Annotated in this window: 51 protein-coding genes and 1 pseudogene (2 of these 52 cut by a window edge); 16 read left to right on the forward strand and 36 right to left on the reverse strand. The window is 35.0% G+C overall.

Going from position 1 to position 57,671, the window contains the following annotated elements:
* The 3 genes in view from ACNH59_RS09755 to ACNH59_RS09765 are tightly spaced (each overlapping or abutting the next) and all read right to left on the reverse strand, a layout consistent with a single transcriptional unit that may run on beyond the window.
* Positions 1-282, reverse strand: partial view of an ABC transporter ATP-binding protein gene (locus ACNH59_RS09755; RefSeq protein WP_418262358.1) — the 5' end (the start) only. Its footprint begins 399 nt before the window's first position; the window shows 282 of its 681 coding nt (coding positions 1-282); it begins with the start codon at positions 280-282; its stop codon lies beyond the left edge, outside the window.
* A complete protein-coding gene (locus ACNH59_RS09760; RefSeq protein WP_418262359.1) occupies positions 283-1,542 on the reverse strand; it encodes an ABC transporter permease in 1,260 nt (419 codons plus the stop codon).
* Positions 1,539-2,624 (reverse strand): efflux RND transporter periplasmic adaptor subunit, encoded by a 1,086-nt coding sequence (locus tag ACNH59_RS09765; protein WP_418262360.1) that lies wholly within the window; start codon positions 2,622-2,624, stop codon positions 1,539-1,541. Before ACNH59_RS09765 ends, ACNH59_RS09760 begins: the two co-directional genes overlap by 4 nt.
* A gap of 669 nt (positions 2,625-3,293) precedes the next feature.
* Between ACNH59_RS09765 and ACNH59_RS09770 the strand changes: the two genes are divergently transcribed.
* From ACNH59_RS09770 to ACNH59_RS09800, 7 genes are all read left to right on the forward strand, one after another.
* The gene (locus ACNH59_RS09770; RefSeq protein ID WP_418262361.1) at positions 3,294-4,949 is read left to right on the forward strand and encodes an ATP-binding protein; all 1,656 of its coding nucleotides are present in this window, start codon (positions 3,294-3,296) and stop codon (positions 4,947-4,949) included.
* Positions 4,946-5,578, forward strand: coding sequence for a response regulator (locus tag ACNH59_RS09775; protein ID WP_418262362.1), 633 nt, complete (start codon positions 4,946-4,948; stop codon positions 5,576-5,578). Before ACNH59_RS09770 ends, ACNH59_RS09775 begins: the two co-directional genes overlap by 4 nt.
* A 115-nt stretch (positions 5,579-5,693) precedes the next feature.
* Positions 5,694-6,071 carry a hypothetical protein gene (locus ACNH59_RS09780; RefSeq protein WP_418262363.1) on the forward strand — a complete coding sequence of 126 codons (378 nt, stop codon included), beginning with the start codon at positions 5,694-5,696 and terminating at the stop codon, positions 6,069-6,071.
* A 527-nt stretch (positions 6,072-6,598) separates the two neighbouring features.
* Positions 6,599-7,741 (forward strand): helix-turn-helix domain-containing protein, encoded by a 1,143-nt coding sequence (locus tag ACNH59_RS09785; protein WP_418262364.1) that lies wholly within the window; start codon positions 6,599-6,601, stop codon positions 7,739-7,741.
* A gap of 179 nt (positions 7,742-7,920) precedes the next feature.
* The gene (locus ACNH59_RS09790; protein ID WP_418262365.1) at positions 7,921-10,062 is read left to right on the forward strand and encodes a T9SS type A sorting domain-containing protein; all 2,142 of its coding nucleotides are present in this window, start codon (positions 7,921-7,923) and stop codon (positions 10,060-10,062) included.
* A 111-nt stretch (positions 10,063-10,173) separates the two neighbouring features.
* Entirely contained in the window at positions 10,174-12,078 is a 1,905-nt protein-coding gene (locus tag ACNH59_RS09795) for a PQQ-binding-like beta-propeller repeat protein (RefSeq protein ID WP_320889714.1), read from the forward strand.
* A gap of 277 nt (positions 12,079-12,355) precedes the next feature.
* Entirely contained in the window at positions 12,356-12,922 is a 567-nt protein-coding gene (locus ACNH59_RS09800; protein ID WP_418262366.1) for a DUF4142 domain-containing protein, read from the forward strand.
* Between the two features lie 113 nt (positions 12,923-13,035).
* On the opposite strand, the gene ACNH59_RS09805 is transcribed toward ACNH59_RS09800, so the two are convergent.
* From ACNH59_RS09805 to ACNH59_RS09885, 17 genes are all read right to left on the reverse strand, one after another.
* Positions 13,036-13,581 (reverse strand): dihydrofolate reductase family protein, encoded by a 546-nt coding sequence (locus tag ACNH59_RS09805; RefSeq protein ID WP_418262367.1) that lies wholly within the window; start codon positions 13,579-13,581, stop codon positions 13,036-13,038.
* Between the two features lie 1,549 nt (positions 13,582-15,130).
* Positions 15,131-16,570, reverse strand: coding sequence for a caspase family protein (locus ACNH59_RS09810; RefSeq protein WP_418262368.1), 1,440 nt, complete (start codon positions 16,568-16,570; stop codon positions 15,131-15,133).
* A 454-nt stretch (positions 16,571-17,024) separates the two neighbouring features.
* Positions 17,025-17,846 carry an ABC transporter ATP-binding protein gene (locus ACNH59_RS09815; protein ID WP_418262369.1) on the reverse strand — a complete coding sequence of 274 codons (822 nt, stop codon included), beginning with the start codon at positions 17,844-17,846 and terminating at the stop codon, positions 17,025-17,027.
* Between the two features lie 203 nt (positions 17,847-18,049).
* Positions 18,050-18,889 (reverse strand): ABC transporter ATP-binding protein, encoded by an 840-nt coding sequence (locus ACNH59_RS09820; protein WP_418262370.1) that lies wholly within the window; start codon positions 18,887-18,889, stop codon positions 18,050-18,052.
* 80 nt (positions 18,890-18,969) lie between these two features.
* Entirely contained in the window at positions 18,970-20,058 is a 1,089-nt protein-coding gene (locus tag ACNH59_RS09825; RefSeq protein WP_418262371.1) for an ABC transporter permease, read from the reverse strand.
* 283 nt (positions 20,059-20,341) lie between these two features.
* Positions 20,342-21,721, reverse strand: coding sequence for a CmpA/NrtA family ABC transporter substrate-binding protein (locus tag ACNH59_RS09830; RefSeq protein ID WP_418262372.1), 1,380 nt, complete (start codon positions 21,719-21,721; stop codon positions 20,342-20,344).
* Between the two features lie 29 nt (positions 21,722-21,750).
* Positions 21,751-23,025, reverse strand: coding sequence for an alginate export family protein (locus tag ACNH59_RS09835; protein WP_418262373.1), 1,275 nt, complete (start codon positions 23,023-23,025; stop codon positions 21,751-21,753).
* A gap of 327 nt (positions 23,026-23,352) precedes the next feature.
* The gene (locus tag ACNH59_RS09840; protein ID WP_418262374.1) at positions 23,353-24,057 is read right to left on the reverse strand and encodes a Crp/Fnr family transcriptional regulator; all 705 of its coding nucleotides are present in this window, start codon (positions 24,055-24,057) and stop codon (positions 23,353-23,355) included.
* A 289-nt stretch (positions 24,058-24,346) separates the two neighbouring features.
* Positions 24,347-25,828 (reverse strand): MFS transporter, encoded by a 1,482-nt coding sequence (locus ACNH59_RS09845; protein WP_418262375.1) that lies wholly within the window; start codon positions 25,826-25,828, stop codon positions 24,347-24,349.
* Positions 25,829-26,177: 349 nt separating this feature from the next.
* The gene (locus tag ACNH59_RS09850) at positions 26,178-26,834 is read right to left on the reverse strand and encodes a response regulator (RefSeq protein WP_418262376.1); all 657 of its coding nucleotides are present in this window, start codon (positions 26,832-26,834) and stop codon (positions 26,178-26,180) included.
* Between the two features lie 280 nt (positions 26,835-27,114).
* Positions 27,115-28,923, reverse strand: coding sequence for an ATP-binding protein (locus tag ACNH59_RS09855; RefSeq protein WP_418262377.1), 1,809 nt, complete (start codon positions 28,921-28,923; stop codon positions 27,115-27,117).
* A gap of 4 nt (positions 28,924-28,927) precedes the next feature.
* Entirely contained in the window at positions 28,928-29,512 is a 585-nt protein-coding gene (locus ACNH59_RS09860) for a DUF4202 domain-containing protein (protein WP_418262378.1), read from the reverse strand.
* A gap of 34 nt (positions 29,513-29,546) precedes the next feature.
* The gene (nirD, locus tag ACNH59_RS09865; RefSeq protein ID WP_418262379.1) at positions 29,547-29,924 is read right to left on the reverse strand and encodes a nitrite reductase small subunit NirD; all 378 of its coding nucleotides are present in this window, start codon (positions 29,922-29,924) and stop codon (positions 29,547-29,549) included.
* 89 nt (positions 29,925-30,013) lie between these two features.
* Positions 30,014-32,524 carry a nitrite reductase large subunit NirB gene (gene nirB, locus ACNH59_RS09870; RefSeq protein WP_418262380.1) on the reverse strand — a complete coding sequence of 837 codons (2,511 nt, stop codon included), beginning with the start codon at positions 32,522-32,524 and terminating at the stop codon, positions 30,014-30,016.
* 432 nt (positions 32,525-32,956) lie between these two features.
* Positions 32,957-33,916: an L-threonylcarbamoyladenylate synthase gene (locus ACNH59_RS09875; protein WP_418262381.1), complete on the reverse strand. Its 960-nt coding sequence runs from the start codon at positions 33,914-33,916 to the stop codon at positions 32,957-32,959.
* A gap of 306 nt (positions 33,917-34,222) precedes the next feature.
* Positions 34,223-34,798 carry a DJ-1/PfpI family protein gene (locus ACNH59_RS09880; protein WP_418262382.1) on the reverse strand — a complete coding sequence of 192 codons (576 nt, stop codon included), beginning with the start codon at positions 34,796-34,798 and terminating at the stop codon, positions 34,223-34,225.
* 164 nt (positions 34,799-34,962) lie between these two features.
* Positions 34,963-36,420 (reverse strand): FAD-dependent oxidoreductase, encoded by a 1,458-nt coding sequence (locus ACNH59_RS09885; protein WP_418264887.1) that lies wholly within the window; start codon positions 36,418-36,420, stop codon positions 34,963-34,965.
* A gap of 271 nt (positions 36,421-36,691) precedes the next feature.
* Here ACNH59_RS09885 and ACNH59_RS09890 point away from each other — a divergent pair.
* Positions 36,692-37,061 (forward strand): annotated as a pseudogene (locus ACNH59_RS09890) (cupin domain-containing protein).
* A gap of 475 nt (positions 37,062-37,536) precedes the next feature.
* Here the strand turns inward: ACNH59_RS09890 and ACNH59_RS09895 are convergent.
* The 9 genes from ACNH59_RS09895 to ACNH59_RS09935 form a co-directional block, all read right to left on the reverse strand.
* Complete coding sequence (locus ACNH59_RS09895; RefSeq protein WP_418262383.1) at positions 37,537-39,270, reverse strand: AIPR family protein; 1,734 nt, start codon at positions 39,268-39,270, stop codon at positions 37,537-37,539.
* Positions 39,271-39,628: 358 nt separating this feature from the next.
* Positions 39,629-40,693: an ACR3 family arsenite efflux transporter gene (gene arsB, locus ACNH59_RS09900; protein ID WP_418262384.1), complete on the reverse strand. Its 1,065-nt coding sequence runs from the start codon at positions 40,691-40,693 to the stop codon at positions 39,629-39,631.
* Positions 40,694-40,924: 231 nt separating this feature from the next.
* Positions 40,925-41,536 (reverse strand): protein-tyrosine-phosphatase, encoded by a 612-nt coding sequence (locus tag ACNH59_RS09905; protein WP_418262385.1) that lies wholly within the window; start codon positions 41,534-41,536, stop codon positions 40,925-40,927.
* Positions 41,537-41,665: 129 nt separating this feature from the next.
* Positions 41,666-42,136 carry a DUF6428 family protein gene (locus tag ACNH59_RS09910; RefSeq protein WP_418262386.1) on the reverse strand — a complete coding sequence of 157 codons (471 nt, stop codon included), beginning with the start codon at positions 42,134-42,136 and terminating at the stop codon, positions 41,666-41,668.
* A 199-nt stretch (positions 42,137-42,335) separates the two neighbouring features.
* The gene (locus ACNH59_RS09915; RefSeq protein ID WP_418262387.1) at positions 42,336-42,668 is read right to left on the reverse strand and encodes an ArsR/SmtB family transcription factor; all 333 of its coding nucleotides are present in this window, start codon (positions 42,666-42,668) and stop codon (positions 42,336-42,338) included.
* 148 nt (positions 42,669-42,816) lie between these two features.
* Positions 42,817-43,068: a heavy-metal-associated domain-containing protein gene (locus ACNH59_RS09920; protein ID WP_418262388.1), complete on the reverse strand. Its 252-nt coding sequence runs from the start codon at positions 43,066-43,068 to the stop codon at positions 42,817-42,819.
* Between the two features lie 179 nt (positions 43,069-43,247).
* A complete protein-coding gene (locus ACNH59_RS09925) occupies positions 43,248-43,508 on the reverse strand; it encodes a heavy-metal-associated domain-containing protein (RefSeq protein ID WP_418262389.1) in 261 nt (86 codons plus the stop codon).
* 300 nt (positions 43,509-43,808) lie between these two features.
* Positions 43,809-45,041, reverse strand: a complete 1,233-nt coding sequence (locus ACNH59_RS09930; RefSeq protein ID WP_418262390.1) for an ammonium transporter — start codon at positions 45,039-45,041, stop codon at positions 43,809-43,811.
* A gap of 13 nt (positions 45,042-45,054) precedes the next feature.
* Entirely contained in the window at positions 45,055-45,393 is a 339-nt protein-coding gene (locus ACNH59_RS09935; protein ID WP_418262391.1) for a P-II family nitrogen regulator, read from the reverse strand.
* A gap of 675 nt (positions 45,394-46,068) precedes the next feature.
* On the opposite strand from ACNH59_RS09935, the gene ACNH59_RS09940 reads away from it, so the two are divergent.
* The 6 genes from ACNH59_RS09940 (at position 46,069) to ACNH59_RS09965 (ending at position 51,213) form a co-directional block, all read left to right on the forward strand.
* A complete protein-coding gene (locus tag ACNH59_RS09940; protein ID WP_320889676.1) occupies positions 46,069-46,404 on the forward strand; it encodes an arsenosugar biosynthesis-associated peroxidase-like protein in 336 nt (111 codons plus the stop codon).
* 103 nt (positions 46,405-46,507) lie between these two features.
* On the forward strand, positions 46,508-47,560 hold the full coding sequence (arsS, locus tag ACNH59_RS09945; protein WP_418262392.1) for an arsenosugar biosynthesis radical SAM (seleno)protein ArsS: 1,053 nt from the start codon (positions 46,508-46,510) through the stop codon (positions 47,558-47,560).
* 213 nt (positions 47,561-47,773) lie between these two features.
* Positions 47,774-48,586, forward strand: a complete 813-nt coding sequence (locus ACNH59_RS09950; RefSeq protein ID WP_418262393.1) for a purine-nucleoside phosphorylase — start codon at positions 47,774-47,776, stop codon at positions 48,584-48,586.
* 96 nt (positions 48,587-48,682) lie between these two features.
* Positions 48,683-49,651, forward strand: a complete 969-nt coding sequence (gene arsM / locus ACNH59_RS09955) for an arsenosugar biosynthesis arsenite methyltransferase ArsM (protein ID WP_418262394.1) — start codon at positions 48,683-48,685, stop codon at positions 49,649-49,651.
* A 310-nt stretch (positions 49,652-49,961) separates the two neighbouring features.
* On the forward strand, positions 49,962-50,744 hold the full coding sequence (locus ACNH59_RS09960; RefSeq protein WP_418262395.1) for a hypothetical protein: 783 nt from the start codon (positions 49,962-49,964) through the stop codon (positions 50,742-50,744).
* Positions 50,734-51,213 (forward strand): hypothetical protein, encoded by a 480-nt coding sequence (locus tag ACNH59_RS09965; protein ID WP_418262396.1) that lies wholly within the window; start codon positions 50,734-50,736, stop codon positions 51,211-51,213. Before ACNH59_RS09960 ends, ACNH59_RS09965 begins: the two co-directional genes overlap by 11 nt.
* Before the next feature lie 764 nt (positions 51,214-51,977).
* Here ACNH59_RS09965 and ACNH59_RS09970 read toward each other — a convergent pair.
* A complete protein-coding gene (locus ACNH59_RS09970) occupies positions 51,978-52,364 on the reverse strand; it encodes a cupin domain-containing protein (RefSeq protein ID WP_418262397.1) in 387 nt (128 codons plus the stop codon).
* Between the two features lie 382 nt (positions 52,365-52,746).
* Between ACNH59_RS09970 and msrA the strand changes: the two genes are divergently transcribed.
* Positions 52,747-53,364 (forward strand): peptide-methionine (S)-S-oxide reductase MsrA, encoded by a 618-nt coding sequence (gene msrA, locus ACNH59_RS09975; RefSeq protein WP_418262398.1) that lies wholly within the window; start codon positions 52,747-52,749, stop codon positions 53,362-53,364.
* Positions 53,365-53,608: 244 nt separating this feature from the next.
* Positions 53,609-54,148 carry a peptide-methionine (R)-S-oxide reductase MsrB gene (gene msrB, locus ACNH59_RS09980; protein WP_418262399.1) on the forward strand — a complete coding sequence of 180 codons (540 nt, stop codon included), beginning with the start codon at positions 53,609-53,611 and terminating at the stop codon, positions 54,146-54,148.
* Positions 54,149-54,304: 156 nt separating this feature from the next.
* Here msrB and ACNH59_RS09985 read toward each other — a convergent pair whose 3' ends face one another.
* The 6 genes from ACNH59_RS09985 to ACNH59_RS10010 all read right to left on the reverse strand — a co-directional run.
* Positions 54,305-55,267: a patatin-like phospholipase family protein gene (locus ACNH59_RS09985; protein ID WP_418262400.1), complete on the reverse strand. Its 963-nt coding sequence runs from the start codon at positions 55,265-55,267 to the stop codon at positions 54,305-54,307.
* 19 nt (positions 55,268-55,286) lie between these two features.
* A complete protein-coding gene (locus ACNH59_RS09990; protein ID WP_418262401.1) occupies positions 55,287-55,544 on the reverse strand; it encodes a hypothetical protein in 258 nt (85 codons plus the stop codon).
* Between the two features lie 25 nt (positions 55,545-55,569).
* Positions 55,570-55,914 carry a hypothetical protein gene (locus ACNH59_RS09995; protein WP_418262402.1) on the reverse strand — a complete coding sequence of 115 codons (345 nt, stop codon included), beginning with the start codon at positions 55,912-55,914 and terminating at the stop codon, positions 55,570-55,572.
* Positions 55,877-56,152, reverse strand: a complete 276-nt coding sequence (locus ACNH59_RS10000) for an RNA polymerase sigma factor (protein ID WP_418262403.1) — start codon at positions 56,150-56,152, stop codon at positions 55,877-55,879. The genes ACNH59_RS09995 and ACNH59_RS10000 overlap by 38 nt, the downstream gene beginning before the upstream one ends.
* A gap of 4 nt (positions 56,153-56,156) precedes the next feature.
* Positions 56,157-57,359, reverse strand: coding sequence for a glycosyltransferase 87 family protein (locus ACNH59_RS10005; RefSeq protein WP_418262404.1), 1,203 nt, complete (start codon positions 57,357-57,359; stop codon positions 56,157-56,159).
* 155 nt (positions 57,360-57,514) lie between these two features.
* Positions 57,515-57,671 carry the end of a cellulose synthase family protein gene (locus ACNH59_RS10010; protein WP_418262405.1) on the reverse strand. 1,325 nt of this gene lie beyond the right edge of the window, so only the last 157 of its 1,482 coding nucleotides appear in the window; the start codon falls outside the window, past its right edge; its stop codon occupies positions 57,515-57,517.

Below are 57,671 nucleotides of genomic sequence, written 5' to 3' on the forward strand. Positions count from 1 at the left end.
TTGAAAAACAAAGCCTATTTTTTCATTGCGCACCCAAGCCAGTTCTTTTTCGGTTTTGTGTTCCATATTTTCATTATCGATATACAAATTTCCTTGGTAATCCGTATCCATGGTAGAAAGAATGTACAAAAGGGTAGATTTCCCACAACCTGATTTTCCTATGATGGATGAAAATTCCCCTTTGTTAATACTAAAGGAAACATCTTTCAAAACATCAATTTTCACGGGGTCATGAAAGGATTTGTAAATTGACTTTGCTTCTATGATTTTATTCGTTTCCATTTATTTTCCTCTAATGATTATCACGGGGTCCATTTTACTAGCTTTTTGTGCAGGAAACCAACCAGATAAATAAGTAGTAATAGTGGCAAATGTTACCGCAATCAGATAATACAAAATATTGTAATCCACCGGATAAGTTGTTATCGTAGGTAATGCGGCGGTGTTAAACGGAATGCTATCGATGGCTAAGCAAAGCAAAAATCCAAAAATTGCTCCTGCAATAGCTCCCGCAATTCCGATGCTTAAAGCGATGGTGATGAAAATCTGTTTGACATCAGAACCAGCAAACCCAGTTGCTTTCAAGATGGCAATGGTGTCCATCTTTTCATAAATCATCATGTTGAGTATGTTGTAGATTCCAAATCCCGAAATGATGAGTAGGGTAATGCCCACAGCATAAGAAATGGTAGATCTAACGCTGCTCCCTGTTTCAAAATCGGCATTTGCGGTTTGAATGTCTTCTGCGTCTAATTCGAAAAGTTTTTCATATTCACGTGCTATGGCTGGTGCTTGGTTCATGTCATGCAGTTTGATTTGGATTTCGTTGATATAGCTAGTCGATACGCCCAGCAGTTTACGAGTGGTAGAAAGACTGGCGTAACTTTGTACATTATCCAATTCTGCAATTCCTGATTGGAAAAAACCTACTACTTTCAATGAAAATTGTTCGCCACCTGTAGTTGTAATGGTAATTACATCTCCCAGTTCTGCTTGCATTTTATTGGCAGCGCCCTTACCCAGTATAATGCTATTGCTTATATTGATAAGGTCTAGGTAATTCCCTCCAATAATATAATCATTTAGTGAAAAAAGTTTGGCTTCTTGCTCGATATCAACACCGTTGATGACACCGTTTAGGTTAATAGCTCCCAGACTGTAAAAAACCTGAGCCGTAACTTTAGGAGCGATACCTAACAATCTTTTGTCAGTGGATAGGGCATTTATTATTTCTCCCGCATTGTAAATTTCTTTTCTAGCATTGTCCGGTTTGATGGAATGAACAAAATTGTGGTACTGCAAGTAATCGGTCGACAAATCAATGGGCTGATTTGTAGAATGCTTGATGTCATTGTACAATCGAACATGAGGAGTACGGTTGAGAATCATGCCATCCAGTAAGCGGTTTAAACCTTCCATAAAACCTAATAATGCAACGAAAAGAGCAATGCTAAAAGTGACTCCAATAGCCGCAATTAAGGTTTGTCTCCATCGAGCAAACATTATAGCATATGAAATCTCTGTGATGTGTTTGATTCTCATTTCTCTGCTTTTATAATTTTAGATGATGATGTTAGCCCTTTTTTTATTTCAACCAAATTGTAATCCATTAAACCGGTTTCGATTTTTTGAATAGTACCATTCTCGAGTCTAACAGAGCTGTCGTTCAGTAGGTAATTTCTAGGGATAGTGAGCACATTCTTCTTGGTGCTAATGACTATATTGGCTTCCAAAGTCAAGTTAGGAAATAGTTTTTTTGGTTTTTTTGTAAAAAGGGCTTCCGCTTTAAAAGTTCTGGTTCTTTCATCCATCATGGGGTATACAAATGTTATAGTTGCTTCATATACTTCGGATTTGTAACTGTCCATACGGACAAAAACCTTTTGACCTTCCTTTATTTTTACGATATCTATTTCGTCAATTCTTAGTTCAATTTCAAAATCATTTTCGCCTATGATGGCAAGAGGGGCCAAGTTGCTGGTTTGTTCCCCTTGTTCGATGTTGATTTTGTATACAATTCCGTCAACTTTACTTTTTATGATAAAATCATCTTCGACAAATTGTGCAATTTTCAAATTGTTTTTACTTATTTTAGAAGCCAATACTAATTCTCGTTCTAAATCATCATGCCTTAGTTTGGCAGCTGTTAAACTAGCTTTTGCATTTTCATAATTAATTTCTTTTTGTTCCAATTCAATTTGACTACCGATTTTATTTTGCCACAGTTTTTTAAGTCTAGCAAAAATTAGCGAATCATTAATTAGTTTTTTTTGAGCTAATTGGAGTTGAATTTTAGCTTCTTTTAATTTGTCACGATTGATGGCCAAAGCCTCGTTATTGGCAGTAAGTCGCACATTTTCGGTGGCTATTTTTACATCTTTTTGCTCCATTTGAAATAGTGGTGTTCCCTTATTGATGGTCGCACCCTCTTTAATAAATATATTTTCAACAATGCCCCCTGTTTTACTATATACCTCGTATTGATTTTTACTTTTAATAATTCCAAAGGCATACACACTTTCGGTAATATTAGTCACCATTGGAGAAATGGTTTCATGATCATCTTTGCAAGAAAAGCTGATGAAACATAAGCTAATCATCCATAAAAAGTAGGTTTTGCTCATCTGTACATGTATTATGGTTAAGGAAATTATTCTATCAACCTGTATAACAAGCAATTTACTGAGAATTTATTAGATAAAAGAACCCTGCTCTTTAAAATGTGTAGGTTTTAATTTCGAATAATGGCATTTGCAATCTAAAAACAGGGTCTGCCGTGGATTTTATGAAGCTATGTTCACTGTTTTAGAAAAGCATCCATTTGCTTTTCTTATAAAATGGTTATAGATAGAATTGGTTGTGTTTTGCTATATAGTATGTGATGTACGAAGGAAGTGAACCAAGTCTAAAGATTGTGTAAATTTGGGGGATTAGGTAAGTTTGTAAGCTGTAGCTATATTTTGTATTAGTAATCGTATTTGTTTCAGTCGATAGGATTTTTTAAAATTAAAACAGTTATTTTTATAAAAAAATGAGGCTAATTGGGGCATTACGATTAAGTTTGGTTAGAGAAGTGCCGTTTCTAGAATTGGTTGCTTTTGAATCAACGTTTATCGGGTTATTGGTCGTATGTTTGTCTAATCTACTTTTAAAATAGTTGGTTCAAACTTTAAGTGTTACATAAGAAATCGATTTGCGATCTGGTAGTTTTAAAGATATTTTTCAATTGATTTTAAAACTACGATTGCTTTAATGCTAAATAAATATTATCTAAATCTTTAAAATAGATTTTAATGAACATCAAAACATTAATACTAATTATAATTAATAGTTTAATTGCCTTAGTAATTACGGTCTTGTCTTTTTCATCATACAAACAGTTTTCAAATGTTTTGAATGAACGGGTTTTACTGCAATTAAATTCCATTAAAACACTCAAGAAAAACCAGATTGAACACCTTGTAAAATCAGAATGGGAAAGGTTTGAGAACTCGGACTTGTACAACGATAGTATTGATACTACCATATTAAAGCTTCCGGATAGTATTAAAGATAGGAAAGGAATTCACGATTTTACACCCTACCATGCTGATCATAAAACTACGATAGGATTTGTCTCTAATTCTAAAAAAGGGATATCGATTAAAATTTTAGATTATAACAAAATAAAAAAAATACTTCTTGAACGCACAGGTATGGGGAATAGTGGAGAATCTTATCTTGTGGGTGAAGATTTTCGAATGCGTTCCCAATCTCGTTTTTATCCCAATAAAACCCCGTATTCCTTAACTGTTAAAACAAAAGGTGTGACAAATGCTTTTAAAGGAATAAATGGCAGAGGTGTATTCAAGGATTATAGGGGTATTGATGTGTATAGTGTGTATAGTCTTATAGAGGTTTCAAATTTAAAGTTGGTTATTTTATCAGAAATGGATGTTGATGAAGTAACCATCCCTTTAAAAAAATTAAAGGAAAGACTTATAGGTTTAACACTTGCTATTTTTTTACTAGCGGTTATGCTTTCTCTTTTTCTAACAAGAATCATTACCAACCCAATAAAAAATATGCGCAATAGTCTCCGAGTTATGGCCCAAGGAGATTACAATCAAAGCAATGAATTTATAAAAAATTCTATTGAAATAAAGGAAATGTTTGATGCCTTAGCGAATTTGAAAGCTTCTTTGCAAGGGGCTTTGCAATTTTCGGATGCGATTGGTAAAATGAATTTAAATACAGATTACCAGCCTAAAAGTTCAAGTGATCTTTTAGGGAAAAGCCTTTTAGCGATGCGAGATAAGCTCATAGAGTTTAGAAATAATGAAGAAAATGCCAGAATGATATCCAAAAGGATGTTGGTAAACGGTATGGAAGATGAAAGACGCCGACTTTCTCAAGAGCTTCATGATGGTGTAGGCTTGTATTTAACCTCTTTGAAGCACTACATTGAAAATAAGGTGGAAGATGAAGTACAGAAAACAGAAATGAAAAAAATAGTAGACGATACCATTTCAGAAATCAGATTGATGTCAAATGCCTTGATGCCTGCATCGATTGATGATTTTGGAATTGGAAATACTTTAACTAACTTTATTGAAAGTCTTAAAAAATCAACAACGGTAACGATTGAATACGAAGATTTAACCAAGCAGGAAAATTCAAATATCACAAACCAGCAGGCTATTAATCTTTTTAGAATAAGCCAAGAGCTGATCAATAATTCATTAAAACATTCTAAGGCGAAAAACATCCGAATTACCCTTTCAGAATTTGATGAATTTATTTCTCTTTTTTATTTTGATGACGGTATTGGTTTTGATGTCAGCACTGTCAAATTAGGTTTAGGAATTATTAACATCAAAGAACGTGTCGGAATTTGCAATGGTACAATTACAATCAATCCCGCACCTGGAAGTACAACCTTTGAAATTGAATTACCCATAGAATTATGAACGAAATCAAATTAATAATAGCTGACGATCATGAACTTTTTCGAAAAGGGCTGGCTGAGCTCCTAAGAAAACATGACGACATAAAAATAGTTAGGAGTGTTGCTGATGGTATAGAATTTATGGATTTGGTAAACAGCCCGTTTGAAGCCGATATCGTATTGCTGGACATTACGATGCCCAATATGGATGGTTTTCAGGTTTTAAATGAATTAAAGAATCTAAATTCTAATATAAAACCTATTGTAATTTCGATGCATAATGACGGTAATTACATTGCAAAATGTGCTAAAATGGGTGCTCATGGCTACCTGTTGAAAAATACAGATGAATCTGAATTAATCCTTGCCATACGAATGGTTGCTAAAGGGAAAAAATATTTTAGTGCTGAGATTTCTGAAAAAATGATCAACTTCATGTCAAACCAAAGTATTAGTGAGAATGTTTTGTCCAATAAGGAGACCGAAGTTTTAGGATTAATTGCTAAGGGCTTAACGACCAAAGAAATTGCTGCTAAGCTATTTGTAAGTTCCCGTACTATAGAAACCCATCGTGCTAATATTCTAAAAAAATTAGAAGTGAAAAATACCGCCGAACTCATTAAAAAAGCAACAAAAATGAACTTGGTATAATGCGTTTAAAACACCTAATATCCGTATTTATACGGATGCAAATTGGGTAAATTCTCCTAATCCTAAAAGCCTATTACTGAATGTATCTTTGTAAAGAACATTAAAAGTAATAGCCATGAAAACAATAGTAATGATTTTAGGAGTTTTATTAATTTCTTTTAGTGCATTTGCACAAGCGGAAACTAGTGTAAAACAGAGTGATTTAAAAGGCCCAGCTTACAAAAATTATAAATCTTGGACGCACAAAGCAGTGCCAACTAAAGTATATACTAACAACAATAAAAAAGAGCTAAAAGGTCCAGCTTATAAAAATTATCAAGTTGCTAGAGATAATTCAAACAAGGACTTAGTTTTAGTGAGTACCGTTGGTAATGAAAGACAAAATTTAACTGGTCCAGCATATAAAAACTATGGACCTTGGGTGAAAACAGCAAATAAGGATGATGCGAGCACTCAAGTAGGAAGTACTTCCACTAAAGAGGATAATTTATAGTGCTGTGATTTTGAAGCAATCAAATTAAAATTATCAGTTAAGTTAGTTTCAAAAATTAGACTGTATCCAAAAGTTTAGATAAATTTTTTAATTAGTTTTATTAAGATGAGTTCGATCATGTATCGGGCTCATTTTTTTTTTAAGTTTTGAGATATTAAATTAGTCTTTTGCTTAAAGCTTACTTTAAATGGATTAAACTTGTTATTCACCTTATGTGAAGGACCAATCTTTGCGGGCTCAAAGTCGGGAGACCTTGCCAATAGTACTAATAAACTTAAGTACTCTTAGGGGAGCCTTTAGATTTTCCTAAAGAAAGCAACAGCAATTAACTTTTACTTTATTAAAAATAAATCGCCATAAGTTTGATTCTTTAGTCGGAATTTGTATTTTCGAAACCTTAGGTGATTTAAATAATTGTTTATTGCTCAGGCAGCGAAACAATTTTGCCGTTTTCTCGATTGTTTTTTCGATAGAAATCACTTCTAAAAAAGCTGTTAAGTTTCACCAACTAGCATTAAATAAAAAGAATGAAAGAGAACATCATATATACGATTCTGAATATTCTTGCCGTATTCAATATTGTGGTGTTGTGTACTTTTCTTTTAATTAGGAAAAATAATAGCTATCCTAATTACCTTTTAGCTGTAATATTTGCGATTCCGGGCTTATACTTTTTTGATAATATTTTGATTAATACAGGACTGATTCATTCGGCACCTTATTTTTTCTTTTTTGTCCAAATGATAGCCAATTTATTTCCAATTACGGTATATAAGTACCTGCACATTTTAATTGGAAATACTAAAAAGATTAAGTCCTATCTAGTTATTGCTTCGGCTGTTACAATTTTGTTTAGCGTGGTATTACTACTAGACTTCTGTTTGCTTAGTTCAACCGAGCAAACAAACTACATCAATCACTTGAGCACAGATGAGTATCCAAAAATTATGGATATGTATAATGTTGTGTTTTACATCTGCCAGATGATTTATCTGGTAGAATTATTTATCGATATTAAAAAATATCGAATTGCGGTTAAAAATAATTTATCTGCAACCGAATCAGTAAAGTTGTTGTTTGCCCGACAATTTATTTTGCTCATGGCAATACTTAACTTCTTGTTGGTAGTATTCTATATTTTGTTACCCGCAAATATTGTTGATTATGGTGTATTACCAGTAGTAATGACAGTGATTTATTTGTTTGTCATTACTTTCTCTATCAAAAACAACGCTATTTTTAGCCATGAATCCTTTAATGCTCTGGTCGCTGAGAACAAAAGAATTACAGAATATACTAGTTGTAAATCGACCAATTGGATACAAGATGGCCGATGGGACAGTACCATTACTGTCTTGGAAGAATTGATAAAAACCGACAAAGTGTTCAAAGACAACAAACTTAATTTGACGACACTTTCGGACATGGTGGAAGAACAACCTTATATAGTTTCGCAAATTTTGAATCAACATTTTAAAAAATCTTTTTTTGATTTTATAAATGAAGCGCGCGTCGATGAAGCCATCATCTTGTTGAAAACCTTCGATTCAAAAGTGGACACAATCGAGAATATTGCCTCCGAAGTTGGGTTCAATAGTAGAGCCTCTTTTTATAGGTCTTTTAAAAAAGTAACAGGCAAAAATCCAACCGACTTTGTCTTACTATCTTAATTGATTGATACACAGTGTTATAATTTTGCCTCATGTTCTAAGATGAGACAAGTTTTCTAGAAAATGCTAACACATATCCTATAATTTTGTAAAAAGTAGATGATTAAAAAAACAATCTATTTTTTATGATACTAGATTATAGTATGTATTTAAGTTACATTTTTTGAAAACAAACCACTATGAAACAACTTTTACTATTAGGAAGTATTTTACTGATTGCTCTAACTGGGAAAGCGCAAATTATAAATCATCCCGAATCATTTGATGGGTATGGATGGGGCAAAAAAAGCAATAGTTCTATTGTTTTGTCTGCTGGGAAATATTCAGAATCCTATATTATCAATTATGATTTAAGCAATGGTAGTTTGACCTATCTAAACGATAGCAATAATCAGCGATTAAACAACTTTGTTATGATTGGTGATACAGGCTTTGCAACTACTGGTACAGGAAGTTATCAGTACACTACCAATAATTGGCAAAGTTTTACCCAAAGTGCCATTCCGTTTGATAAAATTATAACGACTAATTCTGGTTTTTTTGGAAGAAAAAAAATATCAACATCGACAGGCGAATACTATCATTCTCCAGATGGTAATACTTGGTCATTGGTTAAAACCACAATTTACAGCCCTATCAGTTATAAAGATGGAAAAACGTGGATTGTAGCAAAACCTAGTGATTTAGATGTTAGTACAGACGGCGGGCTCACTTTTACCAATAAAAAACCTGTTGGAGCTTCTTCATCAAATTTAAGTGAGTTTATTCCTTTGGATGCCTTAACTGGGATAGGAATAGTATCTGCAAGTAGTTGGTTTTATACCACTAACGGAGGAGATAGTTGGACTGCCTTTAGTAGTTTTCCTACCAATGCTACTTTTGTCTATGCCCCAAATATAAATACCATTTATGCGAACTTTACAACTACGGGTTTGAAGGTCAGTGTAGATAAAGGACTTACATGGCAAGCCTCAACGATTCCGATGCCAAAAAACACTCCCGCAAGACTACATGAAGTTGGGAATTACTTAGTAAGCCAAATTAGCTGGAACGGTCAATTTGCAACCTATTTTTCAGAAGGCATAGGCTTGCCTTGGACCCAATTGCAACAACGAGTTACCAGGACGAGTTATAATGATGTTTCCTTTTATAATAACAAAGGGATAATTGTTGGGAATAGTGGTAATTATAGCTACACACATGACAGAGGCAAAACCTACACCCCATCTACAACTGCTCTGGGAACCCAAGATTTAAAAGCCTGCGAAGTTTTTAATGAAACATTAATGGTAGTAGGAGACAGGCAAAGCAATATATACGTTTCGAATGATGCAGGATTAACTTGGAATAAAAGGTATTCAAATGGGGTAAACTTGATATCAAGAAAATTTAGAGCATCGGCGGATTTATCAACGATAGTACTGTTTCGAAATGGACAAAATCTAATTTCAAAAGATCAAGGTGTAAGCTGGAACATACTAGGAAGTCTAGGAGGTTCATTTGATGGTACGGTGACAGCTTCTGGAAAATTGTTAATTGTTTCTGGAGCCAATATATTGGAAATGAATAAAACAAATGGAAGTACAACTACCGTTCAAACAATTACAGAGCCCAATATACAAGGGGTTATTTTAGAAATGGTTGATGATAATACTGGATACATAATTGCTACGAATTCCACTGATTCCACAACTTTAATTTTTAAAACGACTGATGGCTGGTCAACCTATGCTAAGGTTGGAACGATAAACTCTTTAATAACTGTCGCGCCCAACCCTAATGTACCAAGTTTTACGGTTGCACTGAATTTGTCTTTACATCTTGCAGGACCAAACAATCTATATATCAACCGTTATAACACTTCTGATGTATCTGTAAGCAACAATACGATTTACAAAAGTAGTGATGGCGGTGCTTCTTGGACAACAGAGTTAATAGTGCCCTATAAACAAGGAGGGTCTACAGATAAAATGCAAGGCATGCACTATTTTTCAGCAGAAACGTTTGTGTCAGTATGGGAAGACGGAAGAATAGTTCAAAATACCCCTGATAACACTCCTTTAAGTGTGGCAGAGAAGAATTTTGTCAATCAGTCTGTTTTAGTATTTCCAAATCCAGCTTCAACTGTAATTACTATTCAGTCAAGTGAAAACATGGAGCAAGTTCAATTAGTTGATATGAATGGAAAATTGATGCGTACACAAGATGTAAAAAGTCAGCAACATCAATTGAATATAGCGGATTTGCCTTCTGGAATGTACTTTTTAAAAATAAAAACAGAACATAGAACTGAAATTAAAAAGATCCTCAAACAGGATTAGCATTGATTCAGAATTACATTAAAATCAAATTTGAAAGACTTGTTAATAGTATCAAAACCACATAATTGAATTGTAACCAACGAATTAAACAACACAAAATTAAGACGAACTATGAGAAATTTAAACAAAAGTATTTTACTGTTAGTCGGGATGCTAATGGTAAATCTAACAACAGCACAAAAAGCAGAAACCCCACAACAGACCTATGATTTAGGTGCGAAAATTAACGAAATGACACTAACTGTTGGAGGAATTTTAATTGCAGCAACCAATGATGGATTAGTGGGGATTGACCCAAAGAAAAGCACACCTATATTTACATTCAACGACTTTGGGAAATTAAGTCCAGAAGAAACTGATTTTATACCTGCTTCCCCGTATATCGTAGTTTCACAAGGTGCGAATTCTAAATTTGCAGGAATCGCCAAAACTAAAAGGGCAGTTATAAATTATATCACAGGAAAAGTCATTTTTAATTCGGAGACTGAAAATTGGAATCAAATTTACACCTGTAATGTGGTCTTGCCACAAAATAAACTCATCATTAGCGGAATACAAAAAGAAGGTGATAAAGCTGAAAAAATGACGGCTAGAGTAGCGGTTTATGATTTAGGCGCTCAAAAATTAGATTATAAATTCTTCTTGGATAAGCCCGGAAGAGTGGGTATCGCAAAAGATTTTAGTGTCACAGGGACACCTTTACTATTGAAAAGTATGTTGATTATACCAACGGCTCAAGGATTAATTGCTAAATCCCATAAAGGAGATGATTTATGGGAATGTAAAATTAAAGGTGTAAACTGGATGGTGGCCGATGAAACCGAAAAAGAAATTTACGGCTTTGAAACAACTTCTAACGGAAAAAATACCCGTATTCATAAAATAGGAAGTAACGGTGCCGAACTGTGGAAAGATGATAGGAAAGTTCAAGGAAATGTATCTAATTTCCAAATTTTGCCTCAAGGGATAGCAGTCGTAAGTGATAAAAGTTCAGGAGGAAGCACTAGTGTATTTGCAACAAAAGATGAATCTGAAATCGCTTTTTTAAGTGCATCATCGGGAGAAGATTTATGGGATAAAGCGCCAAAAACAAAAGGCTATGTACAACATTTTTATGTACAAGAGGATGGGATATTATTTGGGATTCAACAAGGTGGAATCAACAAAATATCATTTGACGGAAAAACATTGTTTAAAAAGCCTTTAAAAACAGGGGAGAACATAATGGTTATGGCCGAATCACCTCAAGGTTTAATTTATATCACTAGTGAAGATGCTAATATTGTAAACTTAAAAACAGGTGACCAGGTATGGAAAAAACCATTAAAATATAAAAATTCAGCTGCAGTAGCCTCTACGTTTGACAGTGCAAAAAACAGATACCTGATTGCAGCCGATGGAGAAGTTTTTGCTATTGATGCTAAATCTGGAGACGTAAGTGATTTTGCAAAAGTAAAATTTGATGAAAAAGAAGTAGCCAATAGTATGGAAATCCGAAATGGTAATATATTCTTAAGCTCTTCTCAAAATGTGGCTATGTTAGATGCACAAGGAAAAGATAAGTTTCATGAGTATTATAAATCGCCAGGACAAAGTGGTTTTATAAAAGTGCTTTCGGGAATAGCTGCTGTAGCTGCAACTGGATTGGCAGCGGCTCATGCAGCCAAAGCTGGGGCGAATAGAACAAGCTCATACGGTAGTGCTAATGACTTAAGCAATTATAACGACTATGGTAAAGAAAACAAACGGGCTGCCGATATGTTTGCATCTATAGGAAGTACTGCTTTTGAGGTAATGTCAAAACGTTTTAAAGCCACAGCAGCCACAGAAAATGCCCAGTTTATATTAACAAAATTGGATAGCGGTGTGGGCTTAGTCAAAGTAAATAAAGATACTGGTAAAGCTGATAAAGAAATACTTCTTAAAGACAAAAAGCCAGAATATCAGGTGGATGAAATTGCGGGTGTTTTGTATTATAAAGCAAACGACAAAACGATTTACGCTTATAACTTATAAAATTTAATCTCGTTGTTTAAATTTGTGTGATGAGAGGCTGTCGAAAAGAAATTTTCGTCAGTCTCTTTTTTTGTGCTATTTTCTTAGAATAAATCCTTTAGCACTTCGAAGTGAAGCTAACATGATTATGCGTGCTACGTAAATGTTTCTGATTTTGGGAAGTCTGGTAAATATATAATAAGGAATCGATAAATAATATAATGTTTTAATATAATGATGTAAAATGGTAAGGATGTAAACGAATAACTTTGGAATAAACTTTTAAAAGAATTAGAATATGAAAAAGATATTGATGTTTAGTAAGATTGTTTTGGGTTCAGGATTGTTGTTGTGCACTATGAACTCTTGCAAAAATGAGCCTAAACGAGAAGAAATACAAGAAGTTGTTGAAGATTCCAATGAGGAAATGCTGGAAAATGATACTATTGAAAATGATGTAGAATATTTAGAAGATGCAGTAGAAATTAGCAGGTTTGAAATGGCTCTTGGAAAACTGGCATTACAAAAAGGATTAAGTAAGGAGGTTAAAGATTACGGAAAATTGCTTGTGGCCGACAATTTAAAATCAATGGAAGAAGCAAAAACGTTATCTAGTAAAATTACGGTAACTATGCCTGATGGCAATGCAGAAATGGATAACGAGAATTACATTAAACTGAAATCAAAGTCAGGAATGGATTTTGATAAAATGTTTGTTGAAATCATCGTAGAAGAACAGGAAAGAGCGATGGACAAAATGACTGAGATTTCACAGAAAGCAAAGGATACTGATCTTAAACTTTGGGCTTCCCGTCAAGTAATTGGGTTGACAACTCATTTTGAGCAAGCAAAAAAAATGCAATAAAAAATAAGTGGTTAGACGAATTAGATTCGTTTTTTTAGAAAAAGCTGTTGTTCATTCAACAGCTTTTTTTATAGTTTGGAAAGGATTACCACCTATCGGAGACCTTAGTACAATTAAGCTTGTTTGTAATAATGGATAATGGCACCCGATTTAAAGGTTTTAGTATTTAATAATTTAAAAATCGTTCTATCCTGTATTTTGTCAAATAGCGGTAAACCTTTACCAACAATGACAGGATGAATACACAATTGATACTCATCGATCAAATTAAGGTTCGTTAATTGAACAATCAAACTTCGACTGCCAATCAAAATAGCTCTCCCTGGTTGTTGCTTTAATTCTGAAATCACTTTTTCAATAGGTTGGTCTGTTAATGTTGCACTTTTCCAATCTACTTTTTTGAGCGTATTGGAAAAGACTATTTTTGGAATTGTATCGATAGCTTGTGCAAATTCATCCATTGCTTTTTCGCCCGAAGGATTTTCGATGAAGGGTTGCCAAAAATTCATTAGCTCAAATGTTGTTCTGCCATATAAAATTACATCTGCTTGATTTAATAGTTCTGTGTAATGTTGATGTATTTCGGCATCTGGTATGCCAGCAGTATGGTCGCAAAAGCCGTCAATTGTGAGGTTTATTGCTGCTATAATTTTTCTCATACTTTTTACTTTTTAAGGCTTAACGAACTAACAGAAGACTAGGATGTATCCAATTGGAAAATACGTAAATTTAAGAATAACCTAAAAAACTTTGCAACATTTTAGAACTTTTCAAAGTTGCTACATTAAGATTTGATACATTTCGGATAGCGGTGAAACACCAAGTTTCAAGCCTCGTAACCCCAATCTTGTCTTCCCGACGATAGGAGGGAACTCCGTAAGTAACTCTACAAAGGTTGTCTATGATTTGTTCCTTTTTATGGGTTTTGAAAATATTTTTTGCAAAAGCCAAGAGACTTTTAGAACGATTTCGTTTATAACAACCTATTAAAATTGCGCAAAGTCAGAGACATTTGCGCAGCAGTTAGAACAATGTTTTGTGCTTTTCGGGGAGGCGGGGAGCAGGGTTACTTTAATGATAACGTACCATACGAAAGGATTCGTGCGGTAGCGGGGCGGTAGCATTGGAAACACCAAGTTTCAAGCCTCGTAACCCCAATCTTGTCTTCCCGACGATAGGAGGGAACTCCGTAAGTAACTCTACAAAGTTTATCTATAATTTGCTCCCTTTTATGGGTTTTGAAAATGTTTTTTGCAAAAGTCAGGAGACTTTTAGAACGTTTTCGTTTATATCAACCTATTAAAAATGTGCAAAGTTAGAGACATTTGCGCAGCAGTTAAGACTATGTTTTGTACTTTTTGGAGAACTGCGGAGTTGGTAGCATTGGAAACACTAAGTTTCAAGCCTTGTAACCCCAATCTTGTCTTCCCGACGATAGGAGGGAACTCCGTAAGTAACTCTACAAAGGTTGTCTATGATTAGCTCCCTTTTATGGGTTTTGAATTTGTTTTTTGCAAAAGTCAGGAGACATTTAGAACGATTTCGATTATAACAACCTATTAAAATTGCGCAAAGTCAGAGACATTTGCGCAGCTGTTAGAATAATGTTTTGTACTCTTCGTAGAGGCGGGAAGCAGGGTTACTTTAATGATAACGTACCACACGAAAGGATTCGTGCGGTAGCGGGGAACTGCGGAGGTGGTAGCATTGGAAACACCAAGTTTCAAGCCTTGTAACCCCAATCTTGTCTTCCCGACGACAGGAGGGAACTCCGTAAGTAACTCTACAAAGTTTATCTATAATTTGCTCCCTTTTATGGGTTTTGAAAATATTTTTTGCAAAAGTCAGGAGACTTTTTGAACGTTTTCGTTTATAACAACCTATTAAAATTGCGCAAAGTCAGAGACATTTGCGCAGCAATTAGAACAATGTTTTGTACTCTTCGGAGAGGCGGGGAGCAGGGTTACTTTAATGATAACGTACCACACGAAAGGATCCTGAAATCCGTATGTCTAATATTTATTAATAGTTCTAATTGATTTAACAGTCTTTTTTGTTCTTAAAAATAAGTTATCAAGAAGACTCTAGGTTGAAAAAGTTTTCTATTTTCGAAATTCTCATAGAATTGTAAATAAAATATAAAAATATCACCGAGCCTTTCAATATTAGACATACGGATTTCAGGAAGGATTCGTGCGGTAGCGGGGGTTATTTTTTTGTATCAAATTTTTCTTGTAGTGCTTTTAATATATTTTTTTCTGTCCCAGAAATAATATTAGAAATGAATTCTAGAATTTGATTTTTATTTTTAATTAGAAAATCATCAGAACTCCATTTGAAATTTATATTTATTTCTCTACGGCTCCAATCGGTTTCTGTATAACTAGTAAAAGCATAAAAAACTTTAATATCTTTTTTAGAAATCAAAAATGTAAATAATAAGGCATATTGTGTCAAATTCGGATAGATTGGTGAAAAGTCAATCGTAATGTATTTATATGGAATGTCTATTGGTTGTTCGAATCCCATTAAGTCATTTCTGTATTTGGTTACTATTTTAGTACCTCTCATCATACTTGAAAATGTGCCGAACCGATTAGGACTAGTTTCTTCTTCTTGATATGATACTTTCTCGTAATCAGCCTTTGCAAAATAATCATTGGGATTATCTTCAAGCCAACGTGCAATTAAAATTCCTTTTGGTAAATCCCTTAAATGATGCGAAAATGAATTTTTGTATTTATATAATTCATTTATTTCCGTTTTTAAAGTTGTTTCAATTATTAACTCTTTTATTTCGTTTAATAGTTGTTGAGTTTCTTCTTGAGTAGAATAAATTTCTGCATCTTTTTTTATTCTATCTAGATAGGAGTTGTACTTAATGGATTCTTCTTTAGCGACTTCTGTTTCTTTTTCCTCTTTTATTATATATTTTGAAATAACATCTTGTAATTCTTTAGATGTAGTTAAAAAACTCTCTGTATGGTCTGCTTGTGTAATAAAGAAAGGTGTCTGTTCTGTACTTTTTTCAAACTCATCAGAAATAAAATCTATAATATCTTTATATCTTATAGTTGGTTTATTGTTAACGCTTATAGCTTCAAGGAAGCCTTTTGTGAAATCACTTAAATCCGCATTTTGATATGAATATTGCGAGGTCATACTTGAATGCATAAAATAACATTTTTCAAAACTATCAGTTGTTTTTGAATAGTATTTTTCAACAATGTTTGAATTTCCTTTTATGTAAGAAACTCCAGATTGACAGGCATCAATTACTTTAGTGACCATTTTTGGTTTGATGCTTTTTATCATATTATCAATTTCAGAATTCTGAAGTGACGTTTGTCTTTTCTGCGATTCATCAAAATTTGACAGAATATAGTAAAATTCATTATTCATAAAACTCCCGTGACCAGAAAAGTAAAAGAATAGTTCTTCAATTTCATTCCCTTTCCAGTCCGAAAAAAGTTTAGATAATTCAGACTTAATGTTATTGCTGTCAACTTTTTTGTTAAAAACTTTAATCTCGTCAAATTCTTTTGAAGTATGCAATACCTCACTAATAGCATTTAAGTCGTTATCACAGCCTGGAAGATTATCGTAATTCTCATATTCACTTATTCCAATTAGTATTCCAATTCTCATTTTAGTCCTTATTTTTTAATTGTATACAACTAGCTTATTCGCGCATAAACTATGTTAGTTTTATTCTAAAAGGGCATGTTATGCGCAGATCTTTATATTTATGATTGCGTATTATTTATAATTTCAAATATATTCTTTTTTTTCTTACAAAGGAGTACAAGGAAATATTTTTTGTAAGATATTTTGCTAAACGACATTATGAAAATAAAAACGCGATTTTTAGCCCTGATGGAGCCGGTATCCTTTTTATTTTGTTTTTAGAACTCGGGTTAACTCAGCATGATGTTGCTATTTGAAAAAGGCTTCGACAGGCTCAGCCTGACAAAATAAAAAGATAAAGGCGAGAGCAGGAGGGGAGTTTGTTTTGGAAACTAGTCATTCTGCTCCCCAAAAAAAAATCGAACGAGCGTAGGTAGCTGTTCGATTTTGGAATGAATAAATTTGGGGCAAAATATTAATGTTCAAGGAAGTTGATGAGGTGTTCCCTGTTGGCGTAATAAGTTTCGTGTTCTAGGATGGCTTTACGGTTGCGGGGACGATCGTAGGTGATGTCTAGGATGTCGCCTATTTGGGCTCTTGGGCCTGAGGTCATCATGATGACTCTGTCGGCTAGGAAAATCGATTCATCGACATCGTGGGTAATCATGATTCCTGTTGTTTTTTCTTTGTCTAAAACTTCTAGTAGTACGTCTTGCAATTCGCCACGGGTTAGGGAATCGAGCATTCCGAAGGGTTCGTCCAAAAGCAATACTTGTGGTTTCAAGGTCAAGGCTCTGGCGATGCCCACACGTTGTTTCATACCTTGTGACATATCGTTGGCTTTTTTGTTAAAAGCACCGTCGAGACCTACTTTACTCAGGTAGTATTTGCAAATGTCTTCGCGTTGTTTTTTGGTAGCATGAGGAAAGACTTTGTCAACACCCAATTGAACGTTTTCTAAAGCGCTCATCCAAGGCAACAAACTTGGAGACTGAAAGATGATACCACGGTCTGGGCCTGGTCCTTTGATAGGTGTTCCGTCTAAGATGATTTCGCCGCTTGTAATGGGGTTCAATCCTGCAATCATAGAGAGTAAGGTGGTTTTTCCACAACCAGAATGACCAATGATGGAAACGAATTCGCCTTCTTTTATTTTTAGATTCAAATTTTCGAGTACTACAAAGTCCCCTTTTGGCGTAGGATAGACTTTGGTAACGTTGGACAATTCCAACATGTATTTTTCAAAACCGAGTGCGTCTCTTGCTATATCTTTTGTGTGTAGTTGTGTGTCTGTCATGTTTTCTGTTTTTTTAAGGTGCTGAGGATTTGAGTAGCTAAGATTGGGGTGATAATTTGCGTCAGTTCGAGTGATTCGCTGCGGTGAATTGTATCCAGAACTGGAAAAATTGCATTAAAAACGGTTCTCGATACATTTTTTGTTCCGTTGCACTTCACAAAAAACACTCGAACTGACGTTTTTAATTAGTGTATCCAAAAAAATCAATCAAATTTTACGGGAACTAAATCCGGTAATTCGTATTCAGGGACTTCTAATCCTGCTGTTCTTTCCTGACCTATCTCCATTAAATATTCAATAATCTCGTTACGTAATTTCTTGAAATTATCATTGTGGTTCAGTGCGGTTTTGTCTCTAGGGCGCTCAATGTTGATGTCAAACTCTGGTCCTAAAGTAGCTCTTGGTCCTGGACGTAGCGGAATCACCCTGTCGGCCATAAATACGCCTTCATCCACGTCATTGGTAATTAGCAAGGCTGTACGTTTGTCTTCGCTCCAGATGGACAGAATTTCTTCTTGCAAATTTCCTCTAGTCAGAGCATCCAAAGCGCCCAAGGGTTCGTCCATCAAAATCAATTCGGGTTTCATAGCCAAGGCTCTTGCTACCGCTACACGCTGACGCATACCTCCAGAAAGTTCTCTTGGTTTTTTGTTGATGGCGTGCGAAAGGTTTACTTTTTCGATATAACTTTTCACCTGTTCGTCTATTTCTTTTGCGCTCCAATTGGGGAAAACAGCTCTCACTGCCATAGCAATGTTATCATAAACCGTTAGCCAAGGGAGTAAGGAATAGTTTTGGAAAATAATGCCACGTTCGTGACTGGTTCCTGAAATAGGTTGTCCTTTGAATAATATTTGTCCTGAATCCGGCTCGATTAATCCAGCGAGTAAATTGACCAAAGTCGTTTTTCCACTTCCTGTAAATCCTACAATCGCTACAAATTCGCCTTCTTCTATCTTTAAGTTGATGTTTGATAATACTTCGGTTTTATTTTTTCCTTCACCGTAAGATTTACAAACATTTTTTAGTTCTAAATAAGCCATAGTCTTTTTGTTTTTTAGGTTCTGAGTTGCTGAGGTTCATAGTCTCTGAGAGTCTTAGCTTCTTAGCTCCTCCAAATAAATTAATCTGTAAACGTTAGTAGTTTTTGGAAAATCATCATGACTCTATCAAGCATGAATCCGATGATACCAATCACAAACATGGCAACAATAATTTTTGAGTTGGAATCGCTAGAACCATTTTGGAATTCTTCCCAAACAAACGAACCTAAACCAGGGCTTTGTGCTAATAATTCAATCGCAATTAAAACCATCCAAGCTACAGAAAGTGTAATACGTAATCCTGTAAAAATCATTGGAAACGAGGATGGAAGGATAATTTTGAATATTTTTTTGAATGTTCCCAATTGCAATACTTTGGCAACATTGATATAATCTTTATCAACTGAGGAAACTCCAACGCTGGTGTTGACTAGAGTAGCCCACATCGAACATAAGCCCACACTGATAAATGAAATCACAAACGATTTTTCGACATCTACATTAGTCAAGACTGTTTTTACAATCATCGAAACTAATAACAACCATACTACAGGAGAAACCGGTTTCAAAATTTGGATAATCCAGTTAAAAGAGGTTCTCAGGGTATTACTCAATCCCAGTACAATTCCCATAGGCACTGCAATAATGATTGACAATAAAAATCCTGCGAATACTGTTTTTAAACTCGTTTTGATTTGGTCCACAAATGATGGACGTCCAGTGTAAACAATTTCAGTTTCACCTTTGGCAACACGTTCCGTGTTTATAGCAGCATATTTTTCAATAAAGTCTGCTTTTTTAGCAGCCATTATAAGGTGGTCATCCCATAATTTACCCAAAGCACCTACGACCATCACAGGAGAAGGAAGAGAGTTTGGTCGGCAACTGATATCTCCAGAGGCGATACAGTCTTCTAATCTCTTCGCGGCTTCAGGACCTTGATCTTTTAATGCTTTTTCGATTTTTATTTGAGATTCAACATTAGCTAAATAATCTGAAAATGATTGCCATAAAAGAATAAATAGAAATACAGATAGCAAAGGAAAGAGGATTCTCTTAAAAGTAGCTGCGGCATTTTTTTTAACTTCTTCACCAGAAATTAGTCGAATGAGCGGTTCTAGATAACCTAATCCTATAAAATTTACGGTTTTTATTGTTAATGTCTTCATAGTCTTTTTATTTATTAATGTTGGTTTTAAAAAGGGAATGGTATTTCGTAAAATAGGATTCGTACTTTTTAAAATAATGGTCTAGTTTGAATTTGTTTCGTAAATCCTAACAGAGGGTATTTACTAGTTTTTGTTTGTTTTGTTTTTGTTGTTTGATAAAACTGAGGATACCGTTACAGCATCCTCAATTTCCAATGCTTTGCAGTTTAAGGTTTTGGTTTTTTTGAAAGAATCCGAGAAACATACTACTGCTTACTGAACTCCTTCACTCAAAACCCTTAACTTAATTCTTATTCCCAATTTTCATGCTTTTGATGTATTCCAATGGTTTTTTACCATCAAATTGAATTCCGTCAATAAAGTCAGTAGTTGCTGGTTTGTAACCGTCAGTAGTTGGGATATCTTCTTGAGATAGGTTTCCTTCTTTTACTAATAATTCAGCTGCTTTAGTCCAAATTTCAGGTAAGTAAACCTCTTTAATTTTAGATGCATACCAATCTGCTGGTTGTGCTTCTGTAATTTGTCCCCAACGTCTCATTTGCGTCATGTACCAAACTCCATCAGAGTAGAATGGGTAAGTAGCGTGGTATTTGAAGAATACGTTGAAGTCAGCTTCATCACGTTTGTCTCCTTTTTCATATTCGAAAGTACCTGTCATTGAGTTTCCTAAAACTGCTTCATCAGCACCCACATAAGCAGGACTAGATAAAATTTTCACTGCTTCAGCTCTGTTTTTTGGATCATCTAACCATTTACCAGCTCTAATTAACGCTTTTGTAATTGCGATAGCCGTATTTGGATTTTTTTCCACAAAAGCTTTAGTCATTACAAATACTTTCTCTGGGTGGTTTTTCCAAATGTCACGTGAAGTGATTACTGGAACTCCAATTCCTTTGCTTACTGCTTGTTGGTTCCAAGGCTCTCCTACACAGTATCCGTTGATTGTTCCTGCTTCAAGAGTTGCTGGCATTTGTGGTGGAGGTGTAACTGATAAAAGTGCTTCTGCATTGATCATTCCTTGTGCATTGTCTTTGGTGTACATTCCAGGGTTGATACCGCCTGCTGCTAACCAATAACGCAATTGGTAGTTGTGGGTTGATACCGGGAATACCATACCCATTTTGAATGGTTTGTTAGCGTTTTTGTAATCTTTAATTACAGGTAACAAAGCGCTAGCACTGATTGGGTGTACTGGTTTTCCGTCTTTCAATGGCAATGAAGGTTTCATTTTTGACCAAACATCGTTAGAAACAGTAATCGCGTTTCCGTTCAAGTCCATAGAGAAAGTGGTTACTAATTTAGCTTGTCTTCCAAAACCAACTGCGGCAGCAATAGGTTGACCTGCTAACATATGTGAACCGTCAATTTGCTCGTCAATTACACGGTCAAGGACATTTTTCCAGTTAGACTGTGCTTCAAGAGTTACAAACAATCCTTCGTCTTCAAAGAATCCTTTTTCTTTGGCGATGGCAAGAGGTGCCATATCGGTTAGTTTGATAAAACCTAAAGTTACTTGTGGTTTCTCTAAAGTTAATTTTTCAGTTGTTGAAGCGGTTGCTGTTTCGGCATCTGCAGCTCCTTCTTTTTTAGCTTCTTTTTTACAGCTGATAACTCCTAGAGCTGTTATCGCTAATAACGAAATTTTAAATACTAGTTTTTTCATCTTATTTGTTTTTAGTTCTTTAAACTTGATTATTTTTTACTTGAAAAGATTTGTGGATTGATGTTTACCATTACCCAAGCCCAGTTGTTTGTCGTGTCCTTCAATCCTGTTCCTCCTTTAAGAGCCACCATAGATTCAGAAGCAAACATTTGAGAGTACCCTGCTACAACAGTAATGTCTTTGTATACTTTGTATGCGGCAGTTAAATCAACTTCAGTACCTAAGTAAGAATCTTTTTCAACCGTTCCTGCATATATTTTGTTAGGAGCGTAGAATAGGTGTGGCGTAAGAGAGAAGTTTACTTTTTTGATTGGGAAATCTAATTTCAACGAAACATCTTGTAATCCTACTGAACCACCGTGGTTTCCTACGTAGAAATAATCCATAAACCCATTGAAAGCATGGTTAGTACCAAATATAGGGTTGAACGATTTTACCATGCTAGAAGAAGCGTTTTGGTCTTTACCTGAAAGGAATTCGTATCCTAAAGTAGCTTTGAATTTAGGAGTGAAAGCATAACCTAAGTTAGCTGCTGTTTGCCATGCTGAAACTTCATTTTTACCAATTTTACCTGTTTGTCCGTATAAACTAAAGTCAAAAGTTACTTTTTTACCAGCATAATTAGCATAAGTACCTAATGTTTGAGAGTAATTAGTCTCTATTTCAGAAGGTGTTTTTAAATACTCTCTTCCTAAGTTTAAGGCTAGGAAACTAACTCCTAATTTTTTGATGTTGGTGTGGTACCAAGCATATTGCATGTCTTTGAAATCGGTTGCAAAAGGCGTTGCTGGGGCAACTTTTGCTTCTGAATCAGCATTTAAAGCAAATCCTAAATCTAATTGACTTTTTGCTCCTTTGAATTTTATTAAAGCGGCATCAAAACTACGTCCTTGATTTGCCCAATCTAAACCTCCAAGGATTCTTTGGTTATCGTATGATAATGGTTGACGTCCTACTTTGGTACTCCATTTGTCTGAAAAACTATATTGTGCCCATCCTTCAAATAACACAAAACTATTCGTTGCATTTGAAATACCTCCCGTAAGGTTGTTTACTGCTCCCCATGTGCGTACATTTTGCAACGCTACTTTCATTTTTAATTTGGCGTCTCCATAATTGAAGTTTACTCTTGTACGGTTTCCTATAAATGAAGTATGTTCAGTGGTAGGAGTTAGTAAAGTACCAAAACCGTTAGTATATTCGTAACGAGGTCTAATTTGAATGTCAGAGCTAAACTCTTGTGCATACGTACTAGCGGTAATTAAACCTAATAAGCTAAAAGAAATTGTTTTAAGTAACTTCATAATGATTGATTTTAATATTTGTTTTTTCTAATGATCTACAGGACAAATATACGTACGTATTTATACGTATGTCTAGGGTAAAAAACAGCTAAAAACAGGTTTTTGAATGGATTATTTAGAAACTAACAGCAGTAAAAAGTGTGCGTTTTCGCATGTTTTCCTTGTAAGCCTTTTGTTTGCAAGGGGTGTAGGATGGATGGTTTTGGAGAAGATTGAATAAAATTTGAGTATTCCTACGTACGTAGAAGTGCTTGTGAACTTCTGTAAATCAAAAAAAAGTCCCAGAAAAGGACTTTTTATAATCGAATGATATCAGCTTGGTTGCATTTAAAACTGCTTGTGTTCTATAATTTCACTTTGAAGTTTGTCAATTTCCAGTAAGCTAATTTTTTTTCCTATAATATTAATGAGGGATTCTTTTTTGAGACTGGAGAATATTCTTGTGACTTGTTCATCAGTAGTACCGGCAAAATCGGCTATTTCTTTACGGGACAAATGAACGTTTATTAAATTATTAGTTTGTCCAAATTTTTTATACAAATGCAATAAGGTATCAATAACTCTTTCGCGAACATTCATCTGTGCAATTTTTTTGACTTTGTTTTCACTCTTATTGAGTTCTTCGGCATAAAACAACATCATGTCATAGGTAAATTCAGGGATCGACTTTAAAATGTCGTGCATGATATCATTGCTGAAATTGCAAAGAATTGTGTCTTCTAGTGCGGCCGCTCCGATAAGGTATCGGTTTCGAGTTCCAAAACCTCTAAATCCGATAGTGTCTCCCTCGACGGCCAAACGGACAATTTGCTCTTTTCCGTAGATACCTGTCTTGATGATTTTTACTTTTCCTTGGTATAAAAAGTATAATCCTTGTATGGGAGCGCCTTCAATCATGAACTGCTGTCCTTTTTTACAAGAGAATGTGTTTTTTTGCTTTGCAAAATCTTGCATTTTTTCAAGGTGTAAGTGTTTTTTAATAAAACAACTTACATTGGTGCAGCTTTCACAATCCGTATTAATTCTTTTCATAACAAATTGGTTTGAGTAATTTTCATTCCGTTTCTAACAAATTTAACAAATAATACGTATAAATACTTAATTTTAATCCTGTTAATGAGGTTGGCAAGGTAATTTTGAGGATGCTGTATTTATCGAATCTGATTTTAAAAAATCAACAATTAAAACACGAAATAAATGTCATATGAGTATTCTCTTTTTGTGTTAAGGATTAAAAAAAGCTGTCAAAAAGCATAAACTTCATGACAGCTCAAAAAAAAATGTTCATCGCAACTACAAAAATTGTCTGTAGTGTAATTGATTAATTTTTTCTATCTATTTCTTTAGCCATAGCTGGTTGCTTTTCATTCATCATATTGGTAATGGTAATATGCATCCAAATCAAACATATAGCAGAGAATAGTAAAATAAATATCCATGAACTAGACCAAATTCCAGTTGTTGTCAATAAATAACTAAAGATAATTGGGCCAAAGAATCCACCAAGTCCACCTAGTAAGCCTACCATTCCGCCAACAACTCCAATTTCAGTTGGGAAGTATTCCGGAATGTGTTTGTAAACGGCAGCTTTTCCGATTCCCCATGAAATACCTATCATAATTACTAATACTAGATACACCCACATATTGGCATCAAAAGTGATTCTCGTTACTCCTTTAGCAAGCAATTCTTTTTTGTTCACTTCTTGGTTTTGTTCTACGATGACTTTTTGCCAAGACGATTTTACTGGGAAAATATTGCCTTGCTCCACCGCTTCTGGCTTAGAATCAATAGGGAAGTCTGTTTCTCCAATTCGCACATTCGTTGGTGAAACTGCAGTTACAATTCCTTTTTTTCCTGCCATTACACCAGGGCCGGCAGTTGTGATTTCCATTTTTGGAACCATTAACAAAGCACTTAGGATTACTGAGGAACTCAATACCCAATACATTACGGTACGTGCACCAAATTTATCGGATAAGTATCCGCCAAAAGCACGAATTACTCCAGAAGGTAAACTAAACATAGTAGCAAACATTCCCCCCATAACCAAACTAGTCGAATATACATTCATAAAGTTAGGTAATAACCATTGAGAATAGGCTACAAAACAACCAAATACTAAGAAATAGTAAGCTCCAAATCGCCAAACTCTTGGACTTTTTAAGGTAGTTAGCATTTGAGGAATTGTACGATTTGATTTTTCCAGTTTTTTGTTTTCTGCAAAAAATAAAAATAAAACCCCAATAAATAATAAGACTGCTCCATAGGCTATAGGTAGCATTTTCCAACCGCTAGTTGGGTCTGTAGCGGAGAAATGATTTAGTAGTGAAGGTGCAACAAAAGTTGTGATGGCAGCTCCTGCATTTCCCATACCAAAAATCCCCAATGCTCTACCTTGCCATTCTTTTGGATAAAAAATTGAAGTGTATCCAATTCCAACGGCAAAGCTGGTTCCCACCATCCCAAATAAAAAGCTTAAGATAGCAAACATGAAAAAGCTATCAGCTAGTGGTAAAAGAAATAGTGGTATAGAGCAAAGGAGAAGTAAGGTTGCGAAAACATATTTTCCGCCAAACTTGTCTGTTAAGATTCCGATTGGTAAACGCATGATGGATCCAGTTAAGATAGGAATACCTAAAAGCCATCCTACTTGAACTACGTTCCAGTTAAAAATACCTCTGTCAACTAAGAAGGTAACCAATACACCGTTTAATGTCCAGCATGCAAAACATATTGTAAATGCAAGGGTGTTAAGAAATAACATGCGGTGTGACTTAGATAATGAAATTGAATTTTCCATATGTACTTATATTTTTTTACAAATGTAAGTACTAAAAACTATTAAAAACCTGCGAAAACGCAGGTTTTGGAAAATAATTACGTATTTATACGTAAAAATATACGTAAAATTGTTTTTATGTAAGTACGTAGTGAAGTTGTGTTGATGATCATTACTGTTGTTTTGTTTGTTAGAATTAGTCTTGAGAGGAAAATACAATTAGTTTAACATTAAGTAGTAATTGAGTTATTTTGAAATTTTACGGCTAGAACCTTTATTTATAAAATTGTAATCCAAAAAAAATCCGTTGATTCCTAAAAGAGTGTATTTCTTTTAGGAATCAACGGATAATGATAGGGAAATTATGAGTTTACAACAAAGAGTATTCTGAGGCTTTGTTAGAAAGTTCCATTAAATTTTTTACTTTTAATTTTTTCATCAAATTAAAACGATGTACCTCTGCAGTTCGCTTGCTGATTTCTAGTGTTTCGGCAATTTCTTTATTTCCTTTACCAGAAAGCAATAGTTTTAAAATTTCTTTTTCTCTTTTGGTGATGGTAATTTCTTCGGCGGGTGGATTTTTAGCTTCAATTCCAAGACCAGAAGATAATTGATTGATTAAGATAGAGGAGATGTCACCAGTAAAATACTTACCACCATTGGTTACAGTATGAAGTGCTTTTAAAAACTCTTCTTTACTAGAACCTTTAAGTAAATATCCGTCCGCACCTGCATTGATGGCTTTCAATACGTATTCTTCCGAATCGTGCATGGAAAGCACAATGGTTTTAACAAAATTCCCTGCTTTACGTAGTTTATCTACCGCTTCTATACCAGTCATGTTTGGCATACGGATGTCGATAATTAATAAATCGGGTTTGTTTTCCTCAACTACAGTTAGGGCTTCTTGTCCATCTGTTGCTTCACCAACAACTACAATGTTTTCTTCGGATTCTAATAAGGATTTGACACCGTCTCTTACAAAAACATGGTCGTCAGCTAGAACCACTCGAATAATATCACTCATATATTACGTAATTTAAAATCAGATAGCGTTACGTAGTAAACACTAAAATATTACGCAATATACGTATTAATTCTTTAGTTTTAAAAAAAGACTAAAAATGTGAATGGTTATGTATAGAAGCTTATACAGGTGTTAGCGTGGCTAATTTTTAGATTTCTATAAAATATATTTCGCTTACTACAAGTAAATGTTAAGACAGCTTGCTCTAATGCAATTTTATCCGAAATACTGATTGTGCCGTTGGTGGTAAAAAAAAACTATTATTTAGGGTTTGGTCTCTTTAAATTGGGATATTGAAGGTGATGCGAGTTCCTTCGCCTACGATAGAGTTGAAAAACACACGGCCATTAATGTATTGAATTCTTTCTTTCATAAACAGTAAGCCCATGCCAGATTCACTGGTTTTCTTTTGGTCAACAGTGCTCAAGTCAAAACCTTTTCCGTTGTCGTCAATGGTGATGCTTAGTAAATTGTTGCTATGTGAAAGTTGGACAATTATATGCGATGATTCGGCGTACTTGATAGCGTTATTAATTGCTTCTTGGGTCAAACGATACAGGTTGATTTCAATCAGTGAATCCAATCGTTGGTCAAAATTACTTTTATTGTAAAAGAGAATGTTTTTTCCAGTTAATTTGGACAGCTCTTGGGTTAGTTTGGCAATGGAAGATACAATTCCGTGATCGCTCAATTCTGGTGGCATCAGGTTAAAAGTGGCTGTGCGCACTCCCTTGATAATATCGAGCGATAATTTTTTAAGGTATTCAATCTTTTGGGCCGATTTTTCCTTGTCGTCCAAATTAATGCTTTCGAGACTAAACTTCAGACCTGTCAACATTTGGCCAATTCCATCGTGAATTTCTCTAGCGATACGGTTTTGTTCGTTTTCTTGATTTTCAACAATTTTGCTAGAAATAATCTTTTGTTGATTGATTTTTTCGGCGATATTTTCGGCATTCAATCGCTCTACTTCCTGTTCTGCATTTTTACGAATCGTAATGTCAAAACAAATAATAAGTAATTCCGATTCTTCTTTGCGAATGCTTACTGGAATCATGGATAAATCCAGCCAGATGGATTCGTCCTCTGAACGTGTTAAATGAAGTTCGCCTTGCCAGCCACTTTTTTGTTTTTCAGTTATAATTCGGTCAATGAAAAGTTGTTCTTTTTCAATGGGAGTTAAGACTTCAGAGAATTTCTTTTCGGCATGAAAGGCGGTGTAGTTGATGAGTTTTGCAAATTTTTCACCAATATGAATGATGCTGCCATCAGTAGCAATGCGGCAATACAACAAAGTGTTTTCCATTGCATAGTTCAAAGATTTTAATTCCTTAACGGAGTTTTCTTTGAGTTGGCTGATGATTTCTGTGTCGTGTGCTAATTTTAAAGCTTTCTTTTCGGAGTATAAAAGTTTGGTGATTAATTGTTCAATCTTTTTATTCGTAGGTTTAAAAATAAATTGGAGTTCTAATAATAATACCATTAAAGTAAAAAAGAGAATGCCGTATTCTGTATTGCGTTGCAGGGTAAGTTTGTGGAAGGCTTCTTTTTCATATTGGCCAACAATCTGATTCATTTTCTTTAAGAAAATCACTTGATTGTCCAGAACAGTTTGGATTAATGCTTGGTTTTTTACAGGGTCTCCTCCTGTATGGCGGTGTTTAAGGATTAAGCCCGTTGTATGTACAATGGAGTCAAAATTAGGTTTGATACCATCGTACAATTGGGATAATTCACGACTTTTTTTAGAGGGAAACTGCAAACTGTCGTTTCCATATTGTAAGGCGTTTTGCGTAGTTTTCCAAATGGAAAGGGTTTCCTTGATGTTGAAGATTTGTTGCTTTGTTTTCTCAGCATCGGTTACCGCGTTCAATATCAAAATCTCTTTGACTAATTTCTGACTCAACATCCTTTGTTTGCCCGAAATATTGATCAATCGGGAGTCGTGCAATTGGGTGTTGATGTTATATTGAATCAATAACTGACTTAAAAGTACGGTTATTGCAATAGTAATTAAGGCAAAAATGTAGCGTTTTTTAAGCCTTTTGAAATTAAATGTTTTGGTAGATTCTGATAAGCTTTTTTCCATATGACTATAATCCTAAAGCTTCTTTAATTAGTTCTAGATTGTCTGGAGTGTATGAGATTTTTAAAGCAGCTTCATGTCCTTTTTCAGACATTTTATTCCAGGTTTTTAGAATGATGTTTTTTAATTTCTCTCTGTCGTGTTTTTCTACGAAAGGCTCTAAGTAGTGTTCTAAAAAGACAAGACAAATCACGTCTTCTAGTAATTGGGTTTCAGCATCTTTTTTAAGTAATTTTTTCTCGATTAAAAAAGTCACTCGAGCAATAAATTCGGCATTGTAACCTGCTTTTTCAAGAATCTCAGCAGTAGTTTTGGCGTGGAATTTTTTTAAATCTTCTCTCCATTTTAAATAACCTACGCGGTCCATTGGATAAGAATCTCTGGCTATTTTCCAGCGGCAAATGTGTTGTGCTTTGGCAGCAATTTGAACTTCTTCTGAGGCAGTAGGACAAAAATCCATAAGCCTTTCGTACATTCTATTAGAGTATAATAGTTCTTTAGGAAAGCTTATGGATTCGTGAATTTCTATATTTGGATCTTGAGCATTTTCAGCATCTATCCATTGGCTGGCTTGTTGGAATGGTGTTGTCATTTGGAGTGTATTTTGATACTCCAAATATACGTATTTAATCGATAAACCCAATCAATACTTCACCTTCAACAATTTTTACAGGATAAGTAGCAATTTTATAATCGTTACCACTTAAGTTGGTTCCATCAACTAATGAAAAGGTGTTTTTGTGTAATGGACAAGCAATTTTTGGGGTGTCATCTGCTGAACCAATCATACCTCTTGAAAGTACCATTTCCATTTTATGAGGACATACATTTTGGCAAGCATACCATTCGTTTCTTCTTTCAAAATTGATAACTGCGATTTGCTTTCCGTTATATTTGACACATCCACCGCCATCAGTTGGGAAATCTGAAGTTTTACCTGCTTTGAACCATACTTTTACATCGTTTAATGCAACCGTTTCGTATTGATTTAATAATTCTTCCATGCTGTTATTTTTTTGATTTTGAATACTTCAAAGCTTTTCAGCATTGAAGTATTCAGAAATTTATATTTTTTGTTTCTTTTGTAAACTGGTTATTGCCAAGCTTTAGGCATTTTTTGTTCTCTTAGACCGATATATTCTATATTGTCGTCACGGTCATCAGAGTTGGTGAAGTGCTTGAAACGTTTCATCATTTCAGGATCTTCAATTGCTTGTTTCCACTCGCATTCAAAAGTGTCTACTAGTTGTTGCATTTCTGCTTCAAGAGTAGCGTTGATTCCCAAGCTGTCGTTGATAACGATATCTTTAAGGTACTCAATTCCACCTTCTAGTTTTTCTAACCAAGTTGATGTTCTCACAAGTGGTCCAGCTGTACGGATGTAATACATTAGGAAACGATCCATGTATTTGAAAACGGTTTCTTTGTCGATCGTTTCTGCCAATAGAACAGCATGTTTAGGATTTGCTCCTCCGTTTCCACAGATGTATAAGTTCCATCCACCTTCAACAGCAATTACTCCAAAGTCTTTTCCTCTTGCCTCAGCACATTCTCTAATACAAGCAGAAACACCACCTTTTAATTTGTGAGGAGAGCGAATACCTCTATATCTATTTTCTAATTCGATTGCCAATGTGGTACTGTCATCCATTCCGTAACGACACCAAGCGTTACCTACACAACTCTTAACGGCTCTTAGTGATTTTCCGTAAGCATGACCACTTTCAAAACCATTGTCAATTAATTTTTTCCAAATGGCTGGTAAGTCGTTAAGTTCTGCGCCAAATAAATCGACACGTTGTGCACCAGTTATTTTAGTATATAAGTTGTATTCTTTGGCTACTTCACCTATGGCGATTAGTTTTTCGGCAGTAACTTCACCACCGGCCATTCTTGGAACAACTGAATAGGTTCCGTTACGTTGAATATTAGCTAAGAATCTATCATTAGTATCTTGTGAAGTAACGTGTTTGTTTGCAGTATCATTATAGATGCTTGAAAATATAGAAGATAAAACTGGGCGACAAACCTCGCAACCATCACCTTTACCTACTGTTCCTAGTACTTCATTGTGATTTGTGAATTTGTTGATTTTTACAATATCAAATAATTCTTGACGGCTGTAAGCGAAGTGTTCGCAAACAACATCTTTAACTTCTTTACCTAAAGATTTTTGAGCTTCTTTTACTAAATCAACTACCATTGGCTTACAGCCACCACAACCTGAAGTTGCTTTTGTTGCTTTGACAACATCGCCAAAAGTTTCGCAGCTCCCATCAGTAATAGAGCAACAGATACTTCCTTTGGTTACATTTTCACAAGAACAGATAACAGCGGTATCAGGCAAGTCCATGGCGCTTCCCATTGAAGATGCTTCTCCACCTCTTGCTCCCAAGATTAAATCTTCTGGGTTTTTAGGGATGGCCATTCCGTTGCTGTAAATTTGGAAAAGGGTATTGTAATCGCTAGAATCCCCTACAAGGATACCACCTAATAATTTGGTACCGTCTTTAGAAATGTTGATTCTTTTGTAGATTCCGCTCATTTTGTTTTCGTAAACAATTGGAGTGCCATCTTGATGCTCGATAAATGGGTCTCCAAAACTCGCTACTTCTACACCAATTAATTTTAATTGCGTAGACATATCGATGGATTCTCTCATGGTTTTTTTGCCTTGTAAAATTTGATCAGCAGCTACATCTGCCATTTCGTATCCTGGGGCCACCAATCCGTAAATCATATGGTTGTACAGTGCAACTTCACCAATAGCAAAAATGTTTGGATCTGAAGTTTGCATTTTGTTATTTACTACAATTCCACCACGTACGCCTACTTCAAGACCTGCGCCTCTTCCTAGTTCATCTCTTGGTTTGATACCTGCTGAGATAACAAGCATGTCTACTTTAAGTAGCTCTTCTTCTTCAAACATCATTCCAGTGATGAAATCCTCTCCGTCAATAAATTGCGTAGATTTACTTAGGTGAATCTTGATGTTTAATTCTTCAATTTTAGAACGCAACATATTACTGGCGCCTTTGTCTAATTGTCTTGGCATCAAGCGTGGTGCAAATTCCACAACATGAGGATTTAATCCTAAGTCACGTACAGCTTTGGCGGCTTCCAGTCCTAGTAATCCACCTCCTAAGACGGCTGCTTCAGTAGAACCGTTTTGTTTTATTTTTTTGGCATAAGCCATAATAGCGTCAAGATCTTCGATAGTTCTATAGACAAAAACACCCTCTTTTTCTACTCCGTCAATTGGAGGAACAAAGGCAGATGATCCAGTAGCGAGTACTAAATAATCATAAGTATGTGTTTTTTCTAAATGCGTAGTAATGGTTTTGGTTTCCTTATGGATGTCCGTTACTAATTCAGAAGTATTTAAAATGATATTATTTTCTTCGTACCAGTTTGCGGTTGACATAGATAAATCGTCAGCTGATTTTCCTGCAAAGTATTCACTTAAGTGAACACGGTCATATGCACGTCTTGGTTCTTCACCAAATACGGTAATTTGATATTTTTCCTGTCCAGATTTTGAGATGAATTTTTCACAAAATTTGTAACCCACCATGCCGTTTCCGACTACTATTATTTTAATCATAATATCATTAATTAAGTATTACGTAGCAAATATACGTAGTTATACTTAATTAATTTACTTATTTATCTCTTTTTTGTAATGAATTGAGAATTTCGTAGAAAAATAATTTAAAAATATATTTTCTGTAATTTTTTAACGGTTTGTTGTTGAAATGGTATGAGATATGCTGTTAATGGCTGTTTTTGTTGGATAAGTGAAATTGTTTGCTCTTGGTTTGTCTACTTATATATGTGTATTGTCACTTTAGTAACTGCTAAAAAACACTTATGTAGCTGTTGTAAATACGTATTTTTATTAGTGTTTATTGCGTACGTATATTGTTAGGCTTTTCTATAGGGTAATAGATTAGCTGTTGGTTGTATTATCATATACGACCAATGGATAGTTTGATAGGTTTTAGGAAAAGGGAAGGGGTTATTCCATTTGGAATTTTTAAATTTTAGTGGCTCTTTCTAATCGATCATTAATCGATTTTCCTAATCCAAAATCTGGAAATACTTCTGCGACAATCATATCTAGATTCAAGATGTCTAACTTATGCAAGCTGCTGTATAGTTTAGAAGCTGCTTCTTTTAAACCTCCAGTTTCAGATAATATTTCTACATGCTCAATGTTGGAAGCATTTATGTCTCCCGTAAATTTTAGTACGCCAATTTTCTTGTCAGGATAGTCCTTTATGAAGTTTTCTACCTCGGTAGTTAAATAGGTTCTGGTTTTAGGAGCGTAATGTTTGGCAAGCATTCCTGGTGCGTTAGGAGCTGTTTCTTTCTTGTTTTTAATTTGGATTTCCCCAATTACATTGGTGATTTCTTCAATAGAAATTGAACCCAATCGGTAGAGTATCGGTTGGTCGTTTTCAAATCCAATAATGGTTGATTCGATTCCGTTGGTACACGCTCCGCCTTCGAGCACCATTTTTATGGTGTCCTTAAAATAGTCTTCCACATGTGAGGCATTGGTAGGACTAATTCTGTTGAAGGGGTTCGCGCTAGGTGCGGCTAACGGAAATGATAATTGTTGTAGTAGATTAAGGGTAACTGGATGATTGGGAATTCGCACAGCAACCGAATCTTTTCCTGCTGTAATGAGATCAGGGATAGTTGGTTTTTTCTTTAAAATCAAGGTCAAAGAGCCTGGCCAAAAAGCTTTTGCGAGCAATTGTGCTTTTTCGGGAAACTCGCTAACAATATCTTGAAGTTGATCAATAGAGTGGATGTGTACGATTAACGGATTGAACAATGGCCTTTGTTTTACCTCAAATATTTTACGAATGGCTTTTTCACTATAGATATTTCCTGCCAATCCATATACAGTCTCAGTAGGTATAGCTACTACATCTTCGTTATTTAAGATTGTTATTGCTTTTGTAATATCTTTTGAAATAATAGTCATTGTTTGTGTTCTTTAGTCTATTGCTTTAATTAGCTGTTTTTCTTGAAACTTCCCCATGTTTGTACCAACGATGTTTTGTTCTGAATTAATACCAAGATGCGTAGGTTCAGTATTTTTGGCAAAGATAAAATTTCTAATGATTGGTATTTCTGAAAATATAATATTTTCTTCCTTTGAATGAGAATTGGTGATGCACTGTGTTATTTAATCATAAAAACTCCGCAGAAGTCATTAGACTCATGCGGAGTTGATTTTGCTTATAGTTTTATATTTTGAATCCAAGCTATCTTGGGTGTTGCTTCAAATTTAGATTGTAATAGTTGCTCCCATTAATTTTAGAAATTCTCTAATGAAGCTAGGGTGTCCTGGCCAAGCAGGCGAGGTGACCAAGTTGCCGTCTACATAAGCTTCATTAGCTGCTATAGATTGGAAATCGCCACCCGCTAAAGTCACCTCGGGAGCTACTGCTGGGTAGGCGGTTAGTTTTTTTCCTTTAACCACATCGGCTGCGGTTAGTATTTGGATGCCATGGCATATGGCTGCTACGGGCTTATCAGTCAGGAAAAAATATTTCACCATATCGATGATCTTTTTGTTCAATCGAAGGTATTCGGGGGCTCTACCGCCAGCGATGACTAAGCCATCGTAATCTTCCACTTTCACTTGGTCAAAACTGTAATTCAGGGTAAAATTATGTCCTGGTTTTTCGGTGTAGGTTTGATCACCTTCAAAATCATGGATTGCGGTTTTAATCGTATCTCCCTTTTTTTTATCTGGGCAAACAGTATGGACTTCGTAACCTACCATTTCCAGCATTTGAAAGGGAACCATGGTTTCGTAGTCTTCGGTAAAATCTCCTGTTAAGAATAGTACTTTTTTCATTATTTCTTCCTTTAGTAGTTATCAGCTTTTGAAAAGTAGTCGTATTATACTTTCAAATATAGTTAAAAATAGCTTGTGAAAGAAACCAAAGGGACGCAATTATCTTGCATCTTAAAGGATGTCATATTGGTGATAAATTATTTTAGAAAAGGGGTTAGCTGTTGTTACTTTTTTTTTCTGTTGGCGACACGACCTCTGGGTTCGTCGCTTTCATGAAGCACTATGTCTGAATGTAAAAATTGTGCTGCTTCGGCGGAATGCTTCACTTTTATAGCAGAACGTTCAAGCATTTCTTTTTCAAAATCAGTAAGTACTTTGTCTCTTAATCCAATTTCGCGCCATTTAGACTTGGGTTTGCAACCTTTGAAAATGGCTCTTGCTAACGATAGTGCGTCTAGTAAAGCTTGATTGGCTCCTTGTCCTTTAAAAGGACTCATCGGGTGTGCCGCATCTCCAATTAATGTAACGGGACCGGCTTTTTGTAAGGATTCAGCATGGAGTAATTCTCGATCGTAAACAGGGTAACCTGAAACCTGTTCACTTTTAGTGGCCGCTAAAATCTGTGGTATCGGAGCGTGCCACTGTATTCTGCGGCAGGCTTCTTCTTTAAGTGCTTGCGGTCCTTTAGCACTCAGTGCTTTGGCTTCTTCTTCGGGCATGGGGAAACTCAGTTGCCACATCACCGAATCGGATTCATAAGGCATGATGTAGATGCGTTCGTTGCCATTGGCGGTTTGAAAGACCGAGGCTGAATCCAATAGATGACTGTCCACATCTTGCAAGCTGGCCAAAGGACATATTCCTAAAATCACGATGCAATCCAAGTAACGCAATGGTGTTTTGGAGTCGCCAATGAGTATTTTTCGTACGGAACTCCTTATGCCATCGGAGCCCACAACGAGATCAGCTTTGACGGTTTTAATTTGTCCGTTTACTTCAAAGTCTAAATCGACTCCGCCATTTTCATTAGCTTTAAAGTCCGTTAATTGATGATCCCATTGCACGGCATCTTGTCCGCCCAGTTGCTCTAGTAGTGCCAAACGCAAAGATTGGCGTGCGATATGAATGTTGGTGCGTTTTGGCGATTTTTTCGAATCGGCTGGCATCCATTTTCGCATTCCCCATTCTCCAATTACTGTTCCTTCTGTGGTATGAACCAGGTGTCTGGTCGAAACGACTCCTTTCTCTAAGTTGAAAATTCCCAATCCTTCGATGGCTTTGCTGGCTTGTTGCAAAGTGAGTCCGTAACCTTGTGAGCGTGCGTCAAAGCTGTGATCACGTTCGTAAAGTGTAAAGGGAATCCCGCGGTGCAAACAAGCTACTGCCAAAGCCACGCCGCCTATACCGCCGCCAATAATGGCAAGCTGAGGGTAGTTTTCGGCATCGGTAATGGGGGGATTGTCTGCGGGAATTAAGCCTGAGCCTGAACAGTTCGAACAAGAGTCAAGATGCGCTTTTGGACGAGCAGGGATTGTGCCTTCTCCATTTGATTTTTCAAATTGTTCTAAGGCTTTTTGGTACTGCAATCGTACTTTCTTGTTGATTCTCCGACTTTTTTTACCCCGTCCTTGGCATTCTTGACAAATCGTCCAGTTAGTCTGTTCCTTGGCTGCTTTTTTCACTTCTTTTTCTAGTCGGATTTTGATTTGTCCAAAGATAAAACAATAATACAAATTAGTAGTCTTGTCTACTCTATAAATGATAAGGATTCATTATCAGGGAGTTGTCTTGGTTGTGTTTAAGGAATTGATTTTCTGTCAAAACGTTTAATTTTTCAAAATGATAACTAAATAGGAAGATTATAAGCATAAATTTTCTAGTTCACTAATTGTTGGATATTATCTAACTTCTTGAATTATTCTTATACAAATTAGATAACAAATTATTAGCAAAATGAAAAGATTTAGTGAAAAGTACATAATCTCAAAAGACATGGACTGGGAAGAGCTTGGGGGCGGTGTATCAAAAAAGTTCTTAGGTTACGATAACCAAATCATGATGGTAAAAGTGAAATTTGAAAAAGAAGCTTTAGGAGCACCACATTAACATTTTCATACTCAAGCTACCTTTTGTGTTTCAGGAAAATTTGAATTTGAAATTGATGGAGAAAATAAAATTATAGAAGCAGGAGATGGGGTGTATAGAGCTTAATTTATTGCATAGTGCTGTTTGTTTGGAAGAGGGAATGTTAATTGATACTTTTAGTCCAGTAGGAGAGGCCTTCTTAAGCGGTGGTAAGGTATCTTATTTTGGAAATAAATAGTCATATAGAAAATATCTACTAGTCTACGATCTGGGGTTGAAAATGTTTTTTTTTTTGGATTTTTCGATTCAAAAAAAAACTCCTAGAAGTGTTAGGCAAGCAATCATGAACTAAGCGTTCCTATGGCCAGTTTGGTCAATTAGGAACGCTTTTTTTATTTACATTTTTTAATTTTTATAATCTGGCTTATTTGTATTGTATAATGCATTAAAAGTTGCTTTTCTGATGGTTGAAATTAGCTTAAATAGTTAGTTGTGTACTACCGATTTTGGGTTCAACCATTACTTTGAAACGCCTAAGGCAAAAAGCCTATCAATCCTTAGCCGGTGGTTTCATCGAACTTAATCCATCATTTGGAGTTTATCCCGAATTCATTTCGGGAAACCGCCGAGTACGTGACCCGTACGCTCGGTGGTGTGAGAGGCGCACTCCGTTAGTTTCTAGTGGAGCCGTCTACGATTATATGCTGTTTTTTTTATTTATTTTTCAAGTAAGTATCAACTAAATATTCAATAATTAAATCAGTTGTATCTTTTCTTTCAACGGCTTTTCTGTCATCAAAGTTTATATTTAAATCAGTGCTTTCAATAATTTCAGCAGCTTTTTTAAACGTTTCTATTTTCAATGTATCGTCTTTTAAAACATTTAAAATTTCATTACATGTTCTACTTGTCTTTCCTTTATCTTTTAAATTAGGATTGATAACTTTTGTAATTAAAAATCTAAAAACCATAAGGATATGATATCTAAAGCGTTTCGATTTACTTAATAAAACATTTTCATTTAGTAATTTTTCAAGTTCAAAATAAGTAAGTGAACTGATATAATATGCAAAAAAATCATGTTCTGGATTAAAAATTTCCACACCAAGTTTTTCTATTAATCTACCATAATTACCTGTTACATTTTGGGGATTATTTAAAAACATTGCAGCCAAGGATTTAATTTGACTTTCACGATTGATTACTCTGTATAATGGAATATCGTCAGAACTTTTGTATTGGTTTGTTCTTCTTTCATAGTATAACTTGAAATCATCTTTTGGAAGTGCTTTAAAATAATCTTCCAAATTTCTTTGAAAATCCGTTAAAGCTTCTAATTCAACAGCATTTACTGCTGTTTGATTATTTGTTGCCCTTGTAATTTGACTCTTTATAGTTTGGTCGCTTGTAACAATAATTTTAACAGGAATATGCATTTGTTCGATACCATCTATAAAACGATTTTCATATAATACATTACTTGTTTGGCAACCATTTACTATTTGGTAATTTGATATTGTAAAAGAATCTCCAAGACCTGTTATTTCGTCAGCTACAATTGTAACTCCATTATTTAATATACAAAACTGTTCTAAAAGCCCATTTTGTATAGTTTTCGATATATCATTATTTACAGGATTATTATCTTGTTCTAAATAGTCTCGTATATTATCATCAAAAACAGATTTCATTTTCCCTGTTTCATCAATAATAATTTTCTTAAATTCTGAAAATGGTAAAAGGCCTGAATATGCTACTTCAATTTCTGTTATTGTTGGTATGTTAACTTTTCTTTCGAACTTTATTGATGCTTCGACAGGCTCTTTTGTTTTACGATACAATTCTTGAAGTGATTTTGAATCTATAGGATTGATGATAACCTTATTAAATAATTCCAAATCTTCTATTTCTTTTCTATTTGAGTCAATAATACTAACTAAATTATTATCATTTTCCCATTTACCTGTTGTACAGAAATATAAAATACAGTTTGGATTTCGCTCTTTCATGAATCTTGTATTTAGATATATAAATTCGCGCATTTCAATGAAATTTCTCATTTCATCTGTTGTGAATAAGTCAGCTTTATCACTAAAAAAGTTTTTTGTCCATCTACTGAAATTTTCTATTTGCTCATTACTGAAGCTACTCGAAGTTTTTGATTGAATAAAAATAAAAGTCACAGTCAGAACTCTATTAAGTTCCATTATTTGCTGAATTTCACCAACATTGACACAAAGTTTATTATTAACAATAATTGCAATACCATCAATTCCTTGAGTTGAATTTCCTGTTGAAACTAATTTTTCATCAAAAGAGATTGAATCAAATTCTTTATTTACCACACAAAAATTGCAGAAATATTCAAATTGAACACTTTCTTTTAATTTTGTATATCCTTTTCTTTCAATAAAGTCATTGAGAAAACCTCTTGTAATTGTATCCATGTTTGTTTTTTTGTCAGGTTCTTTAAAATAGCATATAACTTGCTTATACTCGCTATAAAGTAGCGCCTATACATCCAAATTCAGGTGTATAGGCGCTAGTTTATGGTATTTTCAAAACAAATATAACTAATATTTTTATTACAAATGCGTAAATGAAATTTTTATTTGCTACGAATTTTTCGCACTTAGACACCTATAGATTTGTTCATTTATTAATGATTTTTTATAGGCGTTGATGACTTATTATTTCTGTTTTGAAGCTTTTGCTAATGAATTTGTGCTTAGTTGCAATTTAAAATAATTAGTTGCTATCTATCGTTTTTATGGTAATGAAAGTACGCTCTAATTGTTATTAGGGCTAGTTGCTATAATATTTTTTTTGAAACCAAAAAGCCAAGTTGACTAAGGCAATCAAAGCGGGTACTTCGACCAAGGGGCCAATAACACCTGCAAAGGCTTGTCCGCTGTTGATGCCAAAAACTCCAATGGCAACCGCGATGGCGAGTTCAAAATTGTTTCCTGTTGCGGTAAAGGCAATGGCAGTGGCTTTGGAATAGTCGGCTCCAAAATACTTACCTAGGAAAAAGCTACTGATGAACATAAGGGTGAAATAAATCACGAGTGGAATGGCAATGCGTACCACGTCCATTGGGATTTGTACAATCAGTTCGCCTTTTAGGCTGAACATCAAAACAATGGTAAACAACAAGGCTATTAAGGTAATAGGGGAGATGAATGGGATGTATTTTTGTTGAAACCAGGATTCACCCTTTAGTGCGATGAGACTGTAGCGGCTGATGATTCCGAGTGCAAAGGGGATGCCAAGATAAATACCCACACTTTCGGCAATTTGACCAATGCTGATGTTGACTTCAAAACCAGTGTAGCCAAAATAAGGAGGCAAAATGGTGATGAGGAGATAGGCATAAACGCTGTACAACAGTACTTGAAAGATGGAGTTGAGGGCGATTAAGCCTGCGGCATATTCTCGGTTTCCTTCGGCCAGGTCGTTCCATACCACGACCATGGCAATACAACGTGCCAATCCAATGAGTATTACTCCAATCATGTATTCAGGATAGCCGTTTAAGAATAGCAATGCTAATACAAACATCAAAATAGGTCCTACTACCCAGTTGAGTAGTAAGGAAGCACCTAGGATTTTGGTGTTGGTAAAAACAGCGCCCATTTGGGAGTAATTGACTTTGGCCAAAGGCGGATACATCATCAATATGAGTCCGATGGCTAGAGGAATATTAGTAGTTCCTGAAGAATAAGAGTTGATAAAACCACTGCTTGCTGGAATGAAATACCCAACAGCTACTCCAATTGCCATCGCAAGAAAGATCCATAAGGTAAGGTAGCTGTCTAGGAAACTTAATTTTTTTCGGTTGGCGACGGGCGCACAGTTGATTGTTGACATATTTTTTGGTTTAAGACACTCCCGAAGTTTCGGGATTACGAATTAGCACGAAATATTTTACGTAATCAATCAGGTGAAGGGCTTAGATACCTGATATTTTTGGATTTCTAGACATTAGTTTTATGTCATTTTTGCGAGATTCTATTACTATAAAGTTGTGATAATCGGTCTGATTGGTGCTTGTTAATTTGCGTTTAATTAATTTTTGGTAACTAAATTTGGGTCTAGATGTTATTTAATTTTTGAAAACACATAAAACAATTCAGTCGCGATTTGTACGCTTCTTTCATGGTATTTTTCGGCTTGAAGCGGTGTGTTGTCAAAAGCTTTTGGGTCTTCAAAAGTAATAGGTATGCGTTTTTCGGCACCTGCAATGAAAGGGCATCCTTGGTCGGCACTAGAACAAGTAAGGATTGCTGCAAAACCAGATTGTGGATTAAAATTATTATCAAATGTCTTGGAAAAACAGATAATCGGATGTTGGTTTTCATTGTATTTCACCGCATAAACAGGATTACTGCCTTGGGATAAGGTTTGGATTTGAAAACCTGAATTCTGTAAAGTTTGTGCAGCCATAGGAAACATGGCAGTGGCTTCAGTTCCTCCAGAATAGCTTACTACTTGTGGAATTTGATAATGTGCTGCTGCGGCTTGTGCCCAGACTTGCGATAAGTGGCTGCGACGAGAATTGTGTGTACAGATGAAATTCAGACTGATTTCTTTTTTCTCCTCGTACTTGGTTTGAATAAAGTCAACAAGTGGTTGTAGTACGGTTTTACGTTCTTCTGAAATGGAGTTGAAGTCTAGTGTAGCTACTAGTTTTTGGATGGATTCGAATAACATATAAATTGTTGTTTTGTAAAAAAAAAATATTTTTAAGCCACTAAGAAAGTAAGCTGCATTTAGGTATAATGGCTCTTAATTTCTTAGTGGTTTGCATTTAAAAAAAGGCTAATAATTGTATTTTATAAATTAGCAACAGTTTCCTCCTGGAGGGCAACAGCTGGTTGCAGGAGTGAACTCTGCGAGATTGACTTTTTGTTTTTCGGCTGGTATACCGCAAGCATCTTCGGCTAAGCAAGCCGTTGTTTTGTTTAATAAGGTAAAAGTTGTTCCGTTGAAACCCAAATCATATTTGCCGATGGTTTCGTTTTGGTATTCTACCTCAATTTCGAAATCACCGATACCTAATACTTTTTCAGATAAAGCAATGATGTTTTGCAGTTTGGCTGGTTTTAGACGGTGCTCTAGGTCGTTAGCATTCCATAATTGAAAGTTAACAACAGTTTCTTGACGTACCGTTCCGCCACAATCGATAAAGCTTTTGGTGATTTGCCCTACTTCAGTTACGTGAAAATGTTCTGGAACATAACTTCCGTTAGGGAGAACAAATGTTACTGTTTCTACAGTATCTAATATGGATTTGATTTCTGATAGTTTCATTTTGAATGTGTTTTAAGTTAGGAGTAATTGATTTAAAAAAAAGACATAAAATTTAATAATTAACGCGAATCGCAAAGCTTAAATAGAATTACACGAAAGTTATTATTGTTTTTAGTTCGTTTATTGGACTCTGTTCTTTCTTCATTTAATTTTATAAAAAAATGATTTGTGTAAATCGGTGTAATTCGTGTTTAAATTTTTAGCAGCAAGAGCTATTCTTGTTGGTTAAATAAGTGTCTACAATTTGGAAAAAGCTTTTGATTTTTGAAAATCCCTCTTCGTCCAAGCAATAACAAATCGTGTTGCCTTCTAGGCTCCCTTTGATTAAGCCTGCATTTTTCAATTCTTTTAAATGTTGTGAAACGGTAGGCTGGGAGAGTGGCAGTTCGTTGACAATATCACCACAAATACAGCTGTTCACTTTGATCAGGTGTTGGATAATTGCAATACGTGCCGGATGTCCTATGGCTTTTGTCAACGTGGCCAGTTCGTTTTGCTCTGTTGTGAAATGTTCGGTTTTAGTTGTCCCCATTGTTATATATTTATATTGCAATATTACGATATAAATAAATACAAAACCCAAATCAAGATGACTTTTTTGAAATATTTAAGAAATGATTGAACCGACTATTTGATTTTATAGCGTTTTAATTGGAGTTATAGTTGTTTTTAGGGATAAATTAATCATCTGTGGGAATGGCATGAAATCCTACAGATTTTACTTTGGTTTCAACTTCTTGAATGTTTATAATCTTGGTGGAATAGATCGTAAGTTCCCTCGGGAATACTTGGTTGTTAATTGCTACCTCTGAGATACCTTCAATTTCTAATATACTTTTGCGGATGGCTTCTAGATCGGTATCTTCTTTGGCATCTGTCCCAAAAACCCGTCCGTGATTTCCTGGGATTATATTGTTGGATAATAAACTCATAACAATTGTTTTTTACGGTTAAATATAAATAGGATTTTTTTAGTTCCTTAAATTTAGTCAATAAAGCGTAAGAAATCAATTTTTGAGAACTAAAGTTGTAGGTTTTACTATTAGAAAAAAACATCCTTTATCTAATCAAGAATAAAGGATGTTTTTGAATTTAAAATTCGATTATTGAGTTATTTGTAAAAAGAATCTCTGCTGACAGCATGAAATCCAACTGATTTAACTTTTGTTTCAATTAATTGTACGGGTATCATTTTGCTCGAGAACACTTTGATTTCACGAGGAAATACAGAGAGATTAATCAAAACTTCTTTGATTCCATCGATACTTAAGATGCTTTTTTGAATATTTTGTAAATCAGTTTCTTCTTTGGCATCAGTGCCAAAAGATGTTCCGCGTGTACCTGGAATTACATTATCGGTTAGTAGACACATAGGTTGATGTTTTTTAATGATTAATTATATTTTATTCCAAATCTAAAATTACTCAATTAGTTTGTATTGTAATGTGAAAAATTAGTTATTCTATTCTAAATAAAATCATAGGTTTTTGTTAAAAATATTATATATCGTTAATATGAGGTTGTTTTTGTTGTTTTAATGTTGTTTTTAGTGTTTGTTTTTTATGGAATCATTATATTGAACTGTAGGCTTGTAAGAGTAGTTTGGATAATAAAAAAACCTGTTCGGATTTTCCGAACAGGTTTTAGTATTTAAATTGGAATATAATACAGACTAGTTGTCGTTCATACGGTAATCAGGGTAAGCACTCATACCGTGTTCGTGTTCGTCAAGACCTTCGATTTCTTCTTCTTTAGTAACTCTCAATCCAATTGTTTTCTTAATTATTATTAATATAATGAATGAAGAAACAATACAGAAAGCACCTATTGCAGCTACACCAGTCAATTGAATAAGGAACTGATCTACACTTGCCATTGCACCAAAGATACCTACAGCAAGAGTTCCCCAGATTCCACATATTAAGTGAACTGCAACAGCTCCTACAGGGTCGTCTAATCTCAATTTGTCAACTAAAGCTACCGCAGCTACTACAAGCATACCAGCGATAAGACCGATTAGGATAGAGTCTGTTGGTCCCATTTGGTCAGCTCCAGCTGTAATACCTACTAAACCAGCTAATACACCATTAAGGAACATTGATAAGTCTAAGTTTTTGTATAAAAATTGTGTGAACATCATTGCAGCAACACCACCTGCAGCAGCAGCTAAACATGTTGTAACTAATGTCAGAGATGTTAATGCTGGGTCAGCAGAAAGTACAGAACCTCCGTTGAATCCAAACCATCCTAACCAAAGGATTAAAACACCACCAGTTGCTAAAGGTAAGTTGTGACCAGGAATCACTTTTGGTTTTCCGTTTTCGTCAAATTTACCAATACGTGCTCCTAATAACCAGATAGCAACTAAAGCTGCCCATCCACCTACAGAGTGAACTAAAGTAGAACCAGCGAAATCATAGAATCCCATTTCGTCAAGGAATCCACCGCCCCATTTCCAAGATCCAGCAATAGGATATACTATTCCTACATAGATAATAGCAAATATCATGAATGAGTTAATTTTGATTCTCTCAGCAACTGCTCCTGAAACAATTGTTGCAGCAGTAGCGGCAAACATTCCTTGGAATAAGAAATCAGTCCAGTAAGTGTAACCTTCGTTGTAAGCTAAGTCTAAAGCACCGTCTTTAAGAGGAGCATCTAAACCAAATCCTGCAAATCCTAAGAAACCATTAAAGTCTCCTGGGTACATCAAGTTGAATCCTACTAAGCAGTAAAGTAATAATCCAATACAAATGATGAATAAGTTTTTAAATAAGATGTTTATTGTATTTTTTTGTCTTGTTAGACCAATTTCTAAAAATGAAAATCCTAAGTGCATGAAGAATACTAATGCTGTACAAAGCATCATCCATACGTTGTTTGTTGTCAATAATCCTGTATCCATGTGTAAATTTGTTTTAGTTTAATGTATCTCCTCCTTTATCTCCTGTTCGAATTCTGTATGCTTCTCTAACGTCAGAAACGAATATTTTTCCATCTCCTACATGTCCAGTAGATCCAGCTTCTAAAATAGCTTTGATGGTTGCTTCTTCGAATTCATCATTTACTACTATTGAAAGGTGTCTTCTTTGAATGTCACTTGTACTATAGGAAACTCCGCGGTATACGTGACCTACTTTTTCGTTTCCTAATCCCGTTACATCCCAATAAGTGAAGAAATTTACTCCTACAGCATGTAATGCTTTTTTTACATCAGAAAATTTAGCTTTTCTAATTGTTGCTTCAATTTTTTTCATGTTTAATTTGTTTTTGAAATAAAGGGTTAATGCTTCTTTTAATATAATAAAGTCTTTCTGTGTTTTTGTTGCTTTATTGTTAGTATTTCAATTATTTTTAGCGAATTTATTAACTTTTTTCAAATCGAAATTAGAATCGATTAACTTTTTGTTAAAAATGAAGACGAATTATTAATATTTGAAATTTGGACTCAAATAATAGCTAATATTTCTTTTTTTTAAAGAATAATTGTGATTTTAATAATGGCTTATTTTCAAGTTTACCCTTAAAATAGATAGTATCGATTGGTGTTCTCGGTTATTTTTTGCTATTTTTTGGTGTATAGATGTAGATTTATTTTGTATTACCCCATTTTTTATGGGGGTAATATTAATTTATGTGTATTTTATTGGTTTTTGATTTTGGAGAAATTGGGTTGTATATTTAAACAGTAATGTACAGTCGGAATTAAAGCATGACTTTTAGGGATATTAGCGCTAATTTTTTAGGTAAATCAGCACTGTCTTTTAGAATTATTCTTGTCAGGAAATGAAAAGCCAATCGTCCAATAAATAACAATCGTGAACTTTACGAATAATTTAAAACCTAAAATTAAATTAAAACGTAGGTCTATATTGTATTCAAGATTGTATTTTTGAGAGTATATAAAAAGATAACTAAATAAGACCATACATATGGATAAGACATACTACGACCCAGCCGACCTGAAAAAATTTGGTAAAATCTCCGATTGGAACGAAGAACTAGGCGACAAGTTTTTTGATTATTATGGAAAAGTATTCGAAGAAGGTAGTTTGTCTGCTCGTGAAAAATCATTGATAGCCTTGGCAGTTTCACATACCGTACAATGTCCGTATTGCATTGATGCCTATACAGGCGATGGACTTAAAAGAGGGATAACCAAAGAAGAAATGATGGAAGCGGTTCATGTAGCGGCGGCTATTCGTGGTGGGGCTACCTTAGTACATAGTGTGCAAATGATGAATAAATACGATAAACTCTCGATGTAGTTTTTTTTTGAGGGGCTAAGATTCTAAGTTTCTAAGGGACTGAGTCCTTTAGATTTGAACCTATAAAACCTTAGCTCCTCAGAACCTTAAAACCTTAAAAAAAATGCTCAAATCTTTACATGCAAAACATAGCGAACTCTCAAAAACCGAAAAACAACTCGAGATTCTTTCGACAGGGATGTTTCAAGATGGAAGTCTGCCCACTTTTGCTGATAAAATAAAAAAAGCAGGAACTTTTCCACTACAACCTCGAAAGTTGGAAATCCTCCAAATCAACGTTGGGTATATGTGCAACCAAGTCTGTGCACATTGCCATGTGGACGCTGGGCCTGACCGAAAAGAAATCATGACGGTCGAGACCATGCAGCAGATTTTGGAGGTGCTTAAAACCACCGAGGTAAACACCTTAGATTTAACGGGTGGTGCGCCCGAGATGAATCCTGATTTTCGTTGGTTTGTCGAAGAAGCTTCTAAATTAGGAGTAAAGGATTTTATCGTTCGCTCCAATCTGACCATTATTTTGGCCAATAAAAAATACCACGACTTGCCCGAGTTTTTTGCTAAACACAACATTCATGTAATTTCGTCTTTGCCTTTTTACAAAAGAGAAAAAACGGATAAGCAACGAGGTGATGGGGTTTTTGATAAATCCATTCAAGCCTTGCAAATGCTAAATAAAGTTGGTTATGGCAAAGAAGGTACTGGTTTGAAATTGGATTTAGTGTACAATCCATCGGGTGCTTTTTTACCCACTGACCAAAAAGCTTTAGAACACGATTTCAAAAAAGCTTTAAAAGAAGATTTTGACATCGATTTCAATTCGCTTTTTGCGATTACCAATTTGCCTATTTCTCGTTTTCTGGATTATTTAATCGCTTCAGATAATTACGAAGATTATATGTATGCCTTGGTAGAAGCCTTTAATCCAGCGGCTGTTGCCAATGTGATGTGTACCAATACGATTTCGGTGAGTTGGGACGGCTGGCTGTACGACTGCGATTTCAACCAAATGCTAGAACTCAAAGTCGCTTCAAAGATCAAACACATATCCGATTTTAATCAAGAAGTTTTACAGGATAGAAACATTGTGATTTCGCAACACTGCTACGGCTGTACTGCGGGAGCGGGGAGTAGTTGCCAGGGGACGGTAGTTTAGTTTAACCGCAAAGACCACAAAGGAAGCGCAAAGAAACGCAAAGTTTATTTGATAGCGCCTTAGTGAGAATATTTCAATTATAGATTAAGTAAAAACGCCAATCAAAGAGTATTAAATTTCTTTAATTTCTAAAATCAGTGTTCCAATAAAAACAGAAAACAAGGACAATTAAGAATTAGAGCAATCATGTAATAAGTGATTAAAAAAGTAAAAATGAATATAGAGACAATAAATGAAACGGTTGCTTTTTTGCAATCCAAAGGATTTGTAAATCCCGAAATAGGAATTGTGCTAGGGACGGGTTTAGGACAATTGGTGGATCATGTACAAATAGATAACACAATAGATTATAGTGACATTCCGCATTTCCCAGTTTCCACAGTCGAATCCCATTCGGGCAAACTGATTTTAGGAACAGTTGAAGGTAAAAGAGTTTTGGTGTTACAAGGGCGATTCCATTTGTACGAAGGCTATTCGTTACAAGAAATCACCTTTCCTATCCGAATCCTAAAAGCCTTAGGAATCCAGAAGTTGTTAATCTCCAATGCCGCAGGAGCGATTAATTTAGGCTACAAAAAAGGCGATATGATGTTGATTGACGACCATATCAATCTACAAGGCGGTTCGCCTTTGGCATTCAAAAATGTATCCGATTTCGGAGACCGTTTTGTGGATATGAGTGCGCCTTATGATGCTGAGATGAATCAAAAAGCTCTTGATATTGCTAAAGAAAACAACATTGTTTTGCATAAAGGAGTTTATGTTGGTGTCGTAGGGCCACAGCTAGAAACCCGTGCCGAATACCGTTACTTACGCACCATTGGTGCCGATGTCGTTGGGATGAGCACCGTTCCAGAGGTCATTGTGGCGAATCATTTGCGTTTGCCAGTTATCGCCGTTTCAGTATTGACAGACGAGTGCGACCCTGACAACCTAAAACCTATCGATATTGCCGAAATCATTGCCATCGCTGGACAAGCCGAACCAAAAATGGTGACGCTTTTCAAAGGTTTGGTTAGAAATTAAAATTAGTTTAAAAGTTTAAAAGTTTAAAATTGGTACGCTAAACACAAACCATTAACGATAAACCCCAAACAACAAACCATCAACAATCAACACAAAATGAGCTACCTAAACGCGACCAACGACCTATACAAACAAGCCGCCTTAACACCTGATGTGGGGCTTTGCTGTACGACGACACCTATTTGGAAATTCCCAGGATTGGAAATTCCGCTAATCATGCAAGAGATGAATTACGGATGCGGAAGCACCATCTCGGCACAAGATTTGATCAATAATCCCAAAGTACTGTACGTAGGTGTGGGAGGCGGCATGGAATTACTGCAATTCTCCTATTTCTCCCGTCAAAAAGGCGGTGTAGTGGGAGTAGACGTGGTCGATGAAATGCTCGAAGCTTCCCGCAAAAACTTCCTTGAAGCCGAAAAACAAAACGATTGGTTTCAAAGTGACTTTATCGAACTCAAAAAAGGCGATGCTTTAAACCTTCCCATCGAGGACGAAAGCATTGATGTAGCGGCTCAAAACTGCTTGTTCAACATCTTCAAGGCCGAAGATTTAAAGAAAGCCCTGCAAGAAATGTATCGTGTCCTAAAACCCCACGGACGCTTGGTAATGAGCGATCCCACCTGCGAGCAACCCATGAACGAAGCCTTGCGCAATGACGACCACCTCCGTGCCTTGTGCCTGAGCGGAAGCATTCCCATTGCCGATTACATCAAAGCCTTGACCGATGTGGGTTTTGGAACCATCGAAATCCGTGGCCGCCGTCCGTACCGAATCCTAGACCCTGAAAATTATCCAACCGATGAATTGATTTTTATCGAAAGCATCGAAGTCTGCGCCATCAAAGACCCCATGCCAGCCGATGGTCCTTGCGTGTTCACCGGTAAAGCCGCCATCTATTACGGCAAAGAAGCCTATTTCGACGATAAAAAAGGCCATGCCTTACTCAAAAACCAACCCCTAGCCGTATGCGACAAAACCGCCGCTGCCCTAGCCAGTTTGGGACGCAATGATATTTATATCAGCGAAAGCACCTTTCATTATAATGGTGGAGGTTGTTGTTAGTTTTTTGAGAGGCTGAGTTGCTAAGAGGCTAAGGGTAGGAGGGATTTAGTTTTTTGATTATTAGGATCAGAATATTAGGTGTTTTTAGGAACATCGCTCCCGCCATTCGTTTTATCTTGTGGCGGCATAAATGCCCGCCGCCACAAGGATGTCACTACTGTCGGGGGTAGGTAGAGGCAGTTGTGTTTCATTTGGGATGTGATTGTTTTTGATTCTTGAATTTTTTTGAGGTGATATCTGTTTAAAAAAGGATAAATTTCTTTTAACTCAATTTTTGTTACTTTAAGGAAATAATTTGTTAATTTGCATTGTGGAAAATATAGGTCATATAGAAATTAGAGTTACAGGTTCAAAAGGTAATATTGAACTATCACCCGATAATTACGATATACGGGAAATAATTTCTATTCTAGAAAATGCTGAAAATTTAATTTATCCTGGAGATAAAAAAGAAAGACCTTTAATTACATATAATATTGAGAAAGGTTCGGTAAAACACATGCTTAAAACTTCAATACAATTTGTAATCGGATTTAATGCGATAATTGGACAAGTCAATAGTATTCAAGAGATAGATTTTTTAGATTTATCAACAGCAAAAGCGTTTGAAAATTTACAAAATATTGCTGTTAAAAAAGATTATTCATTTAGTATTAAGACTTCTTTAGAAAATACAAATGAAATAAAAGTTGACAGAACAACTCGGTATGTCAGAACTGAAGCAATATGGGCAGATGCGGAATTCTATTTTTATGGTAAAATAACTAATGCTGGAGGAAAAGATAAAGCAAATATTCATTTACTTACTTCTGAATTTGGGACAATTCGAATACAAACTCCCATCAGTTTTTTAGAAGATTATGAAGATAATTTACTTTACAAATCTATAGGGATAAGGGCATTGGGGAAACAACATTCATCTACTGGAGAAATTGATTATTCAACATTAAAGTTTTTAGAATTGGTAGATTATCAGCCAAAATATGACGAATTGTATTTAAGAGGACTTAGGGAAAAAGCTAAAAAATCATGGCTAGAAGGAATAGATCCTGATAATTGGCTAAAGGAAATCAGAGGAGGTTATGATGCATAAATCAGTTTTATTAGACACAAGTTTCTTTATTAGATTTTTAAATGATAAAGATCCATTATTTAAAAATGCAGATGGTTATTTTCGTTATTTTTTGAAAGAGGATATAACTATGTTAATTTCAACAATATCAATAGCAGAATATTGTGTAGGTGGGAATATTTATGAATTACCATTAAGAAATTTACAAATTATTCCTTTTAATTTAGACCATTCAAAAAAAACAGGAGAATTTGCTAGAATTGTTTTTAAAAACAAGAATAAATTAAAGTTAAACGATAGGAATATCATTCCTAATGATACCAAACTGTTCTCCCAAGCTGATTGTGTGAAAAGCGTTGAATTCTATTTGTCTTCGGATAGTGAAAGTTTTAAAGTTTTTAAATTACTTAAAGAAGAAATTGATCCTAAATTTATTTTTATTGATTTAAAAATACCACCGAATGAATTTTTTGGACTACTTGATTTATAATCACCCCTCTCCGCTCCGCAAAGTCTTCACACTTTGAGGCAATTTTAAAAATCTTTATTAATAACGATACTCGTCCCAAATTCTCCTGACTTTTGTACCCTTCTTTTTATAAAATTTTTTCCCCTTGCGCCTTAGCGTCTTTGCGGTTAAAAAAAAAACAGTTTCACAAACTCCGCTGACTTTTGTAAACTTTCACTTTAGTGTATCACCACAAAGATTGGACAAGCGGTACGTGAATTTCTTGCGGATATCCTTCCTACGTCAGGAAGACAAGATTATGGGAAGTAGATGCTTAGAAGTAGCAATGTGTTAGCATACTAAATACAGCTTTACAAAGTCTTCACACTTTGAGGTAATTTTAAAAATCTTTATTAATAACGATACTCGTCCCAAATTCTCCTGATTTTTGTACCCTTCTTTTTATATTTTTTCCCCCTTGCGTCTTAGCGCCATTGCGGTAGAAAAAAAACAGTTTCACAAACTCCGCTGACTTTTGTAGACTTTCACTTTAGTGTATCACCACAAAGATTGGACAAGCTGTACGTGAATTTCTTGCGGATATCCTTCCTACGTCAGGATGACAAGATTGCGGGAAGTAGATACTTAGAAGTAGCAATGTGCTGACACACTGAATCCATCGGTTCAGAAAAACCTTCCGTACCAACACAAAATACCCTCACTATAACAAATTGTTCATAGTGAATCCAAAGGATTTTAAGTTTAAAAAACTGTACGCTTTGGATTTTAAATCCTAAAATTGTTGTTTATCCTTTAGTCATCTCAATCATGTGATTGATTACATGGGAGTGCTCGTGTTGTGGACTGAACATAATAATTTCAGCATCGGCAATGACTTTTACGTTGTGACCAGCGGGCCAGTAAAACAAATCTTTAGCATCAACCGTTTCTTCGATGCTGTTAGCGTCAGTAGTTGTGATTTGTCCACTCAACACATAGCCCCAGTGCGGAGACTGACATAGATTCCCTTCGAGTCCTATAAACAAAGGGGTAGTGTCCACTCCAGCGGAGAGGCTAAAATATTCCCCACTAATTTTTCCTAATCCTGTAGCATCACCAAAATCCGTTTGTTGGCGAATTATAGCTCCTGGGATTTGCATTTTGATTTCAATATCGTTTTTTGCAATTTTCATAATTGTTTTTTTTAGTTGTTAGAATAGCATGCTGCAGGTAGGTACTTTTATGCTGTTGTTTAGGGGAAATCAGCACTAATTACCGATATAACAACTAAAGTTTAAGTTCAATTGTAAGTTAGGTATTATAATTAACAATAAGTGATTTTAAGTAGTCAATTTTTGTTTTAATTAACTGTTATCCAGTTGTTTGGTTTTTAAAGTTGTTTTTTGTTTATGTGCTTTGCGTAAAGTTTACGCCTTTTCGGTTCAAAAAAATGTAAGGAAATTGAAATATTATCGTCTATAAGCAAAGATAGGGAAGCCGCTTAACATAAGTTTAGCAGTCGTTGAGAAACCAAAATGTAAAATCTCCCGTATATTAGTAGTAAACAAAGAAAAGATGAAAGTACTCTCTTATTTGGCGTTCTTATTAATTTTCATAAGTTGCCAGTCTCAAACCAATGAATTGTCACTAAAAGCCAAACCAGGTAAAGCCATTGCTGTTTTTGCTTCGGGTTGTTTCTGGTGTACCGAACATGTTTTTGAAGCGGTTTATGGTGTTGATGAAGCCGTTTCTGGTTATACCGGTGGCACCACTAAAAACCCCACCTACCACCAAGTTGGAACCAATCAAACTGGTCATGCCGAGGCCGTTGCGGTTTTTTATGACCCTAAAAAAGTGAATTTTGCTCAATTAGTAGATGCTTTTTTCGCCTCTCAAGACCCAACAACTCCCAACCAACAAGGACCTGATGTAGGTTCGTCTTATCGTTCTATTGCGTTTTATGGCAATCTTGACGAAAAGAAAATCATCGAAGATAAAATCAAAGCACTAACTCTAGCTAAAGTATTTAATAACCCTATTGTAACAGAAGTAAAACCCATCTCGGCTTTTTATGAAGCAGAAGCCTACCACCAAGATTATGTGAAAAACAACCCGAATCAAGGTTATGTCAAAGGGGTTTCGATTCCGAGGTTTAATAAGTTTGTTAAGACTTATAAAGGAAAGTTGAAGTAGGAGTTAAATAGCTTAAACACAAGGGTCACAAAGATTTTGGATATCTTACAAATGTGTTCCTTATTTAAACACAGAGGTCACAAAGGAAGCACTAAGAGCACTGCGTTTGAACTAAAAACACAAGGTTTTGATTTTTTAATTTTTGTGTTAATCTGTTTAATTTCTCTTATCTGTGTTCCTTTTTTAATCGCAATGAGCACTAAATCAATCTTCCAATACATTCATTAATTCAAAAATTAAAATCATGAAACGTTATATCAAAATAATTAGTTTACCGCTTATCCTACTAGTTTTTATGGCTTGCATGCAGGCTAATAAAAAAGAAGGAATCGAACTAGCTGAAAATGTTAATCCTCCACAAGAAAAATTATCACTGAATGATACTTCTTTGAAAAAAGTAGTAAAATCAGATGCTGTTTGGAAGAAAGAATTAACGTCTGATCAATACCATATCCTAAGAGAAAAAGGTACAGAATATCCGTTTAGAAATGCATTTTTTGACAACCATAAAAAAGGACATTATTTCTGTGCAGGTTGTAAGTTGCCTTTGTTTTCTTCCGAAACTAAGTTTGAATCGGGCACAGGTTGGCCTAGTTTCTATGATGTTTTGGATAAGAACAGGGTACAGGAAGTAGTTGATAAGAGTCTCGGCATGGTAAGAGGCGAAATTATTTGCGCACGTTGTGAAGGACATTTAGGGCATTTGTTTGATGATGGCCCTAGACCTACGGGTTTACGTTATTGTATGAACTCAGGAGCATTGTTATTTCAAGAATCTAAATAAACAGTATTTATATTGATATTTGAAGTAATCATTCAAAATACAGCAATATTTAAATGGTACTGTCTTTTAAAGTGTTTTTGTGAAATTACTGCTTTGCAAACTGTTGCTTAATTTAATAAGTTGTTATTTAGAATTATTATGTCACGTATACATACTTTATTCATCTTCTTGTATCCAGTCTTTTTTGGTATCTGCTTCTACATCTTCATTTTTATTTTGTGGAATATGACAAAAACTATCAGGTTGTCTGGATTTGGCATATTCATAGCCATCTTTCCACCACTGAGTCATTTCAACAGGATCAAAAATCAAGGGGTTTTCGGTAAGTTGGTTAGGGGTAAAATAAAAATTGATTGTAATATTTTGGTTTAACCCAATAAGTTTTCCTATGATAATATCTTTTGAGTTATTCGTGTTTTTCATAAATTGAAAAGTTCGGAATAATAAAGAGAAGGCGTTTTTAACTTCTGGAAAGTGAAGGGTTTGTACTTCGTTTTCCAAAATAATTACATCAATTTCTGTCGCTCCATTTTCAATAGCACAGGAAATAGGAACAAAATTACCAAAACCACCATCAGCGTATTGGAAACCATTTTTTGTCATCAAACTCATAAAGGGAGTATAGTTTGAAGAAGCCCACGCCCATTCACAAAAATTTTCATGGTCGCAGTCCATAGAATTGTAATATTCTATTTGATTCAAACTTAAATTCGAAACAGTTACTATTACTTTTTTATTTTCTGCTCGAAGTCTGTCAAATTCATCAGTGGTGATGCTTTTTTTAATCAGTTTTTTTAAATTTAAGCTTTCGCCAAAAGTAGGATGTCCTTTTATAAATGATAAAACCGAATTAAAGTGATTGATTTTTGTTTCATATCCTTCTTTGGTTTTTTTGATAATAAATGGAGAAATGCTAAAAATATCTTCTTGCGAAACAGAGGTGTATATTTTTTTTATTTTTTCAATTTTGCCTAAAGCCAAATGAGGTAATAATAAACAACCTGTGGAACAACCCACGAACAATTCATATTTATTGCAGCAATCGTTGATTAAATACTCAGCGATTCCCCCAGCAAAAGCACCTTTACTTCCACCACCTGATATGATTAATGCTCTCATTAAACTCTGTTTATTTGGGTTATACTTTGTTAATTTGGTTAATTATTGCTGCTTTTTTCTGTTCGCTCAATCTATCTTTTGTAGCGGTTTCATTGTTACCAAACCACTTTTTGATCAAGCTATCAATTATTTTGGATTGACTTTCGTAAGCATTACAAGTTTTGCACATCGCTTTGTGAGCTTGTAGCTGTAGCATTTCCTTAACAGACAAAGGCGTTAATTGCTGTTTATCAATTAATTCAGTGGTTAATTTACATGATTTTACGAGCATTTCCATGAGATTTTCATTTTAGTTCAATCCTTTATTTCCATTTGGATTCTAAGCATTTTTTTAAGAGTAATTTGGACCGGTGTATAATCTGCCAATAATTGGATGGTGTGATTTCTAGCTCCTTACAAATCATATCGGTTTTGTTGTCTGTAAGGTATTTTGAAGTAATAGCAAATTTCCAATTTTTAGGAAGGTCGTCGATGCAATATTGCATGGCTAAATTAAAATCGGGATTGTCTAATAATTCTTCTTCCTGTTCCCAGATAGGATTTATGGCTTTGTCAATCCAATTTTCAGTACTGTTAAATAAACCATCCGTTAGTTCAAAACCGCTTTCTTCAGCTGAAGCTAAAATTATTTTTTGTTGTTCTAGCACTCAGTCGGTAATAATCGACTACTTTATTATTAAGAATAGAAAATAACCAGGTTTTAGGTTGGCTTTTTTCTTGAAAACTATCGATTTTGTTATAAGCAGCTAAAAAAGTTTCTTGTACTAAATCCTCAGCAGTCTCTTTAGATGAAGTTTTATACAAAGCCCAAGAATACAATTCATCGCTAAATTGATGAACCCATTTTTCTAGAACTGTTTTTGAATTTTCGACAGTAATACTCATTTAATTAGCTTTCAATGGTTGATTTATTCAAATATAATGATTTTTTGAAGTGCAACTTAGTCAGAACTTCATAAAATATATATAAAATCAAAATCAGGTATTCTGCGCCAATAAGCCAAAAGTTTTCTTTAAACTCAGGATTTGAATAGGCACTATAACTCAATATTACCGTAAAGCTCCAAATAATAGGATAGTTGAAGTTGGTGAAAACTCCAATCAAAACTAAATTGATAACATACCAAGGATGTACCGTTGTACTACTCAAAAAATAGATTGTAAGGACGAGCAAAAAGTTTTTAATTAGCTGTGCAGTTTTTTCATTTTTACCTGCTAAACTCTGATAAATAATAAAAATAACAATACAAATTGGAATAATTTTCCCTGTAGTTTGAATGATATTGTAACCTTTGATCCAAAATCCAATTTCCCTGATTACATAATATACACTAGCATTAAACTCAAAATTAGTGAACCATAATCCGATGGTTTCGGTATAATTTTGAATCAGTTCAGACGATAGAAAAGGTAGGAATAATAAAATATTGATTCCAATGACAATGCTGTAAAATGGAATGATTTTTCTCCAACCTAATTTTTGTAAAAACAAAGGCAGTAAAAGTAGCGGTAATAATTTGGTTGAAATGGATAAGGCTAGGATTATAGCTGCTCTGATCCATTTTCTTTTGTATAAAAGATAAATACTCCAAACGAAGAAGAAAAGCATCACTCCTTCAAAATGCAAATTGCCCGTTAGTTCTATAATGACCAATGGATTTAAGAGATACCAAAAGATGCGTTCCTTTTCAATTCCCAATCGGTTTAATAATTTGAGACCAAAATGCAATGTCCCCATGTCGGCCAAAAGGATCATTATTCGCATGCCGATAACCGCACCATCCACGGTATTGTTGCTGAAGAAAGCAGCTACTGCAAATAAATATTGATTGACAGGAGGATAATTAGAAAAATGCCCTGAACTTAAAGACCCCATACCTTCATACAGGATTTTAGCATTGGCAATAGAAAAATCTGTTTGATTAATAAGATTATCAGGTAAAAATAAATAGGGGTTAATTCCTTGTAAGAGCAACCTGCCATCCCAAATAAAACGAAAATAATCTTGAGATAGATTCGGTATGACACTCAGCAAACTCAATCGGATGGCGATACTAATTCCGATGAGAAAGGAAATGTTATTTTTTTGCAATTGAATTATTCGATAAGTACAAAAAAATAATAGCGCAAAGCTTAATAGCAATGGAATAAATTCAGAACGTTCTAGGTAGTAACCCAAATACATATACAGAAACATACTTATCAAAAGATAAATCACAGATTGAATTGTATGTAAAGAAGGAATCGTCATTTGGGAGCTACAATTGATTGAAAAAATACATATCCATAACCTACAGCTAGCATCAGGTGTAAAAACAACAAACTGTAATCTCCTAGCTGAATGGCACTATAAATTCCAAAGAAAAAATACAGCATCAAGAAGCCTTCAAAAAAGACGTTTTTA

The organism is Flavobacterium faecale, assembly GCF_048320115.1.
In the GTDB taxonomy this organism is placed as follows: Bacteria; Bacteroidota; Bacteroidia; order Flavobacteriales; family Flavobacteriaceae; genus Flavobacterium; species Flavobacterium faecale_A.

Coding starts and splice junctions, on each gene's coding strand:
- ACNH59_RS09760 (WP_418262359.1), bottom strand. CDS start 1,542: ATGAGAATCAAACACATCACAGAGATTTCATATGCTATAATGTTTGCT.
- ACNH59_RS09765 (WP_418262360.1), bottom strand. CDS start 2,624: ATGAGCAAAACCTACTTTTTATGGATGATTAGCTTATGTTTCATCAGC.
- ACNH59_RS09770 (WP_418262361.1), top strand. CDS start 3,294: ATGAACATCAAAACATTAATACTAATTATAATTAATAGTTTAATTGCC.
- ACNH59_RS09775 (WP_418262362.1), top strand. CDS start 4,946: ATGAACGAAATCAAATTAATAATAGCTGACGATCATGAACTTTTTCGA.
- ACNH59_RS09780 (WP_418262363.1), top strand. CDS start 5,694: ATGAAAACAATAGTAATGATTTTAGGAGTTTTATTAATTTCTTTTAGT.
- ACNH59_RS09785 (WP_418262364.1), top strand. CDS start 6,599: ATGAAAGAGAACATCATATATACGATTCTGAATATTCTTGCCGTATTC.
- ACNH59_RS09790 (WP_418262365.1), top strand. CDS start 7,921: ATGAAACAACTTTTACTATTAGGAAGTATTTTACTGATTGCTCTAACT.
- ACNH59_RS09795 (WP_320889714.1), top strand. CDS start 10,174: ATGAGAAATTTAAACAAAAGTATTTTACTGTTAGTCGGGATGCTAATG.
- ACNH59_RS09800 (WP_418262366.1), top strand. CDS start 12,356: ATGAAAAAGATATTGATGTTTAGTAAGATTGTTTTGGGTTCAGGATTG.
- ACNH59_RS09805 (WP_418262367.1), bottom strand. CDS start 13,581: ATGAGAAAAATTATAGCAGCAATAAACCTCACAATTGACGGCTTTTGC.
- ACNH59_RS09810 (WP_418262368.1), bottom strand. CDS start 16,570: ATGAGAATTGGAATACTAATTGGAATAAGTGAATATGAGAATTACGAT.
- ACNH59_RS09815 (WP_418262369.1), bottom strand. CDS start 17,846: ATGACAGACACACAACTACACACAAAAGATATAGCAAGAGACGCACTC.
- ACNH59_RS09820 (WP_418262370.1), bottom strand. CDS start 18,889: ATGGCTTATTTAGAACTAAAAAATGTTTGTAAATCTTACGGTGAAGGA.
- ACNH59_RS09825 (WP_418262371.1), bottom strand. CDS start 20,058: ATGAAGACATTAACAATAAAAACCGTAAATTTTATAGGATTAGGTTAT.
- ACNH59_RS09830 (WP_418262372.1), bottom strand. CDS start 21,721: ATGAAAAAACTAGTATTTAAAATTTCGTTATTAGCGATAACAGCTCTA.
- ACNH59_RS09835 (WP_418262373.1), bottom strand. CDS start 23,025: ATGAAGTTACTTAAAACAATTTCTTTTAGCTTATTAGGTTTAATTACC.
- ACNH59_RS09840 (WP_418262374.1), bottom strand. CDS start 24,057: ATGAAAAGAATTAATACGGATTGTGAAAGCTGCACCAATGTAAGTTGT.
- ACNH59_RS09845 (WP_418262375.1), bottom strand. CDS start 25,828: ATGGAAAATTCAATTTCATTATCTAAGTCACACCGCATGTTATTTCTT.
- ACNH59_RS09850 (WP_418262376.1), bottom strand. CDS start 26,834: ATGAGTGATATTATTCGAGTGGTTCTAGCTGACGACCATGTTTTTGTA.
- ACNH59_RS09855 (WP_418262377.1), bottom strand. CDS start 28,923: ATGGAAAAAAGCTTATCAGAATCTACCAAAACATTTAATTTCAAAAGG.
- ACNH59_RS09860 (WP_418262378.1), bottom strand. CDS start 29,512: ATGACAACACCATTCCAACAAGCCAGCCAATGGATAGATGCTGAAAAT.
- nirD (WP_418262379.1), bottom strand. CDS start 29,924: ATGGAAGAATTATTAAATCAATACGAAACGGTTGCATTAAACGATGTA.
- nirB (WP_418262380.1), bottom strand. CDS start 32,524: ATGATTAAAATAATAGTAGTCGGAAACGGCATGGTGGGTTACAAATTT.
- ACNH59_RS09875 (WP_418262381.1), bottom strand. CDS start 33,916: ATGACTATTATTTCAAAAGATATTACAAAAGCAATAACAATCTTAAAT.
- ACNH59_RS09880 (WP_418262382.1), bottom strand. CDS start 34,798: ATGAAAAAAGTACTATTCTTAACAGGAGATTTTACCGAAGACTACGAA.
- ACNH59_RS09895 (WP_418262383.1), bottom strand. CDS start 39,270: ATGGATACAATTACAAGAGGTTTTCTCAATGACTTTATTGAAAGAAAA.
- arsB (WP_418262384.1), bottom strand. CDS start 40,693: ATGTCAACAATCAACTGTGCGCCCGTCGCCAACCGAAAAAAATTAAGT.
- ACNH59_RS09905 (WP_418262385.1), bottom strand. CDS start 41,536: ATGTTATTCGAATCCATCCAAAAACTAGTAGCTACACTAGACTTCAAC.
- ACNH59_RS09910 (WP_418262386.1), bottom strand. CDS start 42,136: ATGAAACTATCAGAAATCAAATCCATATTAGATACTGTAGAAACAGTA.
- ACNH59_RS09915 (WP_418262387.1), bottom strand. CDS start 42,668: ATGGGGACAACTAAAACCGAACATTTCACAACAGAGCAAAACGAACTG.
- ACNH59_RS09920 (WP_418262388.1), bottom strand. CDS start 43,068: ATGAGTTTATTATCCAACAATATAATCCCAGGAAATCACGGACGGGTT.
- ACNH59_RS09925 (WP_418262389.1), bottom strand. CDS start 43,508: ATGTGTCTACTAACCGATAATGTAATTCCAGGTACACGCGGAACATCT.
- ACNH59_RS09930 (WP_418262390.1), bottom strand. CDS start 45,041: ATGGATACAGGATTATTGACAACAAACAACGTATGGATGATGCTTTGT.
- ACNH59_RS09935 (WP_418262391.1), bottom strand. CDS start 45,393: ATGAAAAAAATTGAAGCAACAATTAGAAAAGCTAAATTTTCTGATGTA.
- ACNH59_RS09940 (WP_320889676.1), top strand. CDS start 46,069: ATGGATAAGACATACTACGACCCAGCCGACCTGAAAAAATTTGGTAAA.
- arsS (WP_418262392.1), top strand. CDS start 46,508: ATGCTCAAATCTTTACATGCAAAACATAGCGAACTCTCAAAAACCGAA.
- ACNH59_RS09950 (WP_418262393.1), top strand. CDS start 47,774: ATGAATATAGAGACAATAAATGAAACGGTTGCTTTTTTGCAATCCAAA.
- arsM (WP_418262394.1), top strand. CDS start 48,683: ATGAGCTACCTAAACGCGACCAACGACCTATACAAACAAGCCGCCTTA.
- ACNH59_RS09965 (WP_418262396.1), top strand. CDS start 50,734: ATGATGCATAAATCAGTTTTATTAGACACAAGTTTCTTTATTAGATTT.
- ACNH59_RS09970 (WP_418262397.1), bottom strand. CDS start 52,364: ATGAAAATTGCAAAAAACGATATTGAAATCAAAATGCAAATCCCAGGA.
- msrA (WP_418262398.1), top strand. CDS start 52,747: ATGAAAGTACTCTCTTATTTGGCGTTCTTATTAATTTTCATAAGTTGC.
- msrB (WP_418262399.1), top strand. CDS start 53,609: ATGAAACGTTATATCAAAATAATTAGTTTACCGCTTATCCTACTAGTT.
- ACNH59_RS09985 (WP_418262400.1), bottom strand. CDS start 55,267: ATGAGAGCATTAATCATATCAGGTGGTGGAAGTAAAGGTGCTTTTGCT.
- ACNH59_RS09990 (WP_418262401.1), bottom strand. CDS start 55,544: ATGGAAATGCTCGTAAAATCATGTAAATTAACCACTGAATTAATTGAT.
- ACNH59_RS10000 (WP_418262403.1), bottom strand. CDS start 56,152: ATGAGTATTACTGTCGAAAATTCAAAAACAGTTCTAGAAAAATGGGTT.